The following is a 57,671-nucleotide window of genomic DNA, read 5'->3' as shown; positions in this document are numbered from 1 at the left end:
ATCAAAGTGAATGCTTATATGATTGTCATCGCCATCTTTGTGTTTAAAGCCGCATTCTTCTTCTCAATTGGCCCTATCATGTGGGTAGTATTCTCAGAGATTACACCAAATTCAATACGCTCAGTGGCAATCCCATCCTTTGGTCTGGTTGCAAGTTTAGCTGCCTTCTTTGTCCAACGTTTCTTCCCTTGGCAGCTAGAAACATTCGGTGCGGCGAACACGTTCCTGACGTACGCGATCTGCAGCACAATAGGGATCTTCCTTGTTGCTCTAGTCTTGCCTGAGACTAAGAACAAATCTATCGAAGAGATTGAAACTCTGCTGACAGAGCCAGAACAGGGTGAGTTATCTCCTGCCCAAGCAAAATAAGCCTCATAACAGGAGCGATTGATGCAATCGCTCCTATCAATACAACGGTATACCCTATGAAAAAACACATCATTATTCTGCACACCGATCAACAACGTTATGACAGCTTAGGTTGCAACGGTAACGCTCACGCTCGAACGACTAATATCGATGCCTTGGCCTCTGAAGGCTGTAACTTCTCTCGTCACATTTCAACCAATCCCGCTTGTATGCCATCGCGCTCAAGCCTTATGACCGGTCTTTACGTCCCAGGCCACGGAGTCTCGTCAAACGGCATTCCTCTGTGGCGCCGTGACAATGGCTGTGAAGACAAAAACAATGTCATTAGCCAAAGACTGTTCGGTGTCGATGTTCAGGACAAGATCCCAACCATCGCCGATATTCTTACTGATAATGGTTATGAAACAGCACTATTCGGTAAGATGCATGTTGAACCAATGTTGGCAGACCCTTCTTATGGCTACTACGACTCCTACGCAACATGGGAGAAAGAAGAAGCCGAGTACGACGAACGCCCATACTACGGGTTTAAGACTAAGAAGCTAATACTTGGCCATGGCGAAGCGCCTTGTGGCTACAATCGAGGCCACTACGGTCGCTGGCTTCACAAGCAACACCCTGAGCTACTCAAGCAAGTGTTCCCCGGTGAGGATATCAACACCAAAGAAGGCTCGATTAGCGATGATATTTACGCATCTAAACTTCCTGAAGAGTTACACAACTCTATGTGGCTTGCAGATGAGGTGTGCCAGCACCTAGAAAAGCTACAAGACAATGATAAGCCGAACTTTATCTTTGTTGGGTATCCCGACCCTCATCACCCATTCACACCACCAGAGTCGCTCGCTGCAGAGTTTCACGACATTCCTGTGCCTGACTTTGCTCGGCGCGAGGATATTGTGGGTAAAAAACCTGATGCTGTTGAGCAAACAATGCAAAACTTCAGCGCAGAGCGTGAAGACCTTGAAAAGGCCTATCGCTACACCACTGCTTCAGTAAAACTCATCGATAAATCAATTGGTAAGATCGTCGAGAAAACCAAAGAGCTCGGTATCTATGACGATACGATCATCGTATTCACATCTGATCACGGCGACTTCCTTGGCGACCTCGATATGATTTGTAAGTACGATGTGGCCTTTAACAATCTCCTGCATCTACCGTTTGTACTTAAACCCGCAACTGGGCTTGAGTTGCCAGATGAGTGCCATCATCCAATGAGTAACGCTGATGTGGTGCCAACCCTGTTGTCTTTAGTTGGTGTTGAAGTCCCAACTTATGTCCAAGGCATTAATATCTTTGGTGAAGGTGCAGAAAACAATACGCCAATGACCACCTGCTACACGGCTCGAGAAGAAAATCGCAACATCTCACTATTCGATCAGAATTATCGCTATACCTATTACTTAGATACAGGAGAAGAAGAACTTTATGATCATCGCACTGACAAGAAAGAGCTTGTCAATCTGGCGGTGAAAAGCGATCCAATTGTTAAAGCAATCTGTGCTGACCTAAAAGCTCGCTTGTTCCAAAAACATATAGAGAGCGATCTAGGCATCTTCAATCACTACGCACTTTGGTAAGCAACTGGTAAGCGACGTATACATCACCACGTCAAGTGAGGCGATAATCGCCTCACTTGAACTCTGTCAGGTTCATCAATAATTCCGATACAAAAGCACTTCTTGCGCTTCTCATCAACAGCAATGCCTCTCTAAATTTAGAACTCAAAGTAGATCTTGTTATTAATACGAACAATAGCCACAAATAAATATAGGCACGAACTTTCCCTAACTATCACTATAGCAATCCAATGCAATAGGTTTGGGTTAATTGCGACAAAATAAGAATAATTCCATATCGTGGGATATTTATACTATCCCAAGAGCCGAAGATAGTGATCACAATATTATCAATTAATCGCTGCTATATTCTTATCCAATGCAAATAAGGGGATGTCATGGATAAGGCAAAAAATAACCTAGCGTTGATAAAGGCACTCGATGTAGTTGAAGCAGTCGCCAATGGTGACCGTTATTTGAAAGATATCTGCTCCCGGCTAGATATTCCTAAATCAACCGTCCATCGAATTTTACTAGGTTTAATTAAAGCTAACTACATTCATGAGATAAAAGATGTTGGGTTGGTGCTTGGAACTAAACTGATTCAACTTGGCCACCTTGCCGAACATAATCTGCCTATAAAACAGATCGCTAATCCGTTCTTGCGGCATTTAGCTGCGATGACGAAAGACACGGTACACCTAGGGATCAGAGAGCGAGATAACATCTATTTTCTCGACAGTGTTTCAGGCGAGCGTCATGTCCAGATGTCATCGAGGCAAGGTACGTGTTCACCACTCTCCCTATCCATAACGGGCAAATCCCTCATGCTGGATATGGATCGGGATGAGTGGCTGCGCATCGCTCAATCACAAGTCGCCCCTCAAACCAACTCAATCACTTCAGAAATGGAGGAGTATCAACGCCATGGGTACAGCTACGGGCATGTCGGTTATGAGAAAATATATTATTGCATCTCTGTCCCAGTTAGAGACGACCAAAACAATATCGTAGCAGCAATTTCTGTCACCACGCTCAAAGAGTATATGCCCGAAGACAGAGTAAACATGCTCGTTAAACTTATTCAGCAAAGCTGCGATGCTATTGCCGAACAAATTAAAAAAGCTCAACAAATCGATTTATACCACATAAACAACTTATAAAAGCAATATGTGAACAATGTTACTCGTTATTTTATCGCGAGCCGTTAGGACATGAAACAAGAGGAAAGGAAATGAAAAAGATAATAACCACGGTATTACTATCTGCGTTATGCGCTACCACAGGTACCGTCGCTGCCAATGCATCTAACAACTACCCTGATGGACCAGTAAAGATCATTGTCCCTTATTCTGCAGGTGGTGGCTCTGATAGCGTTAGCCGGGCACTAGCTGAAGCACTCAAACCTGATTTCCCTGATGGGATCGCAGTAGAAAACCGCACCGGTGGTGCTGGCTCTATTGGTATGTCCTATGGCATGAACTCTAAAGCAGACGGCAGTATCGTTACTATGATTGCTCCTGAGCTTGTGATGCTACCGCACACTGGCAATGGCGGCGACATCGATTACAAGAAATTCAAACCATTGGCAATGGTTAACTCAGGCTATGCAGCGATTACCGTTCCAGCAGATTCACCATATACAACGCTCGCCGAACTTATCGAAGGTGCGAAAGACAACAACCTGCTATTTGGTAACTCTGGTACCGGCTCTATCTGGCACCTAGCTGGGGCTGGTATGGAGCAAGCTGCCGGCGTTGAATTTACTCACGTTCCCTACAAAGGCTCTGCGGCCGCAATCACCTCTTTGCTAGGTAAACACCTAGATGGCGTGTCAGTTTCCTATGCTGAAGTCGCACCACATGTTGAGGCCGGTACCCTTCGCGCACTAGCGGTTTTAGCACCCAATCGTCTTGCGGATAACCCAGATGTTCCGACCGCCACTGAGCTTGGCTATGACGTCGTAATTGGTACATGGCGTGGTTATGCTGTTCCAGCCGACACACCACAAGCCACGGTAGACTTCCTAACTGGGTCCATTCTTAAAGCTGCCGAGAGCAGCACCTTCGTTAAGTTTATGAAGAACACCAACAACGATATCGAGATCATTGGCACTGAGAAGTTCACCAACAAAATTGCTAACGAAGACACCTTCTACAAGCAACTTATCGAAAGTATTGGCTTAAACAACTAGAACCATTACATGGCATGCCACTAAGTGGTATGCCATTTCCCCCAAACCAATTAAAGAAGAACCCTATGAGAAAAGGCAAACTACTCATCTCAGCGATCTTTATGGCGCTTTCTCTCGCGACGATATTTTTTGCCAATCAACTGCCAAACTCCAGAGGCGGTGTGCCAGGTCCCGGTACTTGGCCAATACTGATTTCGCTAATCATGTTTGTTGCCGCATTCTGCGTCGCATGTATCACCATAAGAGACAAATCGGATAGCCATCTAGCACTACTAGGAGAAGACCAAATTCGAGTCTACATCTCAATGGCAGCGCTTGTTCTGTATTTCGTCTGCGTCAACGTTATCGGCTTTGCCGTATCGACATTCTTTATGCTGTTCGGATTTATCTCTTGGTTCAGCAATTACACACTGCCCCGCAGAGCGGCTTTTTCATTTGTCATCACCACGCTCGTGTACTGCATGTTTCATTACGTACTTAAAGTCCCGTTCAGATTTGGTGTTTTGTTTTAGGAGTAATGATGATAGCTGAAGCTTTTAACTTAGTTCTGCAGCCCTCCATTATCTTATACATCGTGCTTGGCGTTGCTGGCGGGATGTGCATTGGATGCTTGCCGGGGCTGACAACAACAATGGGGGTAGCCTTAGTTCTGCCTCTGACTTTTGGTATGGATGCAGTACAAAGCATCCTTCTACTCATTGGCGTGTACGTTGGTGCAGTCTATGGCGGCTCAATGGCAGCTATTTTGCTCAACACACCCGGCACCCCAGCATCTGCTGCTACTGCCTTGGACGGCTATAAGATGGCCTGTAAAGGAGAGGCGGGACGCGCGCTCGGAATCTCAACCACCAGTTCATTCTTGGGTGGTGTGATCAGCTGTGTGTTCCTAATCTTAATCTCGCCGATCCTAGCTAAGTTTGCCCTCAAGTTCAGCGCACCTGAGTTCTTTATGTTGGCCATCTTTGGTCTCTGTATTATCTCTTCTATCTCAGGTAAGTCACTGCTACTAGGGTTAATCAGCGGCACTTTCGGGATCCTAATTGCCACCATTGGCATCGACGATATCACGGGTAATATGCGCTTCACCTTTGACTATATGAACCTGTTTAGCGGGATTAACTTTATCCCGGTCATGATTGGTCTGTTTGCGATGAGTCAGGCACTTATCGGTGTTGAAGAGATGATGAAAAAACCCAAAGCCACGGGTGAAATAAAGCATGTGATTCCAAGGCGTTCCGACTGGGGAGTCATCATCAAAAACAGTCTTCCATTTGGTTCCCTCGGCGCGTTGATAGGTACCATTCCTGGTGTTGGAGCAGATATCGCTTCGTTTATCTCATATGGCCAAGCGAAAAGTATGTCCAAAACGCCAGAGAAGTTTGGTACCGGAGTGCCTGAAGCGATTTCCGCGCCAGAAGCCGCCAATAATGGCGTTACCGGCGGCGCATTAATCCCGATGCTAACCCTTGGTGTACCTGGCGATGCGGTTGCTGCCATCATGATTGGTGCACTCACGGTTCAGGGACTACAACCGGGTCCATTACTGTTCCAGAACGACGCTGCAACAGTCTACGCTATCTTTATCGGACTACTTATTGCCAATGTCTGCATGCTGGTGCTTGGTCTCAATAGCGTGAGGATATTTACCAAAGTTCTATCGGTCCCAAAGGCTGTGCTGATCCCAATCATCTTCTTACTCTGTTTTGTAGGCTCTTATGCGCTCGCCAACAACATGTTTGATGTTGCGGTCATGCTGTTCTTTGGCGTTCTGGGTTATTTCTTTCAGAAGCTGGAGATCTCGTCCTCGCCAGTGATCCTTGGGCTCATTCTAGGACCAATGGCCGAAAGCAACTTCAGACGCGCACTGCTTATGTCGAGGGGAGACGCCACCACTTTCCTTTCTACCAGCATTTGCTGGACGTTCTTCATTCTCATTATCGTGTCGCTACTTTTACCGATTCTCAAAAAAAGAATGGCAAATCAATCGATAACGAGCAGTGAAACCCCTCCCAAAGAAATCATTGAAAAATAAGGCGAACGTTACATGAAAAAGTATTTAATCACAGGTGCAAGTACTGGTATTGGGGCTGAGACAGCCAAGCTTTTGGCCCCCGGTAATGAGCTGTTCTTAGTGTATAACCGTTCAGCTGAGAAAGCCCTTAGATTGAAACAAGAACTTGAGTCAATTGGCGCTACCGTTCATCTGTTTCAAGCCGATTTAACGAGTGAAGAGGCCTGTAACGAGCTGTTTAAACAAGTCAGTGAAGTCACTCGCTACCTCGACGCATTAGTGAACAATGCGGGGGGTATGGTGCAAAGACAGAACATTACCGACTACAGTTGGGAGTTGATGCTTGATGTATTTAATCTCAACACCTTCTCACTATTTAAAGTCACCTCGCTAGCAGTACCTCTACTGAAACTAAGTGAGAATGCCAGCATTGTTAATGTCACCTCGATCGTAGTCCGTCATGGCGGGCCCACTGCAACCTTATATGGCGCTTCTAAAGGCGCCGTTGATACCTTTACCCGTGGTGCAAGTCGAGAGCTCGCCCCGTCTATCCGCGTAAACTCTGTTGCACCAGGGGTTATCGAGACTCCGTTTCACAGTCAGGTCTCAACAAATGAGCAAATGAAAACCTGGGCTGAAAACAATCCGCTTGAACGCAATGGTCAACCACAGGAAATCGCTCATGCGATTAAGTTCTGCATTGAGAACCAATATATGAACGGTGAATGCATTGATATCAATGGAGGCTCATCGATTCGCTAACCGCGTTGGTTTGTAATATCGCTTGGCATCGGAGCTCAATCTGAAGATTGGGCTCCTTTTATTTGCCCTTTAACCTCGCTTCATTGCAACAGTCATAGCAAAGATAATAATCGCGCCCTTACTGACCAATTGATAGAAGTACGGTACCCCTAGCATGTTCTGACCATTGAGCACCAATGCCACGATCAATGTCCCTAGCAAGGTACCCGCTAGCCTACCTTGCCCACCTTTGAGGCAGGTTCCACCCAAGATCACCGCCGTCAATGCATCAAGCTCATAGCCCATCCCCGCAGCAGGAATACCCGCGTAGGTCTGTGCAGCGAGTAGCACTCCGGCCAATCCAGCTAACAGCCCCATGGTGCAATACACCAAGATACGTGTTTTCACCACATTGATGCCAGACAGCCTTGCCGTTTCTTGGTTGTTACCGATGGCATAAACATTTCTTCCAAACTGGGTATATTTCATCACGAACGACAACACGACCAATACCAACAGCATGACATAAATGGGGATTGGGATACCCAAGAATGAGCCAGAACCAATAAAACGAATGATGTCCGAGTCAAATGGCTTCGGCTGACCGCCAATAATAATGTACGCAATACCGCGCACTAAACTCATGCTACCAAGGGTAATAATGAACGGATTGATGTTGAGCACTGAGACGAAGAAGCCGTTAAACAGCCCTACTGCAATGGCGCCGACCGTGGTCAGCAGCAGGGCAATCGGCAGGCCCAGTCCAGCATTGAGGCTAACACACAGAATGACACTACAAAACGCGACCACAGAGCCTACCGAAAGGTCAATCCCATCACTAATCAGTACCATGGTCATACCGAAGGAGATAATACCAATGACAGCCGTACCTAATAGGATGTCTTTAAAGTTGGTTAAGGTAAAAAAGTATGGGCTGGCAAAGGACAGTACCGCCACAAGTGCCAAACAGGCGACAGTCAGTTTTGCCAAGTAACTCGAAGACATCAGCTCAAGCCCTTTCTTGAGCCAACCGTTCTCCGCTAAAGATTGTTTAAGAGTGAGAGATTCATCCCTAATGTTCATAGTGGGCTCCTGCTTGTTCATCTATGCCATTCATTGCTAAATAGATCTTGTTATGGTCATACTCTGCTCTGGTAAATACCTTAAAGATTCGCCCTCGATAGACGACCACAATACGGTCAGACACATGCATCAGCTCCGTGATATAGGATGAGGTATAAAGTATCCCCTTTCCTTCTGAAGCGATCTGCTGGATCAAGGTGTTGACGTCACTCTTCGCAGCTACGTCTATCCCCGCCGTCGGTTCACACATCAAAATGATCTTGGATTGTAGTTGCAACCACTTGGCAATAATGGCCTTTTGCTGATTTCCTCCACTGAGGTTTTTAATCAGCTTCTGTTCTGACTCGGTTTTTATGTTTAACTTGTCAATAAAGCCTTTAGAGGCGAGGGTTTCTTGCTTACGATTGATCATCGAGAACAATCGCTTTTTCTGACCGCTAGGTATGCAAATGTTATCTTTGACACTTAGCTCTAAGAACTCACCATTGAGCTGTCTATCTTCGGATACAAAGCCGAGCCCATGGGAAATCGCATCGATTGGAGAGTCGATTTTGACGGCCGAGTTATTGATTTTGATATCGCCATTATCGCGCTTTTTAAGCCCATAAAGGGTTTCAAAAATGTCTTCGACACCCGAGCCCCCCAAACCTGCAAAACCGAGGATTTCGCCTTTGTGTAAGGCAAAGTCAATGTCTTGGCACTCAGCAACCGACAATGCTTTAGCCGACAACAACACTTCATCGCTGGCTTTGCTCAGTGAAGTGTCCGTGACATCTCTTTGATGCTCAAAATCGGTCGCAGTAATACCGCTCATTTCTTCAACAATGCGGTCTGGTGTGTATTCTGCACTGTCTCCCTCACTGACATTGGCGCCATCACGGATGATGGATATTCGGTCACAGATTTCCATCACCTCTTTCAATCTGTGGGAGATGAATACCACACTGCATCCACGTGACTTAAGCGTCTTCATAAGATCGAAGAGACGCTCAACATCTCCCTGCCTAAGGGCGGTAGTGGGTTCGTCCATCAAAAGAATTTTGGGATTCTTGGAGCAGGCTTTGACTATCTCCACCAGCTGTTTTTCTTCAGCCGTTAATTGCTCAACTTTACTGTTGCAGTCGATATCGAGGTTGAGCATCTTCAGCAGCTCTTTGGCATCGGAGTGCATTTTTTTGTAGTCAACCATGCCTCGTAGCTTAGGCATGTTATCGATAAAGATGTTTTCAGCTACAGTCATGTAAGGCATTAGGCGACGGTGCTGAAAAATGATGCTAATGCCTAGCTCCTGCGCTTTGGTTGGAGTGATCTTATCGACTTGCTGACCGTTGATATGAAGCTCACCCGAATCTGGCGCATAAGCTCCCCATACCACGTTGAGTAGAGTCGACTTACCAGCACCATTGGAGCCAACTAAGCCAATAATCTCACCCTTATTAAAGTTGAGGCTCAGCCCTTTCAACGCCTTGATTCCGTCGAAGCTTTTGACAACATTTCTGATTCGTAATGCTGATTGATTCATCATATATCCTCATCGGCTTTGGCGACGGCCCGACCGCGACGAAAACCACGGTCTGCCGTCGGATAGCCTTAATCGAAGTTCAGATACGCTAGATTTTCATCGACATTGTCTTTAGTAACCAAGACACCTGTGGTCTTAACAATGAAAGGAACCGGGCGATTGTTGTTCAGTCGGTCGAGCAGATCCACCGCCAACGCACCATAGTTGTATGAGTGCATCGCGAACACACCAGTTATCACATCACCTTTCTTCAACTCTTTGTAAATACTGGCACTTTCTACAACTGTCACCGAATGGATCTTGCCTTCCATTTTCGCATTTTCGATCCCTCGAACGATGCCAAGTGCACTGGTATCTTCAATTGAGATAAACCCTTTCACGTCTGGGTGTGCCTGTATAATTGCAGCCGTCCAGTTCATCGCTTTAATGGTGTCGTAGCCTGGGCCTGCTTCAGCAATGACTTCAATATCTGGATACTCATCAAATGCTTGGTAGAAGCCTTTCACACGGTCTTCAGAGGGTGGGATCGGATCAGGGAACTTGTTGATAGCGACCTTACCCTTGCCACCAATACTCTCTGCCAAGTGTTTAGCTGCGAAATAACCGGCTGCTACATCATCACCGCCAACCTGTCCTTCCGCTTTCGAATCTGGCTGAATAGAGTCCATGGTGATGACTTTCATACCCAATGAATGTGCGAGTTCCACCCCAGCGATACCAGCAGCTTGAGTCGTAGAGCCTAGTACCAAAAGATCCACACCACGCTTAGCGAAGTTACGGATGATTTCAAGCTCTTTTACAGGGTCATCATTCGACGATGCGTCCATAAAGTCGTAGCCTAGCGTGTCAGCCATCTCTTCAGCACCCTTAAGCATCGCCTGCTGAAATGAGTCACTTTGGTTGTGCTGCATCATACCGATTTTTCCAGCGGCCAAGCTTGCGGTCGAAAACAATCCCACTAGCCCGGCAGCGAGCAAGGTTTTTACCATTTTGTTCATTATTATTTTCCTTTTAACGTAGGGGTTTCACTGTTTGTTCTTTGGCAGTATTAACCAAAGCATCAGTTCTCGACATGAAATATATTGTGAAAGTTTGCACTATCTTTACATCGTAAAACGCGCAGATCTCTCAACGAAAAACATTCCTAAAAATCATATACTTAGAAGCACTATCGAGGAGAATTATTATTGGGCTCAGTTCTCAGTTTTGTGAACTGGCTATGAAGAGTATTGAGGCTCAGTAAGAGTCAACTGAGCCTCATTGGAGGAGGATTAAAGCGCGCGAGTTGTGCGGGTCAGGTAGAAGTAGTCATCTAATGCGTATGTTGAACAATCACATCCAATGCCGGACTGCTTAATACCAACGTGCGGCAAATTAATCGCATACTTCACCCCGTTAATATGAACTTCACCAAACTCAAACGCCGCTGCCGCACGCTGTGCTTTGGCTAGATCCTCACTAAAGATATAGGAAGCCAAGCCGGTGTCAGTATCGTTAGCCATTTGAATCACCTCCTCTTCTTCAGTAAAGGAGACCATACTAATTACAGGTCCAAATATCTCGTGCTGATAGATGTCCATGGTTTCTGTTACGCCACTGATGACTGTAGGCGGATAGAACGACCCGACGCTGTTTGAATCAATCTCTCCACCTGCATGTATGGTCGCACCTGAAGAGACCGCATTCATCACCAAGCCATGAATATCTTCACGAGCCGATTTGTTGATTAGAGGCCCCATCGTGGCATCGGTATAGCGACCAAAACCGATCTTAACCTTAGCCGTTCGCTCCAGTACTTTGGCTAAGAATGCTTTCTCTACTGTGGCATCAACAAACACTCGATTGGGCGCAACACATATCTGACCGCAGTTTCCGTACTTGAGTGCTGTTAGCACATCCGCAGCCTTATCAAGGTCTGCGTCTTTGAAGACCACAAAAGGCGTATTTCCGCCAAGCTCCATCGAATAGCGTTTGATGGTCGTCGCAGCGGTTTGCATGATTTTCACACCAGTAGCAATAGAACCAATCAACGTAATCATTGCTGGTATTGGTGAACTTGAAAGCAAATTAGATACACTTCTGGCCCCGCCCGATATGATGGCGACCGCTCCCTCAGGAAGCCCTATCTGCCTGCACAGGTCCCCGACCAGATAGGCAGACAATGGTGACTGAACCGAAGGTTTGAGGATTATAGGACAGCCTGCTGCCATTGCCGGACCCAACTTATAGCCCAGATTAAGCAGGGGGAAATTCCACGAAAGATAAGCAATCACAACACCAACCGGACGGTAGTTGAGGGTATGAACTGATGTCCCTTCTAGGTCAGCAAGCTGCTGGGGTTGATAACGTTTGACCTCTTCCGCATAAAACCCAAGGCTATCAACGAGCAATTGATAATCTTCTTGCGTATCTGCCCAAGTCTTTCCTGTCTCCAAGTGCACACAGGTTCGTAGTGCTTCTTCGTTCTTGATGCAAACATCTCTTAGCCTAAGCATCCATTGTGCGCGCTCAGCAATGCTAGTTTTACCCCAGGTTTGCTCTGCCTGTTTCGCCGAATCGAGGGCTAGACGAGCGGTTGTGTCATCTGCAACCTGAATCGTCGCGATCACCTCGTCCGTCGCTGGGTTAATGACATCGTTCATGTCTCCACTTTGGTAGGAATTTCCTTGAACGTACATATCTTGTATTAGCATAGAAACCTCTATTCTGAACTTTGAATAAAGTATTCCGTGTCTCTAGTCGTTTTATTGTGAGCCAGAGCAATTTCTAAATTGATATAAATAAACTCCCAATATATGGGAAAGACAATGTTAGCTATTTTTTCCAGTTCTAAATGCGATAGGAGTAATATCGGTTGTTTGTTTAAACACCCGGCTAAAATAATGCACATTTTCATACCCAACTAATGAAGCTATTTGATACATTTTTTTGTTGGTCGTTCTAATTAAGTGTTTTGCTGTATTGATTTTTTGCTCACGGACATAATCAACAAAGCACTGCTCGGTCTCTTGACTAAAAAGTCGACTGAAGTAGCTGGGCGATAACCCAAGATGATCGCTAACGGCTTTAAGAGTGATAGCCTGATCGATGTGCTCTGTCACATATCGTTTCGCCTTGAGAATCATGTAGTGGCTCTCGTGGCGATTTTGGTATGCGTCGACTATTATCGCTTTTAACTGGGTTATCCAATCAATATATCCATCGACTCCTTCAATGGTGCTTCCGCCAAGCCAGGTAGACTGTATATCCCGCCACGCTTGAGTCCGCTCTAATCCACACTGCCTCACAAAGTCACTGACCATGTAATGCAGGGCATAGCTTCCACCAAGCAACATTGAAGGGGGTAACATCTTATTGTGTTTAAGGTAGGTTGCGAGGCTATCAAAGCCAGCCACTATGGCTTGGCAATCATTGATGCGGATCTTCTCGGCGATATCTGAGATGTAATGATCAACTTGAGAAGTGTACTGCTGCCAATCAACCCCTTGCACGGATTCAAATTCACTGGATTTCAGTTTTTCAGTAAGCGATACCGCCTGTTCCGCCTCAAGGTAACATTGTCTTAATGACAGCAAACCTTGATGTTTCTTGGATAGACCCGCCGCCACTTCTACGTTGAATGAGCGCTTTGCAGTCTCGATAACAGCTCGGCACATTCTGTTGGTTTGCACCTCTATGAGGTTGACAGAGTGCTGCTCGTCAAACGAATAGATACCAATGAAGTCTGTATCGCCACTTTCAATAATCACGTGGTTAGCACTTGAAGTGCTCTCATTGTCTAGTAACTGCTTCCAAGCTCTTAGGCCTTCAGCAGACAGCTCAGACGCCCCAAAAACACGGAACACAACAACGACAAGACAATACGACTCAAGATGCAGCTGATAGTTTGACAACCGTTGACTCAGCTGCGCTTCGGTATAGACCTTACCCTCTAATACCTCTTTGATAAACACCTTGCCTAACTCTCGGTGATTGCTCTCAATCAGCATAGAGCGCTGCTGCTCCGTTTGCTGCAAAGCCCGCAGTTTCTTTATTTTGCTTGAGACGTTGTTAAGTGTCGCTAGCAGCGAATCCGGCTCCATTTCAAGCTTTAGCAAGTAGTCTGCCGCACCCGCTTTGAGTGCGCCTCTGACCAGGGCAAAATCATCGTATGAACTCAACATAATGAATTGGCTGTTGAGTTTTTCCAGTGTTACCGACTCTAGCAGTTCAATCCCATTCATCACCGGCATTCGAACATCGCTGATTATAATATCTGGGCGATACGTGCGAGCATGCTGAAGCGCTTGTTGACCATTTTCAGCTTCTGCCACGATTTCATAGCCGTGGGCAGTCCAATCGATGATGGAGCGCAGCCCGACACGTGCAAGAAACTCATCATCAACAATAAGGACTTTTAGCATATGACCTCCCTAGCCGGCAGCACGACCGTTACTGATGTATGTTGATTAATGACGCTGTCTATAGTCATGCTAGATTGAATGGAATAGTGGGCGTCCAAACGCTCTCGCAATGTATCTAGGCCAATACTGTTGAAATGATTCTGCCGTCCATGAGGGGTTTCATCCTTCGAATCGAAACCAACGCCATTATCCACCACCCTAAGCCAAATGGACTCATCCACCCTTTTTACCTCTACCATAATCTCACCGGCTCGCTCGCTTGGTAATACGCCATGAAAAATGGCGTTCTCCACCAGCGGTTGGAGCAAAAACTTAAGACATTGGCAACCAAGTGTTGAATCATCTATGTGATAAGTCACACTAAACTTGCTGTTGTAAGCGACCAGTTCAATCTCGACATAGTCCTTTAAAATTGAGATTTCCTCGGCCACGCTAATTACCGAGTCCATTTTGTTGGTGCTGTTTCTCAGCAAGCGAGCGAGAGACTCTATGACCATTTTGATATTGTCGGCCTTTTGAATGATGGCCATCCAGCGAATAGAGTTAAGCGTGTTGTATAAAAAGTGAGGATTTATTTGAGCTTGCAAGGCTCGATATTCGGCATCTTTCTCTCGCTCTTTTTGCGCGATTTGCGACTCAATCAGCTGCCCTATCTTACTGACCATGAAGTTAAAATCTTTGGTCAGTTCACCAAGCTCATCACGGCCATAAGGTGTGGCTTGAACCGCAAAATCTCCATATCGCACTCGGCGAGTCGCTTTACGCAGAGCTCGGATTGGCGCAAGCAACTTTGCGACAGCAGAAAGCCAAAAGAAGGACGCCGTGAATAAGAAAATGACAAATCCCCAAGTAAAATAGCCAAAAAGGTGATAACTCCTATCTGTCACAGCATCTAAATCCAATACCCCAACAGTTATCCAGTTGTAGTCCGATAGCACTTTCACATACACCCTCTGGCTACCTTGTTGAAATTGCGTTGAAAAGTTCGTCCTTTTGAGGTCAATATGCTCACTGATGGCTGACAGCAACTCTGTTGGCACCTCGCCACCTACGAGAGGAGATAACTCGGAATCAAGCACAAACACGTGCCCATCGGTTCTATTGTTGTAACTCGCTACCACAGTGGAAAACAACTTGGAGTCGAGATTAACGTAGAGCATACCTATCCCCCCTCGGTAGCTTCGATCCTTAATGACTCTGAATAGCGATAGCGAGCCTGGGATATTGTCCTCTGTCGAACCCTGATAAACACCCGACCAAACAAACTCATCAGGGTGTGCTAATGCGTAGTCATAGAGAGGGTGATTGAGTACCCATTCGTCGCTAATAGCGTCGGTGAATGCTCGGTCACCAAAAGACATTTTTATGCCATTGAAGCCAAAGACCTTAATGGCATTGACGTTGCTAAAGTGAGAAGAGATTCGATAGTTTTCAAGCTTGGATTCAACAAAGCGCTGCGCGTTAATACTTTCGATAGGGTCGTCGATATAGCGCGTAATTGCTTGCTTCAAGTCGAGGTCGAGATAGACATAGTAGGCATTCATCTTGGTCTCAAGCAGCTCGTGGGCGAGTTGGCTTTGCAAATTTTTGAGCGAATAGTCGTAAGTTTCGGAGGCATTCTCCAGCACGATTTCAAGAAAGTACTTTTTACCAATCAATCCCGCCAACAAGGCAGGAATAGCGACCAGCACCAAAAAAAGAACAATCGCTTTGCCAACCAAACTGTGCTTTAGATTCCGAATCCGCGCTAACAAATTAAGCCCCCAGGGTTAGTGTTGGTGTTACTCATCAATCCAGTACAGCTCCCCTACACTTCACTCTATTCGCTTTACCATGTTTTCGCGCAATGACGGCTCACGTTGTTTGCAAAGTTCCACATGGTAGAACTTTTCTGACACATAAAGAAAAACCCGGTACTGCAGAGCACCGGGCTTTGAATATTTAGTTTGAGTTTTTATTGCTAGGCTCTTGGTAGCCACACGCTCATGTCTTGCTCTTCTCGGTTGGCCCAAGCAAAGTAAGGAATAAAGCGCACAGAGACCTGCTTTTCTTGGTCGTCCGTCATCGGGTAATACAGCGTCTCGCCTTGCGGGCGATGGACCAGGTTAGCCTTGAGGCCAACCATGCCATGAGGCAGGTCTTCAATAGTCTCTTCGGTAAACTGAGTGTTGACTGAGATCGCTAGATCATCGACGGTGTAACCCGTTTCTACGTCGCTCCCTTCAAGGCAATACACCACTGGACCACGCTTCACCGCCACCATGCCGTTGGCTTGCTCAAGCATTGGATTAGCAGAATACAGCTGAGCAGACATCGGTAAATGGATGGCAAGCTTGTCGCCTTTTGATACTGTGATTTCATGTATCCCTTTCTCAACCACTTGACCATTTACTGTCGCACCACTGCACCATGCAGGAATACGGTAGCTAAGCGTTACGCCACCTTGAGGCGCATCCTCAATAGCGATGGAAACATCTTGGTCCCATGGGTAGTTCGTTTCCATATCGATAGTGACTGGCGAACCGCACGGTAAAATGGTGTCCAGTTTCGCACCCGCAAACAGGTTAATAGACACGGCTCTCTCTGCCACAGAGTAGACCCATTTAGGCATACCAGTGAACGTTCGCAGTAGTTGCGGTGGGCAGCACCAGCAATCAAATGTGAAGAATCGCTCGTTAGGTACATGCGAGTATTGACCAAAGGTGGGTTCAATATGGTGACATGCACGGTGTGCTAGTGGGTTAGCATAGAAATAACGGGTCATATCCAGGTTTGAGCCCGAGATACCCGCATTGAACAGGATGGTCTCCATCCAGTCACCGTACTCCGCATTGCTAGTGACCTGCAGCATGCGCTTCGCCCACATCGCAACCGCAATGTTGGCACACGTTTCGTTATAAGCAACACGGTGTGGTAGGTTGTACTCCGACGCAAAAGACTCATAGATTGGGTCTCCACGGTCGGACACGCCTACATACTGAGGACCGACGCCACCAGTGATATAGATACGGCGCTTAACAAGGTCGTTCCAGATACGTTCAACCGCTTCCAATAGCGCCGGCTCACCGGTTTTAGCATAAACATCAACGGCCCCTGCGTATAAGTAGGCGCCTGTTACAGCGTGACCAATTGGCTGTGTTTCTTCACGCAGCGGTACGCGGTTTTGATTACAGTCACCACCAATGTCTGGATTTTCACCGCGCATATGAGTAAAGATATCCGCCAGCTCCAAGTACTTGTTGTCGCCTGTTAGAGTGTGTAGCTCAACTAAGCCCATGATCTGGCTTGGGTTAAAGCCAAAGTGGCACAATTCGAAGTCACGTGGTGAGAAGGTTTCCCACAAGTAATCTGCAGCTTTAATCGCAACATTCAATAGTCGCATATCACCGGTCACTTCATGATGGATGCAAGACATCGTAAATAGATGCCCCATATTATAAAGCTCATGGTTTTCTGTATCTGTCCAACGTTCTTGGTCGGTTAGCAGTGTTTGTGTACCAATATATCCATCAGCTTCTTGTGCAGCCTCAATCCAAGGAATATATTTATTAACAACGGTTAAAATACGCTCATCTTGTGTGACTGCGTATTGGTTCATGCAGCCTTCTAAGAATTTATAACAGTCTCCATCGGACCATTCATTCATATAGAACTTGCCGTCAACCTCACCAGCCGCAATACCAAAATTAAGCATTCTCGCTGCATTCTCTTCTTCCAAAAGTGCGCTTTCGAGATTTTCAATGATGCTCATGTATTCGTCGACACGCTTAGCCCAAAATCCATTGGTTAAATGCGCATCGCCCGTCTTTAAAGACTGAAACTTCGTGTATTTCTTCATCTAAATATACCCAAATATCATATTTACAATTATTAAAACTGGTGTAGAAATAATTAACGACATCAAATAAAACAAAAGCCAGCTAAAATAATTTCTAGCGTTCGCCAATTGCTAATTAGTATGTCTTACAGTCATGCCAAATATTGTGACCTAGGTAACACTTCATTTTTGCAGGAACAGTTTCCCACTATATGGGAGGCCGAGTTTTATGTTAGTAAATATGATCATCGCTATATTATCGATGTTTTTACTTCATGAGGTCTCGTCGAAAATTCTGATCTTGGGTACCCGTTTAACACGTGTAGAGCCATGGCAAAGTCTTGAGCTTGAATTCCAGATATGAGAAAACACGCAATAAAGCGTTTCTTTTTATGAAGGTAAATTTAGTAAACAGAAAATAAGAATTGGAGCGTGCAGCGGGAATCGAACCCGCATCATCAGCTTGGAAGGCTGAGGTAATAGCCATTATACGATGCACGCATCATCGTGGGACGAGAGTTAATATGCCACATCTGATAGAAAAGAAAAGCCTCTTTTTGCTCATTTTGGGTTAACTGCGCATCTTTGCTTCGATTTGCTTCTTAATTGCACTATCACACTGATGTAAAAAGGAAAAGTGAGACACGAGTCTCACTTTTCCTCTACTAGTAGTTAGGTCAGTTCATCTATACCATGGTTGGGTCTGGTTCTAGTCCCATTAGCGAGCGACCTAAGATCTGTGCACAGACATCGTAGTCCGTGTAGGCGTGTGCGCCAGTCATATGAGAGTCACGGAACAAACGCTGCGCTTCATTATCGCTAAACCATGCCATACCACCAGAAGCCTCGAACAGACGGTCAACGCTTTCGATACAGATCTTAACCGCGTATGCTTGATTCGTTCGCCAGAATGATAGTGTCTCGGCAGATGGGTATTCTTTACGCTCACCATGTTCTTTATGGTCATCCCAAGTCTTTTCTAATAGTGCTCGAGCTGCAGCGACCTGATGCGTCGATTCAGCTAAACGCATCAATGCGGGTGTTGCCACTCCCACATTCGCGCCTGTATAGGCACGGACTCGGTTCTTCTGTTTCTCTTTATAGACTTCCAACATACGCTCTGCGATACCCAAACTGATAGCAGCGAAGCCACAAGCGAAATATGGACGGTATGGGGTATAGAAAATATCGCTATCTGGATACAAGTCAAAGCCGGCAGAATACCCTTCCATCATGCCTTTCGCAGTCTCAATGCGGTGTTCAGGGATAAAGACGTCGCGAAGTTCTAGTGTTTTAGTACCACTGGACTTCATTCCTGCCGCATACCAATCATCGACAATCTTGTATTGATGGCGAGGTACGACACCAAAACAGTAAACCTTGTTGCCGTCTTCATCGAAACGATTGAATCCTAAGATTGCCCAGTCAGCGTGATCGCAGCCACTACTCCAACGCATGTCGCCATTAAAGATAACACCACCTTCAGTCTCTTCTGTCTTACCGAATGGCGCGATACTGCTGCTTGCTGTTGCTTCTGGGTCGGATCCCCAAAACTCTTCTTGTGCCTGTTTAGAGAACATCGCCATTTGATGGCTATGCGTTGCTAGCAAGCTCGCTCCCCAAGCGGTGCCGCCACAAGCGCCAGCTAGCGCGGCAACACAATCCGCAAATTCAGGAAGAGAGATCTCTAAGCCACCGTATGCTTTCGGCTGAAACGCTCTAAAGAAGCCAATTTCTCGTAACAAGCGAATGTTCTCTTCCGGTGGTGTACGGTCCTGTTCAGCTTGCATGGCATTGCTAGCAATAGTTGGAAGAACAGTTTGAAGTTTTTCGAGTAGAGGATTAGGTCTTTTCATCATCGATTCCTTTTGAACGTTAGCCCTGTAGTAATTGTGTTGGGTGGGCAATTACTAGGTAGTATGTTCACAAAACCGACAATGTTAAATGGATGTTAGCTACGTTAACTTGTACTTTTCGTAGATTTACCTAATATATTAACTATTATCAAAATCAAAAGGTGAGTTGGATACATGGAAGCACTAACGATACCGAATTTGAACATTGGGAAAGTCTACGACTCTCGTTACGAGGAGAGTGAATTTCACGTCGAAAAACTCGACAGTTTAGCGCTGTTTTTTGGTCGGAATATGCCAACACACTACCATGATCGCTACTATCAGATTCACTGTATTCTAGAAGGGAACACCCACGTATTGTTGGATGAATCCCATTATTCCAAACACGGCGTCACCCTATTCTTCACCCCTCCAACAGTACCGCACTCCTTCGTGACTGACGATCACGCCAGCGGCTTTGTAATTACGGCAAGCCAAACATTAGTGTGGCGACTGTTGGACATCGAGATTGGGCGCAATGATGTAGCTTCAACGGCGATGCAGCCATTTTGTACTGAGATCCCCGAAGACCACCGACTTATTCAACGCTTTGAGCAGTTGATTGATGAGCAAAGTGGCGCGGATTTCATGAGTGACTCTGCATGTCAGGCTATATTGCAATTGCTCCTAATTGATGTACTGCGGCTTGCTAATGCGCAGCCAACGAACACCACGTACCGCAGCAATGATGTCCATGTTTTCAATCAGTTTAGTCAGCTCATCGAGCAAAACTATAAGTCTCATTGGACCTTACCTCAGTACGCGGATGAATTAGGTTTAACTACCGCGAGGCTCAATGATATTTGTCGCCGAGTGAGTGGGCTTGCGTCTAAACGTCTAGTAGCAGACCGTGTCATGCAAGAAGCAAGACGCTTGCTGCTGCTTACCGCGATGTCGGTACAAGAAGTGGCGTATGAGCTGGGCTATCAAGATCCGGCGTATTTTGCGAGGTTCTTTAAGAAAAACTCTGGGGAAACCGCGTCTGGGTTTAGAGAAAGGGAGCAGCGATAGCGACTCCCTTATATTGGACTTTAATTCAGATGGTTGAGTAATTTGGGCTAGTCTAAACCACCCATAAATAAGTACTTCATTTCCATAAACTCATCCATCCCGTATCGTGAACCTTCACGGCCGAGGCCTGACTCTTTAACGCCACCAAACGGAGCAGCAGCCGTCGATATCAAGCCTTCATTGATGCCTACCATCCCAACTTCTAGTGCATCCCCGACTCGCCACGCCTTACCTAGTGATTTGGTATAGAAATAACCAGCAAGGCCTGATTCAGTGTCATTGGCTCGCTCGATAACCTCTGACTCACTAGAGAACCTAAATAATGGAGCCAATGGACCAAACGTTTCTTCTTCGGCAATCAACATCTCATCGGTGACCTCAGTGACAACAAACGGGTGAACAAACTGTTTATTCGTGGAATCAAACTCGCCACACTGAACCACCGCCCCTTTTTCAAGGGCATCACTGACGTGAGCTTGCACTTTTGCTACTGCTTGTTCATTGATTAGCGGACCAATGGTAACGCCTTCTTCAAAGCCATCACCGACCTTTAGTGCTAGCACTCTTTTAGTCAGTTTACTTGCAAACTCCTCGTAAACCGCGTCATGAACGTACAGTCGATTAGCGCACACACAGGTCTGTCCGGCGTTTCTAAACTTAGCAATCATGGCACCTTCAACAGCCGCATCAACGTCTGCATCTTCAAAGACAATAAATGGCGCATTTCCACCAAGCTCAAGTGCCATCTTCTTGATAGAAGATGCAGATTGATTCATGAGGATTCGCCCCACGTTGGTAGAACCAGTAAACGACACTTTACGAACCTTCTTGCTCGATGTCAGCACGCTACCAATCTCGATCGCATCACCGGTAATTACATTAAACAAACCATCAGGAATCCCCGCCTGCTGAGCCAACTTCGCTAGCGCTAACGCAGTGAATGGTGTTTCAGGCGCTGGCTTTAGTACGACGGAACAGCCTGCTGCAAAAGCGGGAGCACATTTGCGCGTGATCATTGCTGCTGGAAAGTTCCAAGGGGTAATAGCCGCCACCACGCCTATTGGCTCTTTCGTGACAACAATCTTGCCATCCGCTTTATGGCTAGGGATGATTTCTCCGTAGGCACGTTTCGCTTCTTCGCTGTACCAAAGAACAAAGCTTGCGGCGTAAGCAATTTCCCCTTTCGCTTCAGCAAACGGCTTTCCCTGCTCTGTCGTCAAGATACGGGCTAAATCATCCGTATTTTCAACGATTAGCTCGTACCATTTCCTCAATACCAAAGACTTATGTTCAGCTGTCGTTTGCTTCCATCCTTGAAACGCCGCTTGGGCAACTTCGACGGATAATTCAGCTTCGACCGTGCCAAGATTCGGTACACCACCTATTGGCTGCTGAGTCGAAGGGTTCACTACACTTGTGTATTTTTCAGTTGGCGACGCAAACCACTCTCCGCCTATAAAGCAGTGCTCGGTTATAAATAGCGCTGGGTTAGTTAACTGCATATCGCCCCCTTAATCTGTTACTTCGAATACAACGTTCACTTGTCCGGTCCCGGAGCTCGGGAAGTATTCTGTGACTACGGTACTTTCGCCTTCATATTTATCCCAGCCGAGTGCACCAAAAAGCATAGCCGTATCGTGCATGCCACCTTCCCCAGAGCAAAGGTTGGCGTAATCTGGCAGCATTTTAAGGAAGGTCGAGTAATCGCGCTGTGCCCACAGTTCAAGCACTCTTAAATCAACCTGTCGGTTGAACTCTTTTGAGATGGTGAAGGTGCCATTGTTGGCTTCGTAGTCCTCATTATTCCAAATTCGATGCGATAGCGACCCTGAAGCGAGCAACATCACGCGACTATTACTGGCTTCAATCGCTTCTCGAATCGCTTCTCCCAGTCTTCTAGACGATTGGATATCGTGAACCGTACACCAAGCGGCAATTGAGACAACTTTGAACTGACAGTCTTCGTTCATATAACGCATAGGTACCAACGTGCCATACTCTAGATCCAGAGAATCTACTTGATGCGACAAGGTATACACGCCTTTTTCTGTCGCCAGCTCAGCGATTTTATCGCCCAGTTCTGGGTTTCCGTAGTATTGGTAGCCTAGGTTTTGAATAAAATGGGGAAACTCGTTACTAGTATAGGTGCCAGAGAACTTGTCTCGCGCATTGATGTGATAGCCCGCATTGACCAGCCAGTGCGTATCTAAGACGACAACAGTATCAACATCGAGATCCTTAGCCATCTGAGCGATCTGCTTGTGGCCATCAATCGCAGGCTTTCGACAACCATGAAGACGGCCAGGTTCTTCGGACATTAACATAGTTGGTACATGAGTAATTTTGGCGGCAACGCAGAGTTTTCCCATCGTTCTATTCCTTTTGAATATGGCTTCCCGTCATTGTGCAAAGAAGCTCGTTGTACGGTTTCAAGTTATCGATTAAGCCCTTAATAGAGGCTAAAAATCATGATGACCGATGCCGTCACTAGGCTCACGGTCACCATTGCAAAAATGGTGGTTGGAAGCAGCACTGCTGAGCAGATGGCTCCCATGTTGTATTTCTGTCCAATCACGGCGTAGACACCAAACATAGGCATGCTTGCCAAAATTACGGCAACGGCAGCCATAGTCGGCTCAAGGTCAAACCAAAGCAGAATCATTATTAGCAACAGCAAAGGGTGTATAAGCAGCTTGCCCAGCATCACCGTGCCGATTTCCTTCTTGCGTCCGCGAACACTGACGCCAACCAGACCGCCCCCTATGGTAAACAAGGCCACACCTGTGACTGTATTTGCTAACATGTCAACGATATGGGTTGCGGTTTCGGGCGTTTTTATCCCAAGCGCTGATACAGACATGCCTAGCACTATCGCCATCACGACCGGGTTCTTAGCCAGGCTAAAAAACGTTGCTTTCATTTTCTCAGTTAACTGACTACCGCCACCGCCGTTTGTAATGTCTGCGAGCGTAAGGAGTAGCGGTAGCATTATTAAGTTTTCCACCACGAGAGTGAGCGAAAACGGCACTAATGCTTGTGTTCCGAACAGAAAGAAAATGATCGGAAAACCGATAAGTAAACTGTTTGAAAAACTCCCACCGAGTCCTAGCACCACGCTTTCTGTGAGGTTCTTTTGTAGAACTAACGCACTCACCACAGCGACCAATATGAAAGCGAGCAGAGAGCCTATGGTGTAAACCAGCAAATAGTCCGCATTCCAAATTTCAAAGAGCGGTCTGGTGCTTAGAGCACTGAAAATGGCCGCTGGCAATCCGAAGTTAAACACAAACGCCGCAAGCGCCTTGTGACCATTTTCCGGAATAATTTTTTGTTTAGAAGCAAGGTAGCCCAGGCCAATAACGAGAAAAACAGGAAGAATAGTCATCACCACATGATTCAAATGCCCTAGTGACAGCATGTTGCTCTCCCTTTCTCTTTCAAGCGTTGTTGTTCGCCGCTAGCTTCTGATGAATATTGTTCTTCTTGTAATTCAGCTCTGGATGCAGCTCGATCATCTCAAAACCAATGCTGAGATACTGGCTATCAAACGTTGGCTGTAAATAGTCACAAAACACGTTAAAGATTCGCTCTGCCGCTTGGCGGCGAACCTCAAGGTCTCGCCCTACTCCCACTTTTGCCGTGAGATGTATAAAGCGATTGTTTGGGTCTTCGTCGGCAACGAGGTAATAGTCGCTCTTAACGGCTCGGGTTCGAATTCCACCTTTTGGAAATACGCCTGTTTCGATGGCTTCTCGGTGAATCACTTTCATCAGCTCGGGAATATCGATATCCGACTCAATATTTGGTGAAAATTCCATAATAAAATGTGGCATTAGGTCACTCCTTAAAAAAGGCTCGCCAAGCTGGACGAAGCGAGCCTGCGCAAAGGTTATTATTATTGTTTCAACTACTACCTATTGTTTTCCTAGCGTAGGGACGTTGTGAGTGTCATGCGCAATACAAATATTCTTCGTTTCCATATAGAAATCGAAGCTCCAGTCTCCACCATCACGACCAATGCCCGACATTTTTACGCCGCCAAATGGTGATGGTAGGTTTCGATTGTTTTCAGAGTTCACCCAGATCATTCCTGCCTCTACTTTGCTAGCCATGCGCATAGCTCGACCTGTGTTTGAGGTCCAGATATAACCTGATAGCCCGTAATCAGTATCGTTTGCGATCTCGAGGGCTTGCTCTTCACTATCAAACTCAATACAGGTTAGTACTGGCCCAAAGATCTCCTCTTTGGCAATACGCATATTGTTATCGGCGTCTGTAAACAGCGTAGGCGTCAGATAGTTACCATTTCCTAAGCTATCAATCGCTTTGCCACCTACAGCGATGGTCGCGCCATCTTCGGTTGCAGCGTCCATATAACTCAAGACTTTGTTGTAATGGGATTGATGAACCAGAGGGCCAACTTCTGTCGCAGGATCTAATGGATGGCCGACTTGAATGTTCTCGACTCGTGCTTTTAGTGCTTCAATGAACTTGGGCTTGATGCCACTTTGAATAAGAAGGCGGCTTGAACTGGTGCAGCGCTGACCGTTTAAGCTATAAATCATGAACACAACAGCATCGAGTGCGCGTTCGAAATCAGCATCATCAAACACGATGACAGGGTTCTTTCCGCCAAGTTCAAAGTGAACGCGCTTAAGCGTTGGTGCGCCTTGAGCTTGAATCATCGAGCCCGTCACGGTTTCACCAACAAACGCCACCGCTTTGATTGCTTTATGTTCGGTCAATGCTTTACCTGCAACTTCACCAAAACCATTCACCATGTTCCACACACCCGCAGGCAGACCCGCCGCTTCCGCACATTCCGCCAATATTGCTGCCGTTAATGGGCTGAATTCCGCCGGTTTGTGAACAACAGTACAACCCGCCGCTAACGCAGGTGCAATCTTCCACGTTGATAACATGAAAGGGGTATTCCAAGGAGTAATGACGCCGACAGGACCAATCGGTGTACGAACCGTATAGTTTGTGTGATTGTCTTGGTGCAGAGACAATCCATTTTTCGCTTCCGGTGACTTATCCGCAAAAAATCGGAAGTTCGCGGCTCCGCGAATGGCTGCCTGCTTCATAAAACGCAGTGGTTGACCACAGTCCATGGATTCAACTAAAGCGATTTCTTCCGCTCGCTCTTCGATTTTGTCGGCTAGGCGATGCAGGATCTTTTTACGTTCACCACCAGACATCTCCGCCCATTCTGTAAATGCTGATTGCGCCGCAAGGCACGCTTGGTTCACATCTTCAGCGCTGCCTTTGACGACTTTACCAAGGCTTTCGTTGTTCGTTGGCGATAGGTTTTCGAATGTTTCACCCTCCGAACCTAAACTCCACTCGCCTGCAATATAATGACCGAGTGTTTGGTTGCGATATTTTGCTAGGTACTGCTCGGCTTTGGTGAGGTTGCTATCTAGTTGTTGAGCCATAATCTTTGTTCCTTTTTCTTATTCTGAGCTATCGCTGAGCGTAAAAATCTTGCTCTGAGAGCACTGGATTTTCGAGCGCGCCAATTCCTTCGATTTCGCAGCGAACCACATCGCCAGGATGAATGTCTTTTAGCCCTTTCGGCGTGCCTGTCGCGATAAGGTCGCCCGGTTTTAGGGTCATAAATTCACTTAAGTACTCAATCAAGAAAGGCACATCGAAGATCATGTCGGCCGTCGTCCCAACCTGAGTCACTTCGCCATTGACCTGAGTTTCAAGCTTGAGGTTAGTGACATCTTCTATGTCCTCTACATCCACAATCCACGGGCCAACAGGACACAATGAATCTCGGCTTTTCACCCTTAGGTTTGGTCGGTAGTAATTCTCTAGGTAGTCGCGAATAGCGTAGTCGTTACACACAGTAAAACCGCTCACATACTGAAGCGCATCCTCACGTTTTACGTTGCGCGCCTCCTTACCAATTACAGCAACTAGCTCACACTCGTAATGCATAAACTCAATGCCATCTGGTCGATATGATGGCTTGCCGTGTGGTGTTAGCGTGTTTTGACCCTTGAGGAAAACTAATGGTTCTTTAGGTGGTTCAAAGGCGAGCTCTGACGCATGATCGGCATAGTTAAGACCCAGTGCGAAAATCGTTCCTGGGTTCTCTACTGGTACCAGAAACTCATAGGCACCTGACTCAATCACATCACCCGCTTCGGTATTCACCGATAGATCGTCATTGACTGTCACATTCAGCACTTGTTGTTGATATTGAATACGTGCGCGTTTCATTACTCACCTCCTGCGACAATATTTTCTAAACGTAGTACCTCACCAAGCGTCGAGGTGACGTGATCGTATGGCTGGAGTTCGACGCGCTCACCCGCAAAGCCAACCGCGATGACATCTCCTTTCTCTAGCGTCATAATGCGAGAGATCTTTTCAAGCAACTGCTCGACATCACGCTCTAATCGACTCAAAGGAAAGTAGCGCTTTACCGAACCATTAACTGCCGTCACCAGCTCCAGTTCTTTGTAGTTGCTCAAATCTGATGTGAGCACAGGGACAGATATCGTGGCAGACTTATCGATACATTTACCCTTGATATCTGGACGGTAATAGCTTGCTTCTGGCAAAGAAAAATCATGCAACAGCGCAAACCCTTCCACATAGTTAAGAGCCTCTTCTTGAGTCACTCGACAGCAACGCTTGCCAATAATCACTGCTAGACTCGCACCAACAACGAGCTCGTTTTGCTTCACGGGCCATTCGATAGCACGGTTATCATGGTTCCAAGTATTGTGTGGCTTGAAATACAGCACAGGCTCTGTCGGCAAAGCCTTGTATGGTGGTTGCTCAAAGGTGTCAGCCAAGTTTTCGAGCTGTTGGCTATCGTTGAGCGCCACGCAAACTACTTTCCCTTGTAATTTCGCATTCATCGTTTTTCCTACCTTTAATAGACGTTATCGATGACGGGGGTTTCAATATCGTCAACGTGTTTAAGTTTGTATGCGAGCTGCTCCGCACTTAGGCGAAGAAGCAGCGTATCGACGCCAGCACCGATGAAGGTAACGCCGCGATCGGCATAATCTTTCGCTTGGGTTGGGTTTAGAGAGAGTATTCCCACCGCTTTGCCTGCTTTTTGAATCACGTCGATCGCATGGTCGATCGCGGCAGACACTTCAGGGTGACTAGGGTTGCCAATGTGCCCCATCGAGCCACTTAGGTCTGACGGACCAATAAAGATGCCATCAATGCCCTCAACCGCGGCGATTGCCTCAATGTTTTCGATCGCTTCTTTGGTCTCTACTTGAACTAAAATGCAAATTTGGTCGTTAGCGCGGTGCAGATACTGTGGAATACGATTCCACTGCGATGCTCGTGCGAGCGCACTGCCAATACCACGAGCACCAAGCGGCGGGTATAACGCTGATTTCACGACATTTTCTGCTTGTTCAGCGGTATTGATCATTGGCACCAACAAGGTTTGCGCACCAATATCTAACAGTCGCTTTATCAGTGTCGGGTTAGCATCTTCAGCACGGACTATTGGTGACGTGTTGTATGGTGCGAGCGCTTGCAGATGAAACTTAATATTGGTTAGGTCAAACGAGGCGTGTTCACCATCGATTAATACCCAATCGAACCCTGCTCCACCGCAGATCTCTGCGCAGCTCGTATCTGGCAATCCAAGCCACAATCCCCACAATGGGTCGTTGCCTGTTAAAGACTGTTTAAATTGGTTTTCTAACATAGCTCCCCCCTACACGAACTTGACTGAAATACCGCCTAGCGGACCAAAGTCAGCATGAATCGTGTCGCCTTCTTTCACAGGAACAGGTCTTGTAAAGGAGCCCGCTAGAATGACCTGACCCGGCTCAAGAGAAACGCCATGCGGTGCAAAGCGCTTGCAGACCCAGCAGATACCATTTGCAGGGTGACCTAATACCCCAGCCGCAAGGCCGGTTTCCTCGATCTGCCCATTGAGATACAGCATGGCGCCAGCCCATCGAAGGTCGATTTCTGTTGGTTTGATCGGTCGTCCACCTAAAATGATGCCGGCATTTGCAGCGTTATCTGCGATGGTGTCGTACACCTTGCGGGTATAGCCTGTCTCGGGATCGGTTCGATGGCATCGAGCTGCAATAAGTTCGAGCGCTGGAATGACGTAATCGGTCGCGTTGAGGACATCGAAAATGGTGACGTTGTCACCTTCTAGTTTATCTTTAAGAACAAAAGCCAGTTCTACTTCGATGCGGGGGTCTAGAAAGTCTGAAACAGGGATCTGCGCACCATCAGAAAAGAACATGTCATCCAAAAGTACGCCGTAGTCAGGTTGGTCGATATTAACGGCCATTTGCATAGCGCGTGACGTCAGTCCGATTTTGTAACCTTTAACCTCTGCCCCTTCGCGTTTTTTGCGTTCCACCCAACGGCTCTGGATCTTGTAGGCATCGTCCATCGACATTTCTGGGTAATCCAACGTAAGAGCAGCGATCTGCTCTCTGGTTTTCTCTGCCTTATAGAGACGTTCGGCAGCTACTTGAATTTGCTCTTCTGTTAACATTCGATTTCCTTTCGTTTCCGTGCTGGCTAAAGCAATGACTTATTGTTTTCTATTTTGGTCTTGCTGACTGAGCGGTTACTCGCCCAAAGTAATTAACATGTTAAGTACTTTAGTTAATATGTTAAATAAAGTCCAGAAATGACGAAATGCAGATTAAGTAACTGTATTTAAATAGATTTAATTAAAACTCCAATTTTACAGAATGATGAAATGTAACTTCATTTCATACTTACCGTGACAGGAGTCATGATTTTTGATGGGTATTCAGAGCAAAGTGAGGCATCTATCACTAAGAGTGTTTTACAAAACCCTGATTAATTTTTGATTCATTGATCTAGTTAACATATTAAGCATTATTGATACATTTAATTAACACTGGCGATTTGATTTTGAGCGAAACTAGTTAATATATTAAGTAATCAACAAAACAACGACTCACTAAGTGGGCAATGCTCAAGCAGGATCGAGCAACTAATAAACCGTGAAACGAAAGGAAAGACGTTATGCGAGTAAATAAAGTCGCCGCTATTACTACAACTGCTCTACTTCTTATGGGATCTTTTTCCGTACACGCTGAACCAGAAAAAGTCATTAAAATCAGTACTTGGGGTTCACCCAACCATGGCATCAACAAGGTTGTATGGCCAACTTGGGGACAATGGATAGAAGAAGCGACTGATGGTCGTGTCGGTATCAAAATTGAATACGATCTCGCCCCACCACAAACACAAGTTGATGTCGTTACAGATGGCATCGGTGATGTCACTTGGATTTTTCATGGTCACAAAGCAGGACGCTTTCAGTTGACTCAGTTACCTGAAATTCCAACCTTTTCTGAAGGTACAAGCTCTGAGTTAATGTCGCAAGCTTACTGGCGAACCTACGATAAGTACCTTAAGAAAGGGCGTGAGCACCGCGGTGTAGAAGTGATGGCATTGAGTGTCCATGGACCCGGTCAGCTTATTACTAAAAACCCAGTTGAGTCCCTTGAAGCTATTCAGGGCAAGAAAATTCGCGTCGGTGGTGGTGTGATTTCCTCTGTCGCCAAAGATATGAAGGTGACTCCAGTTTTCATTCCAACAACTAAAGTTTACGAATCTATCTCTCAAGGTGTCGTTGAAGGCGCGTATCAACCGGTTGAGGCGCTGAGTTCATTCCGACTTGCCGAAGTTGCAGACAATACACTAGTGATTCCAGGCGGCCTATATCGCGGCAGCTTTGCCATTGTTATGAACATCGATACCTTCCGTGGACTTTCGAAAGAAGATCAACAAGCGATCAAAGATGTTTCCGGCGAAAAACTCTCGCGTTTGTTCGGCAAAATGTGGGATGACGTAGACAACGCTGCTTACGAAACCGCTTTAGAGGGCGGGCATACCTTCACTCCAGCAACACCAGAAATGATTGAGTCTTTGAAAAAATCCAGCGAGCCGCTCGTCAATAACTGGTACAAGGTTGCGAAAAAGCGCAAGGTCGATGGTCCTGCCGCTTATGAGTATTTCTACCAACAACTTGATCAAGGATTGTAATCACTATGAATGGTTTTAGTGTTGCTAAGACCATACGGCGAGGGCTAGAAACCCTCGCTGCCATCAGCTTACTTCTCATGATGTTGATAACGTTCGTTGATGTGACTGGTCGATACTTCTTTAACGCTCCCGTGATGGGGTCTACTGAGCTCATCGAAGTATTGCTCGCAGTGATGGTTTTTATGGCGTTTCCACTGGTGTCGTGGAATGAAGAAAATATATGTGTTGACCTGCTCGACAACTACTTCCCAGAGAAGTGGATTGGCGTGAGGCAGATTGTGATTAACCTCATCTGCAGCTGCTCGCTTATTTTGGTGGCAATGATGAACTGGAAGCTAGCCGGACGCTCTCTGGAATACGAAGAGGTCACCGAGATCCTTGAAATGCCACTAGGCTATGTCACTTATCTCATCTCCATTACCGGCTTTGTTGGTGGCGCACTTACAGGTTTCAACGCTCTGGTGTACGCAAAAGGCTTATTTAGCAAAAAGAGCCCTGCTCCAACCGTCAACACAAATAGCAAGGAGGCGTAAATGATTGAGTCAATTATAGGCTTTACTGCATTGATCATTATGGTATTTCTTCGCCTTCCTCTCGCGTTTGCGATGGGTGTGGTTGGATTTATCGGCTTTTGGTATATCAATGACTACAACTGGAATGCCGCCATGTCGATGGCAGCAAGACGCATCATCGATACCGGCCAAGACTACAGTCTTTCGGTCATTCCACTATTTATCTTAATGGGCAACTTCGTAACTAAGGCCGGTTTATCGAATGAGCTTTACCGTGCTTGTAATGCCTTTGTTGGACACAAGCGAGGCGGATTATCCATGTCGACGATTCTCGCCTGCGGTGGTTTCTCTGCCATCTGCGGGTCTAGTCTTGCAACCTCTGCCACCATGTCACAAGTGGCGATGCCACCAATGCGAAAGTACGGCTACTCTGATGGGTTAGCCGCCGCCTCTATCGCCGCAGGTGGCACACTCGGAATTCTGATCCCACCAAGTGTCATGCTGGTAATTTATGGTCTGCTCACTGAAAGCAGCATTCGCGAGTTGTTCGCAGCAGGTTTCTTACCGGGATTGCTTGGTATCGGGCTCTATCTTGCGGCAGTACAGTGGGTTGTATTCCGCTCCCCTGAAAGTGCGCCTCCTGGTGAGCGCATGCCTTGGGGTCAAAGATTTATCGCACTACGGGGCATCCTCTCAACGCTACTCCTATTCGTGCTTGTGATGGGAGGCATCTATGTGGGAGCCTTTACGCCAACGGAAGCAGCTGGTATAGGTGCAACAGGTGCATTTGCGCTCGCCGCATATCGACGCAAGCTCAACTATCAGGTGATGCGTGATATTTTGGTGGATACTGCAAAAACGTCCGCTTCACTCTTCGCTGTTGTCATTTGCGCGCTGATTCTGTCTAACTTTATTAACCGTGCTGGGCTGCCAACTGCCTTAGTGGAAATGATTCAAGCCGCTAACGTAACACCAATGATGGCGCTCGGTTTAATTCTACTGGTCTACATCATTCTAGGCTGCGTGTTTGAAAGTATGTCGATGATGCTACTGACGGTGCCAATCTTCTTCCCTGTCGTGGTTGAACTGGGCTTCGATCCTATCTGGTTTGGTATTGTTGTTGTCGTGGTAACGGAGATCAGCTTGATAACCCCACCAGTGGGTCTGAACGTATTTGTTCTCTCAGGCATTATCAAAGACATTAACACCGGTACCATTTTCAAAGGCGTGTTCCCATTTTGGGTAGCAGATATGGTTCGATTAGCCGTTATTGTTCTGGTACCTGCTATTGTGTTGTTCTTGCCTAACATGTTGTATTAAAAAGCAAAGTGGCTTTCCTTTGGGGAAGCCACTTTTTCATTTAGAGTAAAATATCTAGCTGTATTTATTGACAAATAAATCACCATATATCAATAGGATGACTTCATTTTATTTCTGATATATGGTTTATTAGTAGTAAGGAAATTATGAAGGTTAACTTAGTGACAAAATACGAAGATTCTCTGCCGCTCCAACTGATTAGAGCCAGAGACATCGCCATGGAATATTTCCGTCCCGTGCTGGCAAGTAACGACCTTACCGAGCAGCAATGGCGCGTTATGCGTGTATTGGACACCAAAGGCGAAATCGACTTCACTACCTTATCTCGCGAGTCTTGTATTCTCAGTCCCAGTCTCACTGGTATTATCAATCGACTCGAAAAGCTTGGTTATGTAGAGAAGAAGAAGTGCGAACACGACGGACGCAAGTCCTACATTCACCTAACTGCCAAAGCAGAAAGCTTGGTAGAACGCTTACGGCCACAAATTGAACAGCAATATGTCGCTCTAAAGGAGCGTATTGGAGAGGATCGTTATTCAGAGCTCTCTAACTTGCTTAACGAACTTATCGCAAGCAAACACTAAAACACCCGCTTATGCGGGTGTTTTCATTTTCAATCCTAGTTGGATTTTTAGCGGCTATGCCACTTCAGCAACCTTCACATCTGCTTGTAGATGTTTGAACTGACGGTCAAAATACATGAGCGCATCTTTATCTTGTGTCTTGATTGCCTCGACTTCTAAAAAGAACACCGTGTGCGTCCCCACCTCTTTCATATCACTGATGCGACCCTCAAGCGTGGTTAGTGCGCCGTTCAATACTGGTACCTGATGCTGGTTGAGCTTCCAACCTTCCAGCTCGAAACGCTCTTCCATCTCTAATCCTGTCATTCCAGCAAAGTGCATGGACATTTCCTGGTGTTCACTCGCACAGGTATTGATGCACATACGACCATTGCGCTTAAAGATATCGTTAGAAGCACTGGAGCGGTTCACACACACCAGCAAGGTTGCTGGGCTATCTGTAACTGAACACACGGCGGTAGCGGTAATTCCGATAGTTCCGGCTTCACCGCCCGTGGTTACAATGTTGACGGCTGCTGCGAGCTTCGACATCGCGTTACGAAATTCTTGTTGTAGAGACATGGTATCTTCCTTTTCGCTAGACTGAGTTTTGGCGCTTTGGAGAGCGCTCCCTGTTATGTGCTTTCATTGTGGTTTATTAACGCAGATTGGAACATAGACAGTTATCGTGTTCGCTTGTACTTTTCGCAGCAGTTGGAGTGATACATCGAGGGGATAAAAGTAAAGGAATAAGGTAGGTGAATGGATTCAATCATTTTCAGCCCCACAACCAACAAACCCACATGCTGAGCACATGGGCTTACTGTTATGAACAGCCTTTTGTTGTGACCAGACTAATCTCGATCAATGGCAAATGGAGACCAAGCTTGACGCGTCGGCATTACCTCAACTCTATTGATATTAATGTGCTCAGGAAGATTAGCGATATAAAACATATGTTCAGCAATGTCTTGAGCGCTAAGTGGTGTTGTACCTTTGTATAAGTTATCCGAGGCCGTTTGATCACCTTTGGTCCTTACCAAGGTAAACTCTGTTTCAGCAATTCCGGGAGCGAGATCTGTCACTCTTACACCGGTGCCTTGAAGGTCACAGCGCAGGTTGTAGCTAAACTGCTTAACAAATGCCTTACTTGCACCATAAACGTGGCTGCCTGGATAAGGCCATTGTCCTGCAATAGAGCCAACATTAATGATAGTTGTCCCCGCGCCTACTTCTATTAGCTTCGGCAGTAAGGCGTGGGTTACATTGACGAGCCCTGTGCAGTTAGTATCAATCATGGTGTGCCAATCGGATAGGTCCACATCTGCAGCGCCTTCTGGCGCCAGCGCTAATCCTGCATTATTGATAAGTGCGGTTATCTCTGAGAACTCACTCGGTAGGGATTCGACAGCCTCTTTCACAGCCGCTGCATCTCGTACATCCAACTGAATGACATGCGTTGGGACATCTAAACATTCCTTAAGATCTAACAATCTTTCCAAGCGTCTTCCCGATAACACTAGAGACCACCCCTCACTTGCAAATTTCTCTGCGGCTGCGCGTCCAAAACCAGAAGTTGCGCCAGTAATAAATGCAATTTTCTTCATCTTGCTGTTCCCTTTCAAAGTAAGTCCATATCAAAGTAAAAAAGTAACGAGCGCTAAACCCATTAAAATTGGAGCTGTAGTAAACCTTGGCGAGAGCTCAGGTAGCCATTGGTGCATCTTTTGCCCAAGCAAATTACCCACTAAAGCAAACGGCAGCAATGTAAGACCGACCAACATCAAATATCTATTAACCGCTCCAATTGCCGTTAACCCCACCAATGAGGTCAAAGCACTGACCATAAAAAAGACGATGGCTGTTGCCCTGAGCTCTTTGCTGCTCATCGTCAGATTCAACAAGTACAAAATAAGCGGTGGCCCACCAGCAGAACCTGCAGTCATACCAAACCCGGAGAACGCCCCTACTGCGAGTGAATATCGCTTGTCGAGCCAACGCAGCCTTAAATCCAGCATTATCAGCCCTCCCGCCGCCATAGACAGTCCGGCGATTAACATTTTCAAAGCCTCAGATGAAATCCAAGACACGACAAATAGCGAAAACGGCGTAGCGATAAGCATGCCTACTATCAACCTCTTGACTAGCGGTTTGTCTATCTCGGTATGCACACCCCGCAGCAAGCAAACGCTACTAAGTAGGTCCAGCGTTATGGCGATAACAATCGACTCAATCGGTGTAAAAACAAAGTTCAAACAAAGAGCCGCAATGACCGCAAAACCAAATCCGGAATAGCCACGTACCACTCCTGCAAAAACGATCAGTACCGACGCGATCCCTATCTCAATCCATGCCATGACGATGCTGTTCCAAATACTGACCTCAAATCTCAATACTGATGCGCTGTGTGTTTTCAATGTAAATAGATTGCGTTTGGTGCCATAGAGCCAGTTTGAAGAATCCTCTAGGGCAGACAGGTGCTGGAATTACTGACCCACGACTTTTTTGAAACTGACACTACTTCCATAACGCCATTTCTCGCCAAGATAGCTGTACTGCTCGCGATTCAGGAGCGATGTTATTGCACAGGAGAGAAAAATGGATTTGTTATCATCTGAAATTACTAACCAAGACGTTATTGAACTGGATAAACACGTCTTCCATTCTTGGTCAGTTCAAGAGAGTGCGACGCCCATCGCGATTGCTAATGGGCAAGGCTGCACTATGTGGGATTTTGACGGAAAAGAGTATTTGGACTTTAGCAGCCAGTTGGTTAACACCAATATCGGTCATCAACACCCTAAGGTGATTGAGGCGCTAAAGAATCAGGCAGATACGCTAGCAACCATAGCGCCAGCTACTGCCAACTTCACTCGCGGTATGGCGGCCAAACGCATTCTTGAGCGTGCGCCCGCTAGCTTCAAAAAGGTATTCTTCACCAATGCGGGTGCCGATGCTAACGAGAACGCCATTCGTATGGCAAGGCAGTTTACCGGGCGAGACAAAGTGCTTTCGGCGTACCGCTCCTATCACGGTAACACTGGGTCAGCGATCGCAGCTACCGGGGACTTTAGACGAGTGCCGAATGAGTACAGTCGTGGTCACGTGCACTTCTTTAATCCTTATCTCTACCGTACCGAGTTTAACTCGACATCCGAACAAGAAGAATGCGAACGCGCACTTGCTCACCTAAAGCGAGTCATTGAGTGCGAAGGACCAAACTCAATTGCCGCCATTATTCTTGAAACCATCCCAGGAACGGCTGGATTTCTATTGCCCCCGGAAGGTTACTTACAAGGTGTGCGTGACATCGCGACGCAACATGGCATTCAACTGATCTTCGATGAAGTGATGGTCGGCTTCGGACGCACTGGCAAATGGTTTGCGTTTGAACACTTCAATGTGACGCCTGATCTTGTGACCTTTGCTAAAGGGGTCAACTCTGGATATGTACCAGTAGGTGGCGTGATGGTTAGCGAAGCTATCTGCGAGTTCTTTAAGTCCGAATTCTTTATGGGCGGACTGACCTACTCAGGCCATCCACTTGCCATGTCGACGATTGTTGCTGCAATCGATGCAATGGAAGAAGAAGGCATCATTCACTACGCCGATGAGATCGGAAACTCATTGCTCGGCCCTTCGTTAATGGCATTGTACGACCAGCGCAGCGTCATTGGTAATATTCGAGGTAAAGGGATGTTTTGGGCGGTAGAGCTCGTTGAAGACAAATCAACCAAAGAGCCGCTGTGTAATGCGAAGATGGGACTCATCAAGCAAAAACTCACAGAGCGAGGACTGCTGACCTTTATCGTCAACAACCGAATTCATGTCACCCCACCGCTGATCATCAAGCCAAACGAGATCAAACATGGTGTCGCTATTATTGACGAAGTCTTAGCTGAATTCGATTAACAAAAAGCAATAAGTGCCAAGCTATTCGCTTGGCACTTATCTTTCAATCTCACAAAGCTATTAGCTCACCAAACTAGGAGGGCGTTACCTTAGACCATCAAACGCTTTTGCAAGCTCAATAATACCGGGTTGTATTAGCGCTTTATCAATGGAATGAAAACCCAACCTAAAATAGCGATTCGCATCATTGCTCATCAGCGTATTAGACATTGTCGATTGATCACCTAAATCGGGCTGAGATGCCGTCATAAAGTGCGAATACCCGGTTTCCACTAATACCCCATGTTGTGCTGCGCGCGAAACAAGTCTTTGGCTGCTTATCTTGTCGGGAGTTTGCAACCATAGAGCGTTGCTCAGTTCATTCTTGGCAAGTCTGTCGCAGTATGGAATGTGTTTTGATACTGCATCATTGATAATATCCCAGCGCTGTCGGGTGTTTTCACGAAAACGACGTACAAAGCTATCGTAGTAGCCTTGAGCGATGAAATGCGCCATCTCCATCTGTAATCGAGTCGGTGGATGACGAAACATCAACCGGCGCAGCGCTCTCAACTCATAAATAAGCTCCTCTGGAGCGACAATGAACCCAAGTCTGAGTCCTGGCGCGAGGATTTTCGAGAAGCTACTTACGTATATCACTCTACCGGACTTGTCTTGCGCTTTTAATGCCGGTGCAGGGTTGAGCTCAAAGTTACTGTTGGAGTCGTAGTCATCTTCAATAACGATGGCGTCGTTACGCTGCGCAAGTTCCAATAGCTCTTTTCGACGCTGCTGGCTCATCGTTACTCCCGTTGGCGCTTGATGACTAGGCGTTACATAGAAATAGTCGCACATAGAAGAGAGAGAGTTTGGTTTCAAACCTTCATCGTCAACTTGATGTGGATGCAACTGCGCACCTGCCAATCCGAAAATATTGTACGCCTCTTTATAACCAGGGTTCTCAACACCCACCCTTGAATCACGATTCATCAGCAACTGAGACAACAAATAGAGACCATTTTGAGATCCAATGGTAATCAAAATCTCATCATTGCTAGCATGAATGCCCCTTTGCGGTAGAACACGAGTTCGTATCTGTTCAACGAGCAGTTCCACATCCTTATCGACCTTGTCACAGAGCCATCCATGATCGTGGGAGTCCGCAATTACCTTTCTTGTGGCCTCTCTCCAGTGTGATAATGGAAAATCATTAATATAGGGCTGACCATAAATAAACGGATACTTATAGCAACTCCAATGTGTCGGTTTTACAATTCTTGGAAATTGGTGGGTATTCACCTTTATTTTATCGTCCCAATTTGGTGCAGCGTCTGCACTATTATCTGCACTTAGCTCTATATTCACAGCACTCTCTTGCGAGCTTTCTTTATAGCCATCAGATAAATAATACCCACTTCTTGGACGACTAATTAGATAACCATCGTCTAGCAGACTCTCATACACCAAAGAGACAGTATTCCTCGAAACTTTCAGTTGCTGGGACAGCTTACGACAAGATGGGAGCGCCTGTTCAGGCGAGAAGATCCCCGACAAAATCGCTTTCACCAGGTATTCACGAACTTGCTCCTGCAAGCTTCTGGTTGAATCAAACTCAATAAAACACTGATAATCCACGGCCACAACTTAACCCCTCCAGAAATACATTACGACGACTAACTGTTAATTAAGAGAGCAAGAAATAGACCACAACAACTGTGGGTATTATTTGTTTACAAACTGCAGCTGTCCCATACCGATTTTAAAATTGGCTCTAACTCCGAATGGTTACAAATATCTAAAGTGAATGTGTTCAAAGAAAACGTTCACAATATTGAAAAGGATGGATATATGGGACATGGAAAGCAGATTAAAAAATGGTTCTCAGTCGCGGCAATTGCATTAGCAATAGGCTCTTCAGCTAGCGCCGTCAGTGCCGACCTTCCACAGGTTTTGGAGTCGGGCGTACTAAAGGTGGCGACAGAGGATAACTACTCACCGTTTAACTACATCGCGAAAGGTCAACCAAGCGGCATCAACAAAGATCTTCTCGATGAGCTTCGCGAATACGCAAAGTTTGAGGTCAAGCAAGATATCCTACCTTGGACAGGCCTACTCGCTTCTGTTTCTGCGGGTCAGTATGACTTGGCTTTGACTGGCGCTATCGTCACCGATGCAAGGCTTCAAGTTTTTGACTTCACTCCCCCTATCGCTTCTGCCCAGCATTACTTCCTTGCGAGAGCAAAAGATGACTCGATATCTGGCGTATCAGACTTAGACGGGAAAACAGTAGGCCTTCAAGCCGGTAGCGCTCTGCTAGAGCGTCTCCCTGAGCTTAAAACTATGCTTGAGGCTGAGGGCAAATCTTTGGGTCGAGTGGTTGAATATCAATCTTACCCAGAAGCCTATGCCGATCTCGCAAATGGACGCGTTGACTATGTCATTAACAGCATCGTTTCCGTCAATGAGGTAGTGAAGACTAAGTCGAAGGTGTTTAAGAAGGGTGAAGCGGTATCTGGTCCTGGTTTCGTAAGCTGGCCCGTACCAAAACAAAATCCAGAACTCTTGGCGTACCTAACGGACTTTTTCAAACACCTCAAAGAAACGGGACGATTAGCTGAGCTCCAAGAGAAATGGTTCGGCGAATCCTTTGATGACCTGCCAATCGAGCCAATCACAACAGTTGAACAATACCACTCATTAACTGCAGTAAATCCTAGCTAAACGATGACCTAAGCAAGTGGGCTTGTCATGTAACTGCAAGCCCACATTCCTAAACAATCTTTTTGGAGGTGCATACATTATGGATTACTACGCATGGATGCAGTTATTAGAAGGCGCGTGGACGACCGCTTGGATCTCCCTTGTTTCTATCGCTTTGGGCGTTGTCATAGGGCTTATGATTGCTCTGGTTAGAATGGCGAAAGTACCTTTCTTAGACCAGTTTCTGGGCGTCTACGTCAGTTGGGCGCGAGCGACACCACTGGTCACGTTAGCCTTGTTTATTTTCTTATCATTCCCATCATTTGGCATCAATCTAGACAAACACCTATCCGCTATCTTATGTCTCACACTCAATACGTCCGCGTTCAACGCTGAAATCTGGCGCAATGCGTTTCTCAACTTTTCAAATGGACAAAAAGAAGCCGCCGAAGCGATTGGCATGTCTCGATTGGTTTACTTTCGCCGCATTATGTTCCCACAGATGGTGATCGTTAGCCTACCCGCGCTTGTGAATGAAATGTCTTTCTTAATCAAAGGCAGCCCAGCCATTGCCGTCATTGGTGTGGTAGACCTAACACGCGTAACTAACCGTATCGCAGCCGTCACTTATGAACCTCTAGGACCAATACTCTGCGCTGCTGTCCTATATATGTGCATCATCGGCTTACTGATAAAGCTTCAACATATGGCTGAGCAAAAAGCCAGTAACTTAGCCGCGTAGGAGGAAACAGTATGAACGAATGGCAAATCATTTGGGATCAACGCGAGATCTTTACCTACGGCCTATTTACGACAGTCATGCTGTTTGTGTCTGCATCAACGATAAGCTTTTTTATGGGATTAGCACTTCTAAGCGTGCTTGAAAATGGCAGCAAAGGTCTAAGCTACTGCGTGCGAGGTAGTATCAACATTATGAGGACGCTGCCGTTTCTTATTCTCGCTTACCTACTCTATTACGGCTTACCACAAGTAGGCATTCGCATGGATGCTATCACCGCCGGTCTCGTTTCACTGTGTTTGTACCACAGCACCTATTTCTGCGAAATATTCCGTGGTGTCAGAAAGGACATGGATGAGGGCTACATAGAAGCGGCCAAGTCCTGTGGCTTCTCGAAGTTTAAGATTTTCACTCGAGTTATTGCACCGAACGTGTTGTTTAAGTCCATTCCACTCATTGCGAATCAACTCATTATCTGTCTCAAGGATACGGCATTTTTGAGCATCATTACCGTCAGCGAGATCACCGCTGCTGCGAACAGCATTCAATCTACCTACTTTATCCCACTCAACGCCTTTATCGTCGCGATTGGTTTGTATTGGATGGTCAGTATCGCAGTGGAACAAGTAACCAAATTAGCACTTAGCAAAGTGCAACAACGAGGGCTAAGTCATGCTTAAACAATCAGTTGAAACTACTCCAGACATCCCACTCAGCACATTTAAAGAAAGCGCGGAGCTGCACATCGTTGACACCGTTGAGCACCAAGAAACGCCATTGATTGACACCACCCAAGATGAGAAAGATTCAATCATCAAAATCATTAATCTCTCGAAGCAGTTTGACGGAATCGAAGTGCTTCGAGATATCAACCTCAATATACAAAAAGGCGAAGTCGTCAGTATTCTCGGTTCATCGGGCTCAGGTAAATCTACCTTATTGCGCTGCATTAACTGGCTTGAGCAGCCGGAGCGAGGGTTTATCTACGTTGGCGACGAACGTATCGGTGTGAATGCCGAAACTAACAGGCCAGCCAAATACAAAGAGCTCGCCAAGATGCGACAACGCGTCGGCATGGTATTTCAAAGCTTCAATTTATGGCCGCACCTTACCGTTAAGCAAAACGTGATGGAAGCGCTCATTCATGTGAAAAAGTGGTCGAAGTCCGACGCAGAGAGCATGGCGGAAACACAACTAGAGAAAGTTGGCATGTCACACAAACTCGACAGTTACCCAAGCATGCTATCGGGAGGACAGAAGCAGCGCGTGGCTATTGCTCGCGCATTAGCAATGGAGCCTGAGGTACTGCTCTTCGATGAGCCAACGTCAGCTCTTGACCCAGAGCTCGTAGAGGAAGTACTAACGGTTATGCAAAAGCTCTCTAAAGAGGGCTATACCATGGTCATCGTCACCCATGAGATGGATTTCGCTCGACAAGTTTCTGATCAAGTAGTGTTTTTGGAAAAAGGCATATTGATTGAGAAAAATCCCCCAGAAAAATTCTTTACCGACCCAGATTCCACTCGAGTAAGACAGTTTTTGAAACTCGATGCGAGCTAACTCGCCCTCGAAAATCGGAGAGCCTTGCTCTCCGATTTTCTCTCTTCTATCCCTTGGCTCTCATCGAACCTTCGATACTTATCACTGCTAAATCGCCATCCCATATACGTCAGCCAATGTCCCTACAAAATTTATCAAACATTGCAAAACTAGGCGCTAGAGCACAATTTCACGTTCTGAATATTTCGCTAACTCCTGAACAATGATATCTACCTTATAAAAATGTATGACAATAATATAAAAGGGGTTAACTCATGAAAAATAAGCTTATCTCTACTGCTGTGTTGCTTGCTATCTCTTCCATGGCGAGTGCAAATGTTCAGTTTTCGAATCCTGAAGGTAAACTAGGTGAACCTGCAGATTACCCTCAATACAGCAATGTGTTATCGGCTTCTGAGCTGCAAATCTCTGATCCTGATGGAAAGAAAGGCAACAAAGAATACTTTGCGCTCGACAACAACTATTCAGGTATTGTGAACAACAATTTCTATGTCGACAAAACGAGTGAAGCTTTGGTCTTCAAGATGAAGAATGACCACCTTCGTAATGAGTTGAGAGTACAAGAAAACTTCCGTACTGATCTTCCAAATGAGTTCTATACACTCAGCTCAAAAGTTGAAATCGTGAACCCTGAAGCAGCGATGGAAAACTCGAAATCCAAGCAGAACGAAATCACCTTCTTGCAAGTTCATAACAAAGGTCTGGACGACCTAGGCACACACAATGTTCCGCACCCACTTCTTCGTGTTGTGTGGAAGCAAGACAATAACGGCGTTCAAGGGCACTACTGGGCTATCGTGAAAAACAATGCGGTAATTTGCAAAGGCTCGATGGGCAAGAAAAACAAAGACAAAGAGATGTGCCAATCTGACGTTGCGTACTCTCAGATTGACTTAGGTAAAGCGCCTGTTGGTGAAACAACTGAGTTTGACATCACCGTTGGCAACAAGATCCTTGCGGTCGATGTAAATGGCGAGAGAAAAATGGAGAAGGACATCGATTATTGGCGTCATCTTCTCAGCTACTTTAAAGCAGGTGTCTACAATCAGTTTACCGATGGCGAAAGTGAAGCTCACTTCTACAAGCTAGAGTACACTGAACACAAAGGCTAATGTCGTAACTCATTCAAACCCAACCAAGCCTCTTATGCATGAGTTTAAAAGGCTTGGTTGAGCTATTTACAACGTTATGGCGGAAAGCGCAGTTACTTTTCACGACTTCCAATAACTACTCCCATACCACAATACCGTGTCTATCTATCGTCCCTACTCGGTCCCGAGTAATAAATTGAACTCTATGATACTGAACATCGATGGCTTTAAAGCCTGTCTCTAGCATTAGGCTTGCAAGTTTTCGGATAGCCATTGGGCTGAAATGTGTCATTGTGCGCCTCCCTTAGTGTCTTTGATGGACTAAAGTTAGCTTGATAGCAGCAAGATCAAAAATCGTTCTTGTAGGATGCGACCCTTCGTTTTAGCCATATTGGGGCAAACGCTTGCTTCGTTTATGTTCGAAAATCTAAAGCCGAATAAAATTGACTGAAAAACGAATATTTACTATCGAAAAACCACAAAAGCTCTGATACCTTTACGCCATCAAAAAAGACCCCCAGATTGACTAGACGGACCTATGCCTTCCACTCAAACCATCAAGAAAATCGTCGATATTGGTGACACGCTTCATCGAAGCGGCTGTGCTCCCTACAAAGTAGAGAAATACGCTCAACATTACGCCCAAAAGCACGGGGTTGACGTCATGGTCCAAGCGACGCCAACGGCAATCAACTACCAGTTTCCCGATAAAAACAATACGGTGGTTTTGAAGCGCTTAAAGCCAGCATCAATCAACCTCAGCCTACTCGCTAACACTATTATTCGCATCAATCAGCCAAGTAATGAGCCGGTTCCAGAACCTGTTGGTTATCCGAAATGGATCGTAGCGCTTGCCAATATGGGCATACCGCCCGCTTATCTGATGCTGGTAGGTAGCACTCTCGAAGCAATTGCCTTTTCTATGTTGCTGGGTTTAATGGTATGGGTTTGTCAGTTAGTTTATCGTGGCCGCAACGCTATCGCGGTTGAGTTTATCTCAGCACTGCTAACGGGTGTTTTGGTTGCGTTTATTGCCAGTACTGGCGCCGCAATACCGATATGGGCGCTCTGTATTGCGAGTGTGGTGCTTTTTGTGCCTGGGCTTTCCATTGCCAACTCGCTCGAATGTTTGGCCTTTAATGATTTGGTGTCAGGGACCGCGCTTTTGGGTCAAAGTGCCCTAACGCTCATCAAACTCTTTATCGGCGTGATGATGGGACTAAATATAGGCGAAGCCTTTTGGGGACAAACCGACTCTATCTCTTACACCAACGAAGTTCCGCTATGGCTGCATTGCTTTGGCCTGTTACTCATCTCCACCTCTATCGGCGTGATATTCAACGCAAGACCGAAAGATATCTTATTGGGATTGCCGGTAGCAGTACTCGGAATGTGGGGACCGTTTTATCTTGGTTTTGAAAGTGGTTGGGTTGTTGGAACTTGGGTCACGACAGTACTTATTACCCTCTATGGCACCTGGGTAGCTAAGCGTCTGGACCTCACAGGTTCTATTTATATTGTTCAAGGCATCATTATTTTGGTACCAGGCAGTCGAGTAATGGTGAGCGCCAGCCAGTCGGTTTTTGAACAATCGATTCTACCGATACCTAATATCGGTTTATCCGCATTATTTATGTTCTCAGCAATTGTGGCAGGACAAATTACCGCATACTCAATATATTCGCCTAAAATAGAGAGGTAGTGTCCACTTTATTTGGTAATTCTATAAAAACCGCTAGCGCTTCAAAATACTAATAATGTTTGCACAATCTTTACAAAACATTATTTCGAAGCGCTAAATAATGTTTTATATCAATACGTTACAAGCTTTGCACGTTTGTTGACCTAGCGTCAAAAATTTATCTTCGCGTTTGAAAATGTCATGTAAGTGACACCTAAAAACGAGCTGCACTTCAAATATTCAGACAAATTGTAATTGCAGCTCTTTGACTTACCTAAGAACTCGCTTATATTCGTGACTGGCTAGAAAAAAAAGTTACATTGTTTACAAGTAGCATTCGTTGAATTCTCGTGATTCCCCCGACGCGTTGTACGCAATAGCAATTTCCTTTTCACGCTATAGCTGCCGGATTGGCAATAAAGAAACAAAAGATAGTAGAAAATTTTAGGATATAAGTATGTCTAACACAGTTACTGGTACAGTTAAGTGGTTCAACGAAACTAAAGGCTTTGGCTTCATTCAACAAGAGAACGGTCCAGACGTTTTCGCTCACTTCAGCAACATCAAAGCAGACGGTTTCCGTACGCTTACTGAAGGTCAGAAAGTTGAATTTCGCGTGACTCAAGGTCAAAAAGGACCTCAAGCGGAAGAAATCCAACCAGTCTAAGTACTCGCTTCCAGTACATTCTGATAAATAGCCAGCTCAGCTGGCTATTTTTGTATCAGTTAGCACATGTGCGCCCCTTTGTTAGTGTCCTTTTACCCATAGACGCGTACTATAGGCATTAATGCAATCAAATATCCCCAGAGCAATCTCATGGCTTTAAAACCAACTATTTACAAATTTCGTGTCGCATTGACAGACATGAATCGCGATTATTACGACTCTTTGAATCTTACCGTCGCTCTACACCCATCAGAGAATGAGCAGCGCATGATGGCAAGGCTAATGGCATTCTGTCTTAACGCCTCTACTGAGCTCCAGTTCACCAAAGGGCTGTCCACCATTGAAGAGCCTGATATTTGGGAAAAATCTTTGGACGACCAAACACTAGTATGGATTGATATCGGCGAACCTGATGTCGATCGTGTGAAGAAAGCGACTCGCCTTTCAAAGAAAACGAAGGTATATAGCTTCAACACCAAAAGCGATGTTTGGTGGCAACAAAACCAAGGCAAGTTTGGCTATCTAGATGCAAGCATCTTCCGCTTTAACAATGAATCTATCGAGGCGCTAGCAGGTCTTGTATCTCGCACTATGGATCTATCGGTAATGATTACCGGCACGTCGCTGTTTGTCGATGCCGAAGGCGGTTCTGTTGAGGTAACAGTCGAGGAACTTCAGGACAAATGATTGAGCTAAGGAAAGCACTAGCAGAAATCCAAATCGACAAACTGGCGATTGTTGCAACGCACACTGACGCGCTCAATAATTTATGTGAACGTGAAAGTATGCTGTTTGCCAGAGCCCAAGAAAACAAACCTGACAACGCTCCGTCGGATCTGTTGCTAGGCTTGTTCACTAAGCTCAATGTCGAAGCGCTTTCCTCATTAAATGCTCACCTTGATCAGGTTCAAGCGATGCAAGCGGCCATTGAAGAGCAAGTCGGCAGAAAGCACGCAGAGTCCTTCAAACTGCCAGTGGTCGAAGAACTCATGTTGGTCACTCATATTTGGGTTTATGTTCAGGGCTATCTTGGGTTGGATTACAGCCTAGCAAACGATCATGCCATGCAAACCAGTGAAACGCTGAGCCCACTCGTTGGGTTGAGCGTGGATGAAATTCGAACTCAGTTTACCCAGAGTTACTATCAAGGCTACCGCGAATTTGAAGCTAAAAAACCACCATCTTCCGGTTGGAAGCGGTGGTTTGAAAGGTGGTTTAATTAACGACTTATAGGTTCGCGTGTGGACCAAATACTTCGTAGTGAACGCGAGAGCGGTCCACATCTAACGCATCTAATTGCTGAACCATAGCATCCATAAAGGCAATCGGACCACAGATGTAGAACTCACCGAAGTGCACTGGCAATGTCTCTTTCATCGAGTTGAGATCCATCAGCCCTTTCGCCGATTCGTTCTCAGTTTGCTTTGGCTCACGGTACCAAACTTTTTGATTCCAACCTTTCGCGGATACGATCGTCGCGACTTCATCGACAAAGGAATGCTGCTGTTCGTGTTCACAAGCATGCAGATACGTGACGGTTTCGGTCTTGTCGTCTTGTGATAGTTTCTGCAAAATCGCCTGCATCGGTGTACAGCCCACACCAGCGGAAATCAATACTACTGGTTTGTCGGTTTCTTTGTAGAAGAAATCACCCGCAGGCGGCATGACATCGATAACGTCCCCTACATTAACACTGTCGTGTAAGTAGTTAGACACAAGACCATTATCGTAAGAGTCCGATAGCTCGCGTTTTACCGAGATACGGTAGTTGCTGCCCGTTGGCGCTTGGGACAACGAATACTGACGAATTTCAACGTGTTCACTATTGGTTGGCTTCACCTGAACACCCAGATACTGCCCTACTTCATAGCCAAGAACTTTACCGCCATCTTCTGGTTGAAGCACAAAGCTAGTCACCAACTCAGACTCTGGGGTTTTCTCCGCAACAACAAAGCGACGCGTACCACGCCAGCCACCCAGCGCTTTTTCACGTAACTGATATAACTCTTCTTCACGGTCAATAAAGATTTGCGCCAGGAAAAGATACGCTTCGGTCCATGCCTCTTCCACTGGTTGAGTGAATGCATCAGGAGCCAGTTCTCGTAGCGTCTCAATCAAGTGATGTCCCACGATCTGGTAATGTTCTGCTTTGATATTGAAACTGGTGTGCTTATGCGCGATGCGTTCTACTGCTGTGGTAAGTGCGGCTAGGTTTTCAATGTTTTTTGCGTATGCCGCTACCGCTTCGAATAGCGCGACACTTTGACGACCAGTTTTCTGGTGCGTCATGTTAAAGATATCTTTCAGCTCTGGATTGTGAGAAAACATTCTTTGATAGAAATGTTGAGTCAATGCAGGTCCTGCTGATTCCAATAGAGGAATGGTGCTTTTGATGATCTCAATATGTTGGTTGTTTAGCATAGTCGCTCCCTAGAAGGCTTAATAGTACTACTTATCGTTTTTATGATATTTTTAATAATAGGCTGAATTGTTGAACACATTGTGTGCACTTCAACAACTGAATATATGATTGCATGGTTTGTGCCAATTTTAGAAACACCGTAGTTATTGGTTTTATTGGTAATTTCCTTCTATTAAAAAGTCAAAATGACTCCTTTTCTTTATGTCTAAATGACACTAAAATGAGCTCTTCACTCATTTCGACTCGCTATCCGTTTTTATGCAAGATATCTCCACTTCTAGCCTTATCGATCTCACTGTTGGTCTTGCCAGCAGCAGCAACGATCAAGAGCGCTTCGATTCGCTTCTCAATACTATACGTAAAACCATTCGATGTGATTGCGTTGCCTTGCTCTCTATGCAGGGAGACACACTCGTACCTCTCGCTATGCAAGGACTGGCTCGAGACACCCTAGGACGAAGGTTCGTCATTCAAGAACACCCTAGATTCGCTGAAATATGTGCTGCCACCAGCCCAGTTATCTTTGACGCTGATAGTGAGTTGCCCGATCCGTTTGATGGTTTACTGATTGATCATCATGGCGATCTACCTATGCACTCGTGTATGGGGCTTCCATTGATTTTTGGCGAGAAAATGCTCGGTGCGCTGACGCTAGATAGCCTCGCCCCGAATGCGTTTGAAGACATTCCACAGCGTAGTCTTGAAGTATTGTCCGCGGTTGCTGCTTCTACGCTAAAAATGGCACTGACGTTTTCTCAACTCGAGTATCAAGCAAAGCAGTCAAAACAGCTTCTCGAAGAGCTCAATGTTGAAGCCTGGGAGCGAGACGGTGGTGAAATGATTGGTAACAGCGAGCCAATGTTAGCCCTCAAATCCGACATTGAGATCGTCGCTCCCTCTGATTTCAATATCCTTATCCACGGTGAAACGGGCGTTGGTAAGGAGCTCGTCGCTCGTACCCTACACTACCAATCGACACGACGACAGCAGCCTTTGGTCTACGTGAACTGTGCGGCAATTCCTGAGAACTTGATTGAAAGCGAACTGTTTGGTCACGTTAAAGGTGCGTTTACCGGAGCGGACAAAAACCGAATGGGTAAATTTGCGCTAGCAGACGGCGGTACATTATTCCTTGATGAAATCGGTGAACTGCCGCTTGCCGCACAAAGTAAACTGTTACGAGCACTGCAAAACAATGAGATTCAACCTGTCGGTAAAGACCAGATCCAGAAGATCAACGTGCGTGTTCTAGCGGCAACAAACCGAGACCTAAAAGCAGAAGTCGACAACGGTAAGTTCCGCGCCGATTTATACCATCGACTCAGTGTTTACCCGATTTCTGTGCCGCCACTAAAGGAGCGCCACGGAGATATCGAGCTTCTCACCGGCTTCTTCTTAGAGCAAGCTCGAAGAAAGCTTGGCATATCGCAGATAAAAATGAGCCCCAATGCCGTCACGCACCTCAACCGTTATTCTTGGCCGGGCAATGTGCGCGAGCTAGAGCATGTGATTAACCGAGCTGCACTCAAGGCAAAAGCGCGCTCGATGGGCAAGAAAGTTGTCACTGTCAACATAGACGATTGTGGACAGTTCGATGATGATGTCTCAACCCCCGCGCCTAAGACATCGTCAAAAAACACCTTGGTTGTCGATACCACTAAAGGCATCCGAGAAGCGACCGAAGAGTATCAACGTGCCCTTATCACCGATGCTCTATTAAGTGCCGATTACAATTGGGCGAAAGCAGCGCGAACCTTGCAAACTGACCGCGCGAACCTAATTCGACTCTCTAAACGTCTAGGACTAAGTGTTACCAAACGTCACACACTCTCTCGAGACTAGAGTTAAACGTATCAGTAAAGTGAAAGAGGTGTTAATATTCTGCGGTGTGATGCGTGTTCATCACACCCTATAACAACCATAAAGCTCAACGTATTAAAGATAAGAAAGGTAGTTATGAAGTTTATTCGCATTATCTTAGGAAAGATCATCCTTCTACTTAACTTCGTATTTTCACCACGCGGTGTAAAGCGCAGCGAAGAAGCCCAAAAGCAAGCAGATAAAAAAGCATCAACCATGCAACTTTACCAATTCGAGGCATGTCCCTTTTGTGTAAAAGTTCGCCGTGAAATGAAGCGCCAATCGGTAAACATCGCTTTGAAAGACGCTAAGAACGACAACATCGCTCGAGAAGAACTATTGGCCGGTGGTGGTCGAGTTAAGGTGCCATGCCTAAAGATTACTGAAAATGGTAAAGAGACATGGATGTACGAGTCATCTGATATCGTTACCTATCTTCAGAAAGAGTTTGCGTAGTTAAAATCATGCAACCATAGATAATTAAGGGTGTCACTCTACTGAGTGACACCCTTTTTAGTTTCTAACCGATCCTATGATGTACGCTATTTAGCTGTGAGCTCTAGTTCGTTTTGACTTAAATATCTATGATTGCAAAAGTAGAACGCGCTAATCCAGTGAAGCACCAAGCTTGAATCCTGAGGTTTGTTAATCTGCTCTAACGCATCAAAGTAATGATTTTCTGTGATTAAAGAACGTCGTTTTTCAATTAGAAGCCGAGTAAATTCGGCGCTGAATTCAGGGTGCCCTTGCACCGTCAAAATATGATTGTCCTTTGCCAGCATGAAGTTGGGACAGAAGTCATTAGTCGCCAAGACTTTCATGCCGCTGGGTACTATAACCACTTGGTCTTGATGGCTTACTAACATTCTTAAAGAATCGACGGATAGATTCATCCATTTCTTTTGAGAAGTAATGCTCACTTCGTAGCTGCCAAGCCCCCAACCTTTACTCGATTTTTCAACCTTGCCACCCAATGCACGAGCAATTAACTGATGACCAAAACAAATCCCTACTAGCGGCTTATGGCGGGCTTCACAGCTTACTATCCAGTCACACAGTGCCAGAATCCAAGGATCGTCATCGTAAGCGTTCATCACACTGCCCGTGATGATAAATCCGTGGCATGAATCCAAGTCCGGCAACTCGCCTTTTGTTGCGTCAAAATTAGCAAACTCGAAGGTGTTATCTACCGCTCCAAGATTTGCAGAAATCATATCTGCATATTGACCACTTTCGTCACTTAGTGGTGGGTCTACATGTCCACAAGTTAATATCCCTATTCTCATTGCTCACCTATATCACTGTTAGCACACAAATTTTTCCTTCCATTTGAGTATAGAAGCCACTGCAGCGATTGCCATTGCGAGTGGTGCTTTTCACTTTCAGTGACGGTTCTCTAATACCAAAGCTAGTGTTAAACTTAGCGCCAACATGTCATGTATTAAAAAGGTAAAACAATGAACCCAATTATTGCCCTATTGAAAGAGAACAATATTGGCGACGCTCAGATCAACGAGATTTTCGAGACTCTCACTCAAAACCCACTAGCGGCGATGGCGACCATCAGCCAGCTTGGTCTGCCTCAAGACAAACTACAGCTTCTTATGGGTCAAGTTATGCAAAACCCTAACCTAATCAAAGAAGCGGTTGAAGAGCTAGGACTAGACTTCTCTAAAGTTGAAGCAGCGAAAGAGCAGTTGAACAAGTAGTCTTTATGCGTCAAGGCGTTGTAGTTTCGAAACACCTTGACGCCTACCTATAACTACAACGACACCTAATCTCTTACTGCCTTCTTCAGCCTCCAAAATAGTAGAATCACCATGTACCAACTAAGCGTTAACCTTGAAGACTTCCTCGCCAAGTATTGGCAAAAGCAACCCACTATTATCAAAGGTGGATTCGCTGCCTTTATCGATCCTATTTCTCCAGAGGAGATTGCAGGGCTTTCGATGGAAGAAGAGATCGACTCTCGATTTGTGTCGAATGCTAACGAGCAATGGCAGGCAGAGCATGGCCCATTCTCTGAAGACAAATTTGCCGACCTTGGCGCGAGCCACTGGTCTCTGATTGTTCAAGCGGTTAACCATTGGCATGCAGGCGCTGCCGAACTCGTCGAACCATTCAAGGCACTTCCTCAGTGGCTGTTTGACGATCTCATGATCAGCTATTCGGTCAAAGGGGGTGGCGTAGGGCCACACATAGATCAATACGACGTGTTCATTGTTCAAGGCTCTGGTAAACGCCATTGGCGAGTAGGCACTAAAGACGTTGGTCAGTACAAAGAGACCAAGCGTCATGAGGCGCTTCGTCAAATTGAATCATTCGATGCCATCATTGATGATGTGCTCGAGCCTGGCGATATTTTATATATCCCACCCGGTTTCCCACACGATGGTTATGCGTTGGAGCCATCAATGAGCTACTCAGTTGGCTTTCGTTCACCAAAAGAACAAGAGCTAATCGGTAACTTTGCAGACTACGTTCTCGCCCACGATTATGGTGATGTGCACATGCACAAACCAGAGCTTTCGACTCAAGAACACTTCGGTGAAATAACCTCCGGAGATCGAGAGACTCTGACTAAGATGCTGACCTCAGCACTTGAAAATGAAACCACAGTTAAAGACTTTCTTGGCTGCATGTTAAGCCAGTCTCGTCACCAATTGAATATTATTGAACCAGACACTAAATGGACGTCGGAAGAAGTAGCTGAGCATCTTTCACAGGGTGGTGAGCTATATAAAGTAGCTGGCCTAAGAGCCTTAGTTCATGAGGACGAACCGACTATGGTGTACATCAATGGTGAGGTTTTCAAACTGGCTGAGTCACAGGTTTGGTTAGCACGCGCATTGACCAATGAAGAGGTTCTTGTTGACGTTGAACCTAATACTCACGTTGTTCCTCTGATTACCGAGTTACTCAACAAGGGGTACTGGTACGCAGAATAATCCATAGCGTAACTCGTCTACATACTTAAAAAATGGCGCTCTCAAGAGCGCCATGATATTGCAATGTATGTCGTTTAACACCGTATCCGACCAATATCTAATGCGGACACACGGTAACATCCTCTTCTACTTCAACCAGATTTCTTAACTAGCATTAGCTTATCTAATTCAACTCATTAACAGAGTTATATCTAATATTAGGACTAATTCACAGTTACATATTTGGTAATAATTAGTTTCATAAAAATAATCCTTCACTTGATTCGGATCAGTATTCTGGCACATGGAAATCCTCAGACTATGCACTCTGTTCCAGTCTCTAAGGACCCCCCAATGTCTGATCTAACAAAAGAACGTAAGGTGACAATAGGAAGCTATATTGCTCTGGCTTTCGCTATTGTCTTTTTCTCAGGATTACTTCAATCAAACGAATGGTATGGTGTTTTTGACTTCACCACGCTAAACGGTGCGTTCGGCCAAGTTGCCCATAACGTAACGGAAACCGAAAACGGTGTTCAAGCAGCTACCACCTCTTTCCGTGGTGTGGGTGGCAGCGGTGCACGTGACGGCTTTATCTTCGCTTTAACGCTAATTCCAACTGTGATGTTTGCTCTCGGTATGATCAACGTACTTGAGCACTATGGTGCGTTGGATGCTGCTCGCAAACTTCTATCTCCACTTCTACGTCCACTGATGGGTATTCCAGGTAACTCTGGCCTGGCTCTTATCGCTTCTTTGCAAAGTACAGATGCTGGTGCGGCGATGACACGCCAGCTTAAAGATGAAGGACACCTGACTAAGCGCGAAACCGATGTCTTTACCATGTTCCAGTTCACTGCCGGTGCAGCGATCGTTAACTTCTTCTCATCAGGTGCCGTGCTATTTACACTAACTATGATGGACGGTTCACTAGCTGTAACCTCTTCTATCGGTTTGGCAGTAGCAGTTATGTTCCTATTTAAATTTGTCGGCGCTAACTTGTTCCGTGTGTACCTAAACATCACAGAGGGCAAAGAAGACAAATCACCTAAGCAAGACCAAACCAACACACAGCAGGAGGCCGCATAATGAGCGAAGTTAAAGCAAAAAAACCTATGGTCACTGATATCTTCGTAGAAGGTGCGAAAAAAGGTTGGGTTATCGCGACAACGTCTACTGTACCTAACGTACTGATGGCATTCGTTATCATTAAGGCGCTTCAAATTACTGGTGCACTGGATGCAATGGGCGCGATCTTCGCTCCTATTATGGCCATCTTTGGTTTGCCAGGTGAAGCGGCGGCAGTATTGATTGGTGCTTGGATGTCGATGGGTGGTGCAGTTGGTGTGGTTATCACGCTATTTGACCAAGGTATCTTGAATGGCTCTCATATCGCGATCCTTGCCCCTGCTATCTACCTGATGGGCTCTCAGATCCAATACATGGGTCGTATCTTGGGTCCAATCGGTACAGAAGGTCGTTACATTCCTGTCATGATTGCTATCTCTGTATTGAATGCCTTTGGTGCTATGTTCTTAATGAACATTCTGGTGTAACCACTCACCGCTTATCAGAGAGAAAAATGCCCATCGTTTGATGGGCATTTTTTGTTTCTTATTGTCAGAGCTTAGACTTTAAAGTTCGATACCTGAGCATGAAGATCCCCAACATTGCTTGTCACCTGCTCGGTCACTTGGTTCGCTGAACGCGTCTGCTCTGCGACTGCGCTCAATGACTCGTTGATGTCGTTAACGAGACCCGAGATCGTCTGTGTGGCATTCGCTTGCTGCTCTGCTGTCGCTGCTAGGCTTTCCATCTGCTCATTCACCAACTCCACTTGTTCAGCAGAGGATTGAATACGACTCAGTGCCTGATGGGTCTGTCCCATGGCATCTGACGCTATGGTTGTCCCTTCGTTGATTTGCTGTTCAACTTTGTTGGTTGAAGTGCGAATCGCTTGAACGATAGCGTTGATCTCAGTTGTCGACTCTGTGGTTCGACTTGCCAGCATTCTCACTTCATCTGCAACGACCGCAAAGCCTCGTCCTTGCTCACCCGCACGCGCCGCTTCGATCGCCGCGTTCAGCGCTAGCAAGTTAGTCTGCTCTGCCAACCCTTCAATCACTTCGGTCACTTTACCGATGGCTTGGCTTTCATTACTTAGCTGCTCAACAAGCTGTTGTGCGTTCTGAATGGCATCGACAAGTGACGTCATATTGCTGTGATTCTCAGTAAGCATACTCTCACCAGAGGCTAACTCTTGCTTAGCGTCCACCAGCGCCGATGAAGAAACCTGAACTTGGCTTGCGGTTTGTTCAGAACCCACTGCGACTTCTGATAGAGAGTGGCCAATATTGTCTAGGCTTGAAGATTGCTGTTCAACTTGCTCAAGACTTTGACGGCTGTTCTGGGTCAAATCCCCCATTCGCGCTTCCACCGCCTCTACGCTGTGTGAGACCTTACCGACCAACTGAGCCAACGACTGGTTCATTGAGTTAATTGATGTCATTAGGTCCGCGAGCTCGTCGTTACCTGCTACCTTGAGTGGTTCACTCGACACATCACCAGCTGCAATCAACTGTGCTCGTTTAGCGATAAGAGAGACTCGCCCACCTATCTGGCGTCCTAAGAAATGAGAAACCAAGAAGGCAACCGCAAGTACGATTGCACAGCTTATCGCCAAGATGGCAATCAACGATGTAACGCTGCTTGAAATATGCGTTTCCGTCTCGCGAGCTTTTTGCTGTTGCGTAGAAACGATGCTGTTGAGTTCAGTCTGCACCGTGTCAATCGCAGGCAGTAGTGCACTCGCCATGAGGTAGTTAGACTCATTCCAGTTAGGCGACTGTCGAAGCTCAATGACTTGCGCTGCCAACGGCGTATAAAGTGATTTCATTTCGTTAAATAGTGACCAAAGGCTCTGATCGCTACTGCTCAGCAGGTCGGTCTTATAGCCGATTTGCTCGACAACTTTTGCATGCGCTTTAATGAAATCGTTGTATTTTTCTAGATAATCCTGATTGCCATACTGAAGATAATCACGCTGAGCAGCAAGCGCATTGGCAAGCGAGTTATACGCATCGGCATAAAGCTTAAACAGACGCTTGCGTTCGCCACCTTCGGAGCGACCTGCTTCGTCGTTAATCAAACCTTGTAGCTGGTCTAACGCAACCTCGGCAATCGGTGCAGCCTCATTGATAAATAGTGCGTGTGCAGGCAAGTTTTCGTTGGTTTGAGCAATGTCGAGGATTTGGTTTGCCGATTCTTTAATCGAGCTCCAACTATCGTTGATCTCCTGATAGCTCTGGTCTGATAGCAGCCCCTCAAGGCTCAGTAGCTGAATATCGACGCCATCCATATGCTGGAGGACACTTGCTTTAGATTGCTCGACTTGCTCTTCACTGCCAACAAGGAGCATGTGGCCTCGTAGTTCAGACACGGTAGTTTGTAGCGACTGACCTAACTGCCTACTCGCGTCAACGGTTGGCAAATCATACTGCAACAGTGAATGGGTTTGTGATTGCAGCCCATCAACACTGCGATACACAAACAGAGATGAGACGATAAAAAGTACACCAAGCGCCAGATAACTCGTCCGAAGCTTACCCGATATCGAGAGTTTCATCCTTAAACCTCTATAAAATACAACTGATTTGACACTATATCGGCAACTAACGAGAATTTTAAACAATTTGTTTATATTTTTGTTACTGAAGGTTTTGCAGTGCTTGATATTTGTACTTAAGATTGAAAACAGACCTTGTACAATGAGATGTTTTCATGGCTAAAGACTTATTCGCTAACCTCGATCTAAACCTCCTTCGCACCTTCATCATTTTGAATCAAGAACGCAATATGCGAAAAGCATCAGAGCGTTTATTTGTCTCACAACCGGCTGTAAGTAAGGCGCTTCAACGTCTGCGCGATCATTTTGAAGATGAGTTATTTGTGAAGACACACCATGGTTTGCGAGCGACAGAAAAAGCGAATCAGTTAGCAGAGTCTATCTCACCATTGATGGATGAACTTGCCAGTGCGGTTAATCATTCCAGTGAATTTGATCCGGCGGAATTAGATGTGACGCTCAAGTTAGCGATATCGCCATTCTTTCTCTCAGGTATAGCGCAAGATCTATTTAAGGCAATTAGGTCTGAGGCTCCTAATGTGCAAGTTCAACTTCTTAATTGGAGCAAGTCGACTATTCAGGACCTAGTCAACGATGATATTCATTTAGGATTGAACTACGGCATATCCCACGCACCAAAAGAACTGCTTCAAAAGAAGCTTGCTGATGATACGTTCAAAGGCTACGTGCGGGCTGACCATCCATACAACAAAGATTATCTTGAAATTGATGACGGCGTAGACTTTGAAATTGCGACATTAATCGCGGCCGATTGGAACTCGAATCAATCAAACTCAGAGAAAATGATTAAGATGCGAGGACACGAGCCCAATATCGTATTCCGCTCAGAGCTACCTTCAGCAATCATCGATGTTGTTAAAAATTCAGACATGCTTTTTCCGAGTTCGAGCTACCTCAAACTAGATTCCCATTCAGGACTAAGAGCATTAGATATCTATTTTGGTAAAGTCACCATCGATACAGATATCCATGCAATTTATCACTATAAGAACAGAAACAACGCAACAACTCTATGGTTGCGATCGTTAATCAAAAGAGTCTTATTACGTGATAACCCAGGGTTATCAGAACAATAACACCTATTTATTAATAACTTAGGGTTATTTGTACGATAAAATCAGTTCATTAGTTTATCAACATCGTTATCTCTATAGTTCTCTCATCGGCTCGGAGCGCCACTTCGCAAGCAAGAAGCCTATTTTGTTCCAATACAATTTTGAGAGATACACATGAAACTTAAATTAATCAGTGCAGTTATCGCAGCGTCATTTTTAGCGGGTTGTTCATCTAGTGGTTCAAGCAATGGTGGTGATTCTGGGCCAGCTCCACAAGAGGGGTTTGCTGATGTAACATACCTTGAAGGCAATGACTTTGACGGCGCTTATGTTTCGGGAGATCAAGGAGACTACGATGCACTGATTCTTCGCGGCACCGAAGGTGTTACTG

At 46.0% G+C, this 57,671-nt stretch carries 55 protein-coding genes and 1 tRNA gene (2 of these 56 cut by a window edge); 30 read left to right on the top strand and 26 right to left on the bottom strand.

Going from position 1 to position 57,671, the window contains the following annotated elements; genetic code table 11:
• The 7 genes from LY387_RS23115 to LY387_RS23085 form a co-directional block, all read left to right on the top strand.
• On the top strand, positions 1-369 hold the 3' portion of the coding sequence (locus tag LY387_RS23115; protein ID WP_234496520.1) for an MFS transporter. Its footprint begins 1,215 nt before the window's first position; 369 of the gene's 1,584 nt are visible here — the last part of the coding sequence; its start codon lies off the left edge, out of view; it ends in the stop codon at positions 367-369.
• Positions 370-425: 56 nt separating this feature from the next.
• Complete coding sequence (locus tag LY387_RS23110; protein ID WP_234496519.1) at positions 426-1,952, top strand: sulfatase; 1,527 nt, start codon at positions 426-428, stop codon at positions 1,950-1,952.
• A gap of 377 nt (positions 1,953-2,329) precedes the next feature.
• Positions 2,330-3,094 (top strand): IclR family transcriptional regulator, encoded by a 765-nt coding sequence (locus tag LY387_RS23105; RefSeq protein WP_234496518.1) that lies wholly within the window; start codon positions 2,330-2,332, stop codon positions 3,092-3,094.
• Positions 3,095-3,165: 71 nt separating this feature from the next.
• Entirely contained in the window at positions 3,166-4,125 is a 960-nt protein-coding gene (locus LY387_RS23100) for a Bug family tripartite tricarboxylate transporter substrate binding protein (RefSeq protein ID WP_234496517.1), read from the top strand.
• Between the two features lie 65 nt (positions 4,126-4,190).
• Positions 4,191-4,637, top strand: a complete 447-nt coding sequence (locus LY387_RS23095) for a tripartite tricarboxylate transporter TctB family protein (RefSeq protein ID WP_234496516.1) — start codon at positions 4,191-4,193, stop codon at positions 4,635-4,637.
• 5 nt (positions 4,638-4,642) lie between these two features.
• Positions 4,643-6,157, top strand: a complete 1,515-nt coding sequence (locus LY387_RS23090) for a tripartite tricarboxylate transporter permease (protein WP_234496515.1) — start codon at positions 4,643-4,645, stop codon at positions 6,155-6,157.
• Between the two features lie 12 nt (positions 6,158-6,169).
• Positions 6,170-6,898 (top strand): SDR family NAD(P)-dependent oxidoreductase, encoded by a 729-nt coding sequence (locus tag LY387_RS23085; RefSeq protein ID WP_234496514.1) that lies wholly within the window; start codon positions 6,170-6,172, stop codon positions 6,896-6,898.
• 69 nt (positions 6,899-6,967) lie between these two features.
• Here the strand turns inward: LY387_RS23085 and LY387_RS23080 are convergent, their stop codons facing one another.
• The 9 genes from LY387_RS23080 to LY387_RS23040 form a co-directional block, all read right to left on the bottom strand.
• A complete protein-coding gene (locus LY387_RS23080; RefSeq protein WP_234496513.1) occupies positions 6,968-7,960 on the bottom strand; it encodes an ABC transporter permease in 993 nt (330 codons plus the stop codon).
• A complete protein-coding gene (locus tag LY387_RS23075; RefSeq protein WP_234496512.1) occupies positions 7,950-9,485 on the bottom strand; it encodes a sugar ABC transporter ATP-binding protein in 1,536 nt (511 codons plus the stop codon). Before LY387_RS23075 ends, LY387_RS23080 begins: the two co-directional genes overlap by 11 nt.
• A gap of 65 nt (positions 9,486-9,550) precedes the next feature.
• The gene (locus tag LY387_RS23070) at positions 9,551-10,480 is read right to left on the bottom strand and encodes a sugar ABC transporter substrate-binding protein (protein WP_128650461.1); all 930 of its coding nucleotides are present in this window, start codon (positions 10,478-10,480) and stop codon (positions 9,551-9,553) included.
• A gap of 273 nt (positions 10,481-10,753) precedes the next feature.
• Positions 10,754-12,175 (bottom strand): aldehyde dehydrogenase family protein, encoded by a 1,422-nt coding sequence (locus LY387_RS23065; RefSeq protein ID WP_234496511.1) that lies wholly within the window; start codon positions 12,173-12,175, stop codon positions 10,754-10,756.
• A 117-nt stretch (positions 12,176-12,292) separates the two neighbouring features.
• Entirely contained in the window at positions 12,293-13,885 is a 1,593-nt protein-coding gene (locus LY387_RS23060; RefSeq protein ID WP_234496510.1) for a response regulator, read from the bottom strand.
• Positions 13,879-15,639 carry a sensor histidine kinase gene (locus tag LY387_RS23055; RefSeq protein ID WP_234496509.1) on the bottom strand — a complete coding sequence of 587 codons (1,761 nt, stop codon included), beginning with the start codon at positions 15,637-15,639 and terminating at the stop codon, positions 13,879-13,881. The genes LY387_RS23060 and LY387_RS23055 overlap by 7 nt, the downstream gene beginning before the upstream one ends.
• A gap of 206 nt (positions 15,640-15,845) precedes the next feature.
• On the bottom strand, positions 15,846-17,723 hold the full coding sequence (locus LY387_RS23050; protein ID WP_234496508.1) for a glycoside hydrolase family 127 protein: 1,878 nt from the start codon (positions 17,721-17,723) through the stop codon (positions 15,846-15,848).
• A 405-nt stretch (positions 17,724-18,128) separates the two neighbouring features.
• Positions 18,129-18,203: transfer RNA gene (locus LY387_RS23045), tRNA-Gly, on the bottom strand.
• Positions 18,204-18,388: 185 nt separating this feature from the next.
• Positions 18,389-19,561, bottom strand: coding sequence for a p-hydroxyphenylacetate 3-hydroxylase oxygenase component (locus tag LY387_RS23040; protein WP_234496507.1), 1,173 nt, complete (start codon positions 19,559-19,561; stop codon positions 18,389-18,391).
• A 171-nt stretch (positions 19,562-19,732) separates the two neighbouring features.
• Here LY387_RS23040 and hpaA point away from each other — a divergent pair, with 171 nt between their 5' ends.
• The gene (hpaA, locus tag LY387_RS23035) at positions 19,733-20,608 is read left to right on the top strand and encodes a 4-hydroxyphenylacetate catabolism regulatory protein HpaA (protein WP_234496506.1); all 876 of its coding nucleotides are present in this window, start codon (positions 19,733-19,735) and stop codon (positions 20,606-20,608) included.
• A 47-nt stretch (positions 20,609-20,655) separates the two neighbouring features.
• Here the strand turns inward: hpaA and LY387_RS23030 are convergent, their stop codons facing one another.
• The 9 genes from LY387_RS23030 to hpaH form a co-directional block, all read right to left on the bottom strand.
• Entirely contained in the window at positions 20,656-22,110 is a 1,455-nt protein-coding gene (locus LY387_RS23030) for an NAD-dependent succinate-semialdehyde dehydrogenase (RefSeq protein ID WP_234496505.1), read from the bottom strand.
• Positions 22,111-22,119: 9 nt separating this feature from the next.
• Entirely contained in the window at positions 22,120-22,977 is an 858-nt protein-coding gene (gene hpaD, locus LY387_RS23025) for a 3,4-dihydroxyphenylacetate 2,3-dioxygenase (protein WP_042497436.1), read from the bottom strand.
• Positions 22,978-23,057: 80 nt separating this feature from the next.
• Complete coding sequence (locus LY387_RS23020; protein WP_234496504.1) at positions 23,058-24,026, bottom strand: AEC family transporter; 969 nt, start codon at positions 24,024-24,026, stop codon at positions 23,058-23,060.
• Positions 24,027-24,045: 19 nt separating this feature from the next.
• Positions 24,046-24,441: a 5-carboxymethyl-2-hydroxymuconate Delta-isomerase gene (locus tag LY387_RS23015; protein ID WP_234496503.1), complete on the bottom strand. Its 396-nt coding sequence runs from the start codon at positions 24,439-24,441 to the stop codon at positions 24,046-24,048.
• Between the two features lie 81 nt (positions 24,442-24,522).
• Positions 24,523-26,046, bottom strand: a complete 1,524-nt coding sequence (gene hpaE, locus LY387_RS23010; RefSeq protein WP_234496502.1) for a 5-carboxymethyl-2-hydroxymuconate semialdehyde dehydrogenase — start codon at positions 26,044-26,046, stop codon at positions 24,523-24,525.
• A gap of 28 nt (positions 26,047-26,074) precedes the next feature.
• Positions 26,075-26,842: a fumarylacetoacetate hydrolase family protein gene (locus LY387_RS23005; protein ID WP_234496501.1), complete on the bottom strand. Its 768-nt coding sequence runs from the start codon at positions 26,840-26,842 to the stop codon at positions 26,075-26,077.
• Positions 26,842-27,489 (bottom strand): fumarylacetoacetate hydrolase family protein, encoded by a 648-nt coding sequence (locus LY387_RS23000; RefSeq protein ID WP_234496500.1) that lies wholly within the window; start codon positions 27,487-27,489, stop codon positions 26,842-26,844. The genes LY387_RS23005 and LY387_RS23000 overlap by 1 nt, the downstream gene beginning before the upstream one ends.
• A gap of 14 nt (positions 27,490-27,503) precedes the next feature.
• Positions 27,504-28,304 carry a 4-hydroxy-2-oxoheptanedioate aldolase gene (hpaI, locus tag LY387_RS22995; protein WP_234496499.1) on the bottom strand — a complete coding sequence of 267 codons (801 nt, stop codon included), beginning with the start codon at positions 28,302-28,304 and terminating at the stop codon, positions 27,504-27,506.
• A gap of 9 nt (positions 28,305-28,313) precedes the next feature.
• The gene (gene hpaH, locus LY387_RS22990; protein WP_042470151.1) at positions 28,314-29,117 is read right to left on the bottom strand and encodes a 2-oxo-hept-4-ene-1,7-dioate hydratase; all 804 of its coding nucleotides are present in this window, start codon (positions 29,115-29,117) and stop codon (positions 28,314-28,316) included.
• A 503-nt stretch (positions 29,118-29,620) separates the two neighbouring features.
• Here hpaH and LY387_RS22985 point away from each other — a divergent pair.
• From LY387_RS22985 to hpaR, 4 genes are all read left to right on the top strand, one after another.
• Positions 29,621-30,646 carry a TRAP transporter substrate-binding protein gene (locus tag LY387_RS22985; RefSeq protein ID WP_042470147.1) on the top strand — a complete coding sequence of 342 codons (1,026 nt, stop codon included), beginning with the start codon at positions 29,621-29,623 and terminating at the stop codon, positions 30,644-30,646.
• A gap of 5 nt (positions 30,647-30,651) precedes the next feature.
• The gene (locus LY387_RS22980; protein WP_128650473.1) at positions 30,652-31,179 is read left to right on the top strand and encodes a TRAP transporter small permease; all 528 of its coding nucleotides are present in this window, start codon (positions 30,652-30,654) and stop codon (positions 31,177-31,179) included.
• Positions 31,180-32,478, top strand: a complete 1,299-nt coding sequence (locus LY387_RS22975; protein WP_234496498.1) for a TRAP transporter large permease — start codon at positions 31,180-31,182, stop codon at positions 32,476-32,478.
• A gap of 146 nt (positions 32,479-32,624) precedes the next feature.
• Positions 32,625-33,062 carry a homoprotocatechuate degradation operon regulator HpaR gene (gene hpaR, locus LY387_RS22970; protein ID WP_234496497.1) on the top strand — a complete coding sequence of 146 codons (438 nt, stop codon included), beginning with the start codon at positions 32,625-32,627 and terminating at the stop codon, positions 33,060-33,062.
• Positions 33,063-33,116: 54 nt separating this feature from the next.
• Here the strand turns inward: hpaR and hpaC are convergent, their stop codons facing one another.
• The 3 genes from hpaC to LY387_RS22955 all read right to left on the bottom strand — a co-directional run bounded on the left by hpaC (position 33,117) and on the right by LY387_RS22955 (position 35,398).
• Positions 33,117-33,623: a 4-hydroxyphenylacetate 3-monooxygenase, reductase component gene (hpaC, locus tag LY387_RS22965; RefSeq protein ID WP_234496496.1), complete on the bottom strand. Its 507-nt coding sequence runs from the start codon at positions 33,621-33,623 to the stop codon at positions 33,117-33,119.
• A gap of 272 nt (positions 33,624-33,895) precedes the next feature.
• Positions 33,896-34,648 carry an SDR family NAD(P)-dependent oxidoreductase gene (locus tag LY387_RS22960; RefSeq protein ID WP_234496495.1) on the bottom strand — a complete coding sequence of 251 codons (753 nt, stop codon included), beginning with the start codon at positions 34,646-34,648 and terminating at the stop codon, positions 33,896-33,898.
• Positions 34,649-34,678: 30 nt separating this feature from the next.
• A complete protein-coding gene (locus tag LY387_RS22955; RefSeq protein WP_234496494.1) occupies positions 34,679-35,398 on the bottom strand; it encodes a sulfite exporter TauE/SafE family protein in 720 nt (239 codons plus the stop codon).
• Between the two features lie 241 nt (positions 35,399-35,639).
• Here LY387_RS22955 and LY387_RS22950 point away from each other — a divergent pair, with 241 nt between their 5' ends.
• Positions 35,640-36,953 carry an aspartate aminotransferase family protein gene (locus tag LY387_RS22950; RefSeq protein ID WP_234496493.1) on the top strand — a complete coding sequence of 438 codons (1,314 nt, stop codon included), beginning with the start codon at positions 35,640-35,642 and terminating at the stop codon, positions 36,951-36,953.
• 84 nt (positions 36,954-37,037) lie between these two features.
• Here the strand turns inward: LY387_RS22950 and LY387_RS22945 are convergent, their stop codons facing one another.
• Positions 37,038-38,573 carry a PLP-dependent aminotransferase family protein gene (locus LY387_RS22945; RefSeq protein ID WP_234496492.1) on the bottom strand — a complete coding sequence of 512 codons (1,536 nt, stop codon included), beginning with the start codon at positions 38,571-38,573 and terminating at the stop codon, positions 37,038-37,040.
• Between the two features lie 207 nt (positions 38,574-38,780).
• On the opposite strand from LY387_RS22945, the gene LY387_RS22940 reads away from it, so the two are divergent.
• The 5 genes from LY387_RS22940 to LY387_RS22920 all read left to right on the top strand — a co-directional run bounded on the left by LY387_RS22940 (position 38,781) and on the right by LY387_RS22920 (position 43,043).
• Positions 38,781-39,653: a transporter substrate-binding domain-containing protein gene (locus LY387_RS22940; protein WP_234496491.1), complete on the top strand. Its 873-nt coding sequence runs from the start codon at positions 38,781-38,783 to the stop codon at positions 39,651-39,653.
• A gap of 79 nt (positions 39,654-39,732) precedes the next feature.
• Entirely contained in the window at positions 39,733-40,374 is a 642-nt protein-coding gene (locus tag LY387_RS22935) for an amino acid ABC transporter permease (RefSeq protein ID WP_234496490.1), read from the top strand.
• Positions 40,375-40,385: 11 nt separating this feature from the next.
• The gene (locus LY387_RS22930) at positions 40,386-41,051 is read left to right on the top strand and encodes an amino acid ABC transporter permease (protein ID WP_234496489.1); all 666 of its coding nucleotides are present in this window, start codon (positions 40,386-40,388) and stop codon (positions 41,049-41,051) included.
• Entirely contained in the window at positions 41,044-41,931 is an 888-nt protein-coding gene (locus LY387_RS22925; RefSeq protein ID WP_326492005.1) for an amino acid ABC transporter ATP-binding protein, read from the top strand. Before LY387_RS22930 ends, LY387_RS22925 begins: the two co-directional genes overlap by 8 nt.
• Before the next feature lie 254 nt (positions 41,932-42,185).
• Positions 42,186-43,043 (top strand): polysaccharide lyase family 7 protein, encoded by an 858-nt coding sequence (locus tag LY387_RS22920; RefSeq protein WP_234496488.1) that lies wholly within the window; start codon positions 42,186-42,188, stop codon positions 43,041-43,043.
• A 115-nt stretch (positions 43,044-43,158) separates the two neighbouring features.
• On the opposite strand, the gene LY387_RS22915 is transcribed toward LY387_RS22920, so the two are convergent.
• Positions 43,159-43,314, bottom strand: a complete 156-nt coding sequence (locus tag LY387_RS22915) for a hypothetical protein (protein ID WP_234496487.1) — start codon at positions 43,312-43,314, stop codon at positions 43,159-43,161.
• A 246-nt stretch (positions 43,315-43,560) separates the two neighbouring features.
• Between LY387_RS22915 and LY387_RS22910 the strand changes: the two genes are divergently transcribed.
• The 4 genes from LY387_RS22910 (at position 43,561) to LY387_RS22895 (ending at position 46,593) form a co-directional block, all read left to right on the top strand.
• The gene (locus LY387_RS22910) at positions 43,561-44,724 is read left to right on the top strand and encodes a threonine/serine ThrE exporter family protein (RefSeq protein WP_234496486.1); all 1,164 of its coding nucleotides are present in this window, start codon (positions 43,561-43,563) and stop codon (positions 44,722-44,724) included.
• A 436-nt stretch (positions 44,725-45,160) separates the two neighbouring features.
• Positions 45,161-45,370, top strand: a complete 210-nt coding sequence (locus tag LY387_RS22905) for a cold-shock protein (RefSeq protein ID WP_042470128.1) — start codon at positions 45,161-45,163, stop codon at positions 45,368-45,370.
• 150 nt (positions 45,371-45,520) lie between these two features.
• Entirely contained in the window at positions 45,521-46,057 is a 537-nt protein-coding gene (locus LY387_RS22900; protein WP_234496485.1) for a YaeQ family protein, read from the top strand.
• On the top strand, positions 46,054-46,593 hold the full coding sequence (locus LY387_RS22895) for a hypothetical protein (protein WP_234496484.1): 540 nt from the start codon (positions 46,054-46,056) through the stop codon (positions 46,591-46,593). Before LY387_RS22900 ends, LY387_RS22895 begins: the two co-directional genes overlap by 4 nt.
• Positions 46,594-46,597: 4 nt before the next feature.
• Here the strand turns inward: LY387_RS22895 and hmpA are convergent, their stop codons facing one another.
• On the bottom strand, positions 46,598-47,791 hold the full coding sequence (gene hmpA / locus LY387_RS22890) for an NO-inducible flavohemoprotein (RefSeq protein ID WP_234496483.1): 1,194 nt from the start codon (positions 47,789-47,791) through the stop codon (positions 46,598-46,600).
• 259 nt (positions 47,792-48,050) lie between these two features.
• Between hmpA and norR the strand changes: the two genes are divergently transcribed.
• Positions 48,051-49,634: a nitric oxide reductase transcriptional regulator NorR gene (gene norR, locus LY387_RS22885; protein WP_234496482.1), complete on the top strand. Its 1,584-nt coding sequence runs from the start codon at positions 48,051-48,053 to the stop codon at positions 49,632-49,634.
• A gap of 114 nt (positions 49,635-49,748) precedes the next feature.
• A complete protein-coding gene (locus tag LY387_RS22880; protein WP_234496481.1) occupies positions 49,749-50,108 on the top strand; it encodes a glutaredoxin family protein in 360 nt (119 codons plus the stop codon).
• An 86-nt stretch (positions 50,109-50,194) separates the two neighbouring features.
• Here LY387_RS22880 and LY387_RS22875 read toward each other — a convergent pair whose 3' ends face one another.
• Positions 50,195-50,938 carry a type 1 glutamine amidotransferase gene (locus LY387_RS22875; protein ID WP_234496480.1) on the bottom strand — a complete coding sequence of 248 codons (744 nt, stop codon included), beginning with the start codon at positions 50,936-50,938 and terminating at the stop codon, positions 50,195-50,197.
• 171 nt (positions 50,939-51,109) lie between these two features.
• On the opposite strand from LY387_RS22875, the gene LY387_RS22870 reads away from it, so the two are divergent.
• The 4 genes from LY387_RS22870 to LY387_RS22855 all read left to right on the top strand — a co-directional run bounded on the left by LY387_RS22870 (position 51,110) and on the right by LY387_RS22855 (position 54,135).
• The gene (locus tag LY387_RS22870) at positions 51,110-51,361 is read left to right on the top strand and encodes a DUF2999 family protein (protein ID WP_042470114.1); all 252 of its coding nucleotides are present in this window, start codon (positions 51,110-51,112) and stop codon (positions 51,359-51,361) included.
• A gap of 111 nt (positions 51,362-51,472) precedes the next feature.
• A complete protein-coding gene (locus LY387_RS22865) occupies positions 51,473-52,600 on the top strand; it encodes a cupin domain-containing protein (RefSeq protein ID WP_234496479.1) in 1,128 nt (375 codons plus the stop codon).
• Positions 52,601-52,933: 333 nt separating this feature from the next.
• Complete coding sequence (locus LY387_RS22860; protein WP_234496478.1) at positions 52,934-53,668, top strand: nucleoside recognition domain-containing protein; 735 nt, start codon at positions 52,934-52,936, stop codon at positions 53,666-53,668.
• Positions 53,668-54,135 (top strand): YjiG family protein, encoded by a 468-nt coding sequence (locus LY387_RS22855; protein WP_042470104.1) that lies wholly within the window; start codon positions 53,668-53,670, stop codon positions 54,133-54,135. Before LY387_RS22860 ends, LY387_RS22855 begins: the two co-directional genes overlap by 1 nt.
• A 71-nt stretch (positions 54,136-54,206) precedes the next feature.
• Here LY387_RS22855 and LY387_RS22850 read toward each other — a convergent pair whose 3' ends face one another.
• A complete protein-coding gene (locus LY387_RS22850; RefSeq protein ID WP_234496477.1) occupies positions 54,207-56,204 on the bottom strand; it encodes a HAMP domain-containing methyl-accepting chemotaxis protein in 1,998 nt (665 codons plus the stop codon).
• Between the two features lie 155 nt (positions 56,205-56,359).
• Between LY387_RS22850 and LY387_RS22845 the strand changes: the two genes are divergently transcribed.
• The gene (locus tag LY387_RS22845; protein WP_234496476.1) at positions 56,360-57,301 is read left to right on the top strand and encodes a LysR family transcriptional regulator; all 942 of its coding nucleotides are present in this window, start codon (positions 56,360-56,362) and stop codon (positions 57,299-57,301) included.
• 153 nt (positions 57,302-57,454) lie between these two features.
• Positions 57,455-57,671, top strand: the beginning of a protein-coding gene (locus LY387_RS22840; RefSeq protein ID WP_234496475.1) for a DUF3106 domain-containing protein. Its footprint extends 884 nt past the window's final position; the window shows 217 of its 1,101 coding nt (coding positions 1-217); the start codon lies at positions 57,455-57,457; its stop codon lies beyond the right edge, outside the window.

The organism is Vibrio maritimus, from assembly GCF_021441885.1.
GTDB classification, from domain to species: domain Bacteria; phylum Pseudomonadota; class Gammaproteobacteria; order Enterobacterales; family Vibrionaceae; genus Vibrio; species Vibrio maritimus_B.
The sequence above is the reverse complement of the archived record's forward strand: the minus strand, read 5'-3'. Positions and strand labels throughout refer to the sequence as shown.

Excerpts from the sequence above, each read along its gene's own strand:
- LY387_RS23110 (WP_234496519.1), top strand. The coding sequence starts at position 426 with ATGAAAAAACACATCATTATTCTGCACACCGATCAACAACGTTATGAC.
- LY387_RS23105 (WP_234496518.1), top strand. The coding sequence starts at position 2,330 with ATGGATAAGGCAAAAAATAACCTAGCGTTGATAAAGGCACTCGATGTA.
- LY387_RS23100 (WP_234496517.1), top strand. The coding sequence starts at position 3,166 with ATGAAAAAGATAATAACCACGGTATTACTATCTGCGTTATGCGCTACC.
- LY387_RS23095 (WP_234496516.1), top strand. The coding sequence starts at position 4,191 with ATGAGAAAAGGCAAACTACTCATCTCAGCGATCTTTATGGCGCTTTCT.
- LY387_RS23090 (WP_234496515.1), top strand. The coding sequence starts at position 4,643 with ATGATGATAGCTGAAGCTTTTAACTTAGTTCTGCAGCCCTCCATTATC.
- LY387_RS23085 (WP_234496514.1), top strand. The coding sequence starts at position 6,170 with ATGAAAAAGTATTTAATCACAGGTGCAAGTACTGGTATTGGGGCTGAG.
- LY387_RS23080 (WP_234496513.1), bottom strand. The coding sequence starts at position 7,960 with ATGAACATTAGGGATGAATCTCTCACTCTTAAACAATCTTTAGCGGAG.
- LY387_RS23075 (WP_234496512.1), bottom strand. The coding sequence starts at position 9,485 with ATGATGAATCAATCAGCATTACGAATCAGAAATGTTGTCAAAAGCTTC.
- LY387_RS23070 (WP_128650461.1), bottom strand. The coding sequence starts at position 10,480 with ATGAACAAAATGGTAAAAACCTTGCTCGCTGCCGGGCTAGTGGGATTG.
- LY387_RS23065 (WP_234496511.1), bottom strand. The coding sequence starts at position 12,175 with ATGCTAATACAAGATATGTACGTTCAAGGAAATTCCTACCAAAGTGGA.
- LY387_RS23060 (WP_234496510.1), bottom strand. The coding sequence starts at position 13,885 with ATGCTAAAAGTCCTTATTGTTGATGATGAGTTTCTTGCACGTGTCGGG.
- LY387_RS23050 (WP_234496508.1), bottom strand. The coding sequence starts at position 17,723 with ATGAAGAAATACACGAAGTTTCAGTCTTTAAAGACGGGCGATGCGCAT.
- LY387_RS23040 (WP_234496507.1), bottom strand. The coding sequence starts at position 19,561 with ATGATGAAAAGACCTAATCCTCTACTCGAAAAACTTCAAACTGTTCTT.
- hpaA (WP_234496506.1), top strand. The coding sequence starts at position 19,733 with ATGGAAGCACTAACGATACCGAATTTGAACATTGGGAAAGTCTACGAC.
- LY387_RS23030 (WP_234496505.1), bottom strand. The coding sequence starts at position 22,110 with ATGCAGTTAACTAACCCAGCGCTATTTATAACCGAGCACTGCTTTATA.
- hpaD (WP_042497436.1), bottom strand. The coding sequence starts at position 22,977 with ATGGGAAAACTCTGCGTTGCCGCCAAAATTACTCATGTACCAACTATG.
- LY387_RS23020 (WP_234496504.1), bottom strand. The coding sequence starts at position 24,026 with ATGCTGTCACTAGGGCATTTGAATCATGTGGTGATGACTATTCTTCCT.
- LY387_RS23015 (WP_234496503.1), bottom strand. The coding sequence starts at position 24,441 with ATGCCACATTTTATTATGGAATTTTCACCAAATATTGAGTCGGATATC.
- hpaE (WP_234496502.1), bottom strand. The coding sequence starts at position 26,046 with ATGGCTCAACAACTAGATAGCAACCTCACCAAAGCCGAGCAGTACCTA.
- LY387_RS23005 (WP_234496501.1), bottom strand. The coding sequence starts at position 26,842 with ATGAAACGCGCACGTATTCAATATCAACAACAAGTGCTGAATGTGACA.
- LY387_RS23000 (WP_234496500.1), bottom strand. The coding sequence starts at position 27,489 with ATGAATGCGAAATTACAAGGGAAAGTAGTTTGCGTGGCGCTCAACGAT.
- hpaI (WP_234496499.1), bottom strand. The coding sequence starts at position 28,304 with ATGTTAGAAAACCAATTTAAACAGTCTTTAACAGGCAACGACCCATTG.
- hpaH (WP_042470151.1), bottom strand. The coding sequence starts at position 29,117 with ATGTTAACAGAAGAGCAAATTCAAGTAGCTGCCGAACGTCTCTATAAG.
- LY387_RS22985 (WP_042470147.1), top strand. The coding sequence starts at position 29,621 with ATGCGAGTAAATAAAGTCGCCGCTATTACTACAACTGCTCTACTTCTT.
- LY387_RS22980 (WP_128650473.1), top strand. The coding sequence starts at position 30,652 with ATGAATGGTTTTAGTGTTGCTAAGACCATACGGCGAGGGCTAGAAACC.
- LY387_RS22975 (WP_234496498.1), top strand. The coding sequence starts at position 31,180 with ATGATTGAGTCAATTATAGGCTTTACTGCATTGATCATTATGGTATTT.
- hpaR (WP_234496497.1), top strand. The coding sequence starts at position 32,625 with ATGAAGGTTAACTTAGTGACAAAATACGAAGATTCTCTGCCGCTCCAA.
- hpaC (WP_234496496.1), bottom strand. The coding sequence starts at position 33,623 with ATGTCTCTACAACAAGAATTTCGTAACGCGATGTCGAAGCTCGCAGCA.
- LY387_RS22960 (WP_234496495.1), bottom strand. The coding sequence starts at position 34,648 with ATGAAGAAAATTGCATTTATTACTGGCGCAACTTCTGGTTTTGGACGC.
- LY387_RS22955 (WP_234496494.1), bottom strand. The coding sequence starts at position 35,398 with ATGGCATGGATTGAGATAGGGATCGCGTCGGTACTGATCGTTTTTGCA.
- LY387_RS22950 (WP_234496493.1), top strand. The coding sequence starts at position 35,640 with ATGGATTTGTTATCATCTGAAATTACTAACCAAGACGTTATTGAACTG.
- LY387_RS22940 (WP_234496491.1), top strand. The coding sequence starts at position 38,781 with ATGGGACATGGAAAGCAGATTAAAAAATGGTTCTCAGTCGCGGCAATT.
- LY387_RS22935 (WP_234496490.1), top strand. The coding sequence starts at position 39,733 with ATGGATTACTACGCATGGATGCAGTTATTAGAAGGCGCGTGGACGACC.
- LY387_RS22930 (WP_234496489.1), top strand. The coding sequence starts at position 40,386 with ATGAACGAATGGCAAATCATTTGGGATCAACGCGAGATCTTTACCTAC.
- LY387_RS22925 (WP_326492005.1), top strand. The coding sequence starts at position 41,044 with ATGCTTAAACAATCAGTTGAAACTACTCCAGACATCCCACTCAGCACA.
- LY387_RS22920 (WP_234496488.1), top strand. The coding sequence starts at position 42,186 with ATGAAAAATAAGCTTATCTCTACTGCTGTGTTGCTTGCTATCTCTTCC.
- LY387_RS22915 (WP_234496487.1), bottom strand. The coding sequence starts at position 43,314 with ATGACACATTTCAGCCCAATGGCTATCCGAAAACTTGCAAGCCTAATG.
- LY387_RS22910 (WP_234496486.1), top strand. The coding sequence starts at position 43,561 with ATGCCTTCCACTCAAACCATCAAGAAAATCGTCGATATTGGTGACACG.
- LY387_RS22905 (WP_042470128.1), top strand. The coding sequence starts at position 45,161 with ATGTCTAACACAGTTACTGGTACAGTTAAGTGGTTCAACGAAACTAAA.
- LY387_RS22900 (WP_234496485.1), top strand. The coding sequence starts at position 45,521 with ATGGCTTTAAAACCAACTATTTACAAATTTCGTGTCGCATTGACAGAC.
- LY387_RS22895 (WP_234496484.1), top strand. The coding sequence starts at position 46,054 with ATGATTGAGCTAAGGAAAGCACTAGCAGAAATCCAAATCGACAAACTG.
- hmpA (WP_234496483.1), bottom strand. The coding sequence starts at position 47,791 with ATGCTAAACAACCAACATATTGAGATCATCAAAAGCACCATTCCTCTA.
- norR (WP_234496482.1), top strand. The coding sequence starts at position 48,051 with ATGCAAGATATCTCCACTTCTAGCCTTATCGATCTCACTGTTGGTCTT.
- LY387_RS22880 (WP_234496481.1), top strand. The coding sequence starts at position 49,749 with ATGAAGTTTATTCGCATTATCTTAGGAAAGATCATCCTTCTACTTAAC.
- LY387_RS22875 (WP_234496480.1), bottom strand. The coding sequence starts at position 50,938 with ATGAGAATAGGGATATTAACTTGTGGACATGTAGACCCACCACTAAGT.
- LY387_RS22870 (WP_042470114.1), top strand. The coding sequence starts at position 51,110 with ATGAACCCAATTATTGCCCTATTGAAAGAGAACAATATTGGCGACGCT.
- LY387_RS22865 (WP_234496479.1), top strand. The coding sequence starts at position 51,473 with ATGTACCAACTAAGCGTTAACCTTGAAGACTTCCTCGCCAAGTATTGG.
- LY387_RS22860 (WP_234496478.1), top strand. The coding sequence starts at position 52,934 with ATGTCTGATCTAACAAAAGAACGTAAGGTGACAATAGGAAGCTATATT.
- LY387_RS22855 (WP_042470104.1), top strand. The coding sequence starts at position 53,668 with ATGAGCGAAGTTAAAGCAAAAAAACCTATGGTCACTGATATCTTCGTA.
- LY387_RS22850 (WP_234496477.1), bottom strand. The coding sequence starts at position 56,204 with ATGAAACTCTCGATATCGGGTAAGCTTCGGACGAGTTATCTGGCGCTT.
- LY387_RS22845 (WP_234496476.1), top strand. The coding sequence starts at position 56,360 with ATGGCTAAAGACTTATTCGCTAACCTCGATCTAAACCTCCTTCGCACC.